The sequence below is a fragment of the Pseudomonas fildesensis genome (assembly GCF_001050345.1).
GTDB classification, from domain to species: Bacteria; Pseudomonadota; Gammaproteobacteria; order Pseudomonadales; family Pseudomonadaceae; genus Aquipseudomonas; species Aquipseudomonas fildesensis.
Genome location: NZ_LFMW01000009.1, coordinates 57,672 through 114,242 on the forward strand (window position 1 = coordinate 57,672; position 56,571 = coordinate 114,242).

52 protein-coding genes and 1 pseudogene (1 of these 53 cut by a window edge) are annotated in these 56,571 nt (G+C 61.1%); 28 read left to right on the forward strand and 25 right to left on the reverse strand.

All coding sequences use genetic code 11. The annotated features are described in order from the left end of the window. The 10 genes from ACR52_RS14690 to ACR52_RS14735 form a co-directional block, all read left to right on the forward strand. A protein-coding gene (locus ACR52_RS14690) for a Tex family protein (RefSeq protein ID WP_048725334.1) crosses the window boundary here: on the forward strand, positions 1–1,092 show its 3' portion. 1,242 nt of this gene lie to the left of the window's left edge; 1,092 of the gene's 2,334 nt are visible here — the last part of the coding sequence; its start codon lies off the left edge, out of view; the stop codon is at positions 1,090–1,092. Then, the gene (locus ACR52_RS14695; RefSeq protein ID WP_048725336.1) at positions 1,092–1,475 is read left to right on the forward strand and encodes a PaaI family thioesterase; all 384 of its coding nucleotides are present in this window, start codon (positions 1,092–1,094) and stop codon (positions 1,473–1,475) included. The genes ACR52_RS14690 and ACR52_RS14695 overlap by 1 nt, the downstream gene beginning before the upstream one ends. A 214-nt stretch (positions 1,476–1,689) precedes the next feature. Next, entirely contained in the window at positions 1,690–3,273 is a 1,584-nt protein-coding gene (gshA, locus tag ACR52_RS14700) for a glutamate--cysteine ligase (protein ID WP_048725339.1), read from the forward strand. A 241-nt stretch (positions 3,274–3,514) separates the two neighbouring features. Next, on the forward strand, positions 3,515–4,492 hold the full coding sequence (gene tauA, locus ACR52_RS14705; protein ID WP_048725341.1) for a taurine ABC transporter substrate-binding protein: 978 nt from the start codon (positions 3,515–3,517) through the stop codon (positions 4,490–4,492). Between the two features lie 16 nt (positions 4,493–4,508). After that, a complete protein-coding gene (tauB, locus tag ACR52_RS14710) occupies positions 4,509–5,288 on the forward strand; it encodes a taurine ABC transporter ATP-binding subunit (RefSeq protein ID WP_048725343.1) in 780 nt (259 codons plus the stop codon). Further along, the gene (gene tauC / locus ACR52_RS14715) at positions 5,285–6,121 is read left to right on the forward strand and encodes a taurine ABC transporter permease TauC (protein ID WP_048725345.1); all 837 of its coding nucleotides are present in this window, start codon (positions 5,285–5,287) and stop codon (positions 6,119–6,121) included. The genes tauB and tauC overlap by 4 nt, the downstream gene beginning before the upstream one ends. An 11-nt stretch (positions 6,122–6,132) precedes the next feature. After that, positions 6,133–6,969 carry a taurine dioxygenase gene (gene tauD, locus ACR52_RS14720; protein WP_048725347.1) on the forward strand — a complete coding sequence of 279 codons (837 nt, stop codon included), beginning with the start codon at positions 6,133–6,135 and terminating at the stop codon, positions 6,967–6,969. 253 nt (positions 6,970–7,222) lie between these two features. Further along, positions 7,223–7,903, forward strand: coding sequence for a hypothetical protein (locus tag ACR52_RS14725; RefSeq protein ID WP_048725349.1), 681 nt, complete (start codon positions 7,223–7,225; stop codon positions 7,901–7,903). Positions 7,904–7,933: 30 nt separating this feature from the next. Further along, positions 7,934–8,845, forward strand: coding sequence for a hypothetical protein (locus ACR52_RS14730; RefSeq protein ID WP_152687624.1), 912 nt, complete (start codon positions 7,934–7,936; stop codon positions 8,843–8,845). A 3-nt stretch (positions 8,846–8,848) separates the two neighbouring features. Then, a complete protein-coding gene (locus ACR52_RS14735; protein WP_053221245.1) occupies positions 8,849–9,631 on the forward strand; it encodes a hypothetical protein in 783 nt (260 codons plus the stop codon). Positions 9,632–9,734: 103 nt separating this feature from the next. On the opposite strand, the gene mgrA is transcribed toward ACR52_RS14735, so the two are convergent. The 4 genes from mgrA to epsC form a co-directional block, all read right to left on the reverse strand. Next, positions 9,735–10,772, reverse strand: coding sequence for an L-glyceraldehyde 3-phosphate reductase (gene mgrA / locus ACR52_RS14740; protein ID WP_048725355.1), 1,038 nt, complete (start codon positions 10,770–10,772; stop codon positions 9,735–9,737). A 108-nt stretch (positions 10,773–10,880) separates the two neighbouring features. Continuing rightward, positions 10,881–12,230 carry an OprD family outer membrane porin gene (locus ACR52_RS14745; protein WP_048725357.1) on the reverse strand — a complete coding sequence of 450 codons (1,350 nt, stop codon included), beginning with the start codon at positions 12,228–12,230 and terminating at the stop codon, positions 10,881–10,883. A gap of 158 nt (positions 12,231–12,388) precedes the next feature. Next, complete coding sequence (gene betT, locus ACR52_RS14750) at positions 12,389–14,350, reverse strand: choline transporter BetT (protein ID WP_173439258.1); 1,962 nt, start codon at positions 14,348–14,350, stop codon at positions 12,389–12,391. Positions 14,351–14,746: 396 nt separating this feature from the next. Then, positions 14,747–15,673, reverse strand: coding sequence for a serine O-acetyltransferase EpsC (gene epsC, locus ACR52_RS14755; RefSeq protein WP_048725361.1), 927 nt, complete (start codon positions 15,671–15,673; stop codon positions 14,747–14,749). 244 nt (positions 15,674–15,917) lie between these two features. Here epsC and ACR52_RS14760 point away from each other — a divergent pair, with 244 nt between their 5' ends. The 12 genes from ACR52_RS14760 to ACR52_RS14815 all read left to right on the forward strand — a co-directional run bounded on the left by ACR52_RS14760 (position 15,918) and on the right by ACR52_RS14815 (position 28,165). Then, positions 15,918–16,916: a D-cysteine desulfhydrase gene (locus ACR52_RS14760; protein WP_048725363.1), complete on the forward strand. Its 999-nt coding sequence runs from the start codon at positions 15,918–15,920 to the stop codon at positions 16,914–16,916. Between the two features lie 275 nt (positions 16,917–17,191). Beyond that, positions 17,192–17,992 (forward strand): cystine ABC transporter substrate-binding protein, encoded by an 801-nt coding sequence (gene tcyJ, locus ACR52_RS14765; protein ID WP_048725365.1) that lies wholly within the window; start codon positions 17,192–17,194, stop codon positions 17,990–17,992. Continuing rightward, positions 17,992–18,657, forward strand: coding sequence for a cystine ABC transporter permease (gene tcyL / locus ACR52_RS14770; protein ID WP_048725367.1), 666 nt, complete (start codon positions 17,992–17,994; stop codon positions 18,655–18,657). The genes tcyJ and tcyL overlap by 1 nt, the downstream gene beginning before the upstream one ends. Before the next feature lie 3 nt (positions 18,658–18,660). Further along, entirely contained in the window at positions 18,661–19,407 is a 747-nt protein-coding gene (tcyN, locus tag ACR52_RS14775; protein WP_048725369.1) for an L-cystine ABC transporter ATP-binding protein TcyN, read from the forward strand. 382 nt (positions 19,408–19,789) lie between these two features. Beyond that, positions 19,790–20,575, forward strand: a complete 786-nt coding sequence (locus tag ACR52_RS14780) for a hypothetical protein (RefSeq protein WP_048725371.1) — start codon at positions 19,790–19,792, stop codon at positions 20,573–20,575. A gap of 187 nt (positions 20,576–20,762) precedes the next feature. Beyond that, the gene (locus ACR52_RS14785; protein ID WP_048725373.1) at positions 20,763–22,004 is read left to right on the forward strand and encodes an SfnB family sulfur acquisition oxidoreductase; all 1,242 of its coding nucleotides are present in this window, start codon (positions 20,763–20,765) and stop codon (positions 22,002–22,004) included. A gap of 41 nt (positions 22,005–22,045) precedes the next feature. After that, on the forward strand, positions 22,046–23,239 hold the full coding sequence (locus ACR52_RS14790) for an SfnB family sulfur acquisition oxidoreductase (protein WP_048725375.1): 1,194 nt from the start codon (positions 22,046–22,048) through the stop codon (positions 23,237–23,239). After that, positions 23,240–24,607 carry an LLM class flavin-dependent oxidoreductase gene (locus ACR52_RS14795; RefSeq protein WP_048725377.1) on the forward strand — a complete coding sequence of 456 codons (1,368 nt, stop codon included), beginning with the start codon at positions 23,240–23,242 and terminating at the stop codon, positions 24,605–24,607. A 145-nt stretch (positions 24,608–24,752) separates the two neighbouring features. Then, positions 24,753–25,562, forward strand: coding sequence for a MetQ/NlpA family ABC transporter substrate-binding protein (locus tag ACR52_RS14800; RefSeq protein ID WP_048725379.1), 810 nt, complete (start codon positions 24,753–24,755; stop codon positions 25,560–25,562). Positions 25,563–25,564: 2 nt separating this feature from the next. Then, positions 25,565–26,680: a methionine ABC transporter ATP-binding protein gene (locus ACR52_RS14805; protein WP_048725382.1), complete on the forward strand. Its 1,116-nt coding sequence runs from the start codon at positions 25,565–25,567 to the stop codon at positions 26,678–26,680. After that, the gene (locus ACR52_RS14810; protein ID WP_016974994.1) at positions 26,670–27,314 is read left to right on the forward strand and encodes a methionine ABC transporter permease; all 645 of its coding nucleotides are present in this window, start codon (positions 26,670–26,672) and stop codon (positions 27,312–27,314) included. The genes ACR52_RS14805 and ACR52_RS14810 overlap by 11 nt, the downstream gene beginning before the upstream one ends. 224 nt (positions 27,315–27,538) lie before the next feature. Further along, entirely contained in the window at positions 27,539–28,165 is a 627-nt protein-coding gene (locus tag ACR52_RS14815) for a class I SAM-dependent methyltransferase (RefSeq protein WP_048725384.1), read from the forward strand. 119 nt (positions 28,166–28,284) lie between these two features. Here the strand turns inward: ACR52_RS14815 and ACR52_RS14820 are convergent, their stop codons facing one another. Genes ACR52_RS14820 through ACR52_RS14830 form a run of 3 tightly spaced genes read right to left on the reverse strand, consistent with a single transcriptional unit; the run spans position 28,285 to position 33,517 of the window. Beyond that, complete coding sequence (locus tag ACR52_RS14820; RefSeq protein ID WP_048725386.1) at positions 28,285–31,350, reverse strand: efflux RND transporter permease subunit; 3,066 nt, start codon at positions 31,348–31,350, stop codon at positions 28,285–28,287. After that, positions 31,347–32,417, reverse strand: a complete 1,071-nt coding sequence (locus tag ACR52_RS14825) for an efflux RND transporter periplasmic adaptor subunit (protein WP_048725388.1) — start codon at positions 32,415–32,417, stop codon at positions 31,347–31,349. Before ACR52_RS14825 ends, ACR52_RS14820 begins: the two co-directional genes overlap by 4 nt. Continuing rightward, entirely contained in the window at positions 32,414–33,517 is a 1,104-nt protein-coding gene (locus ACR52_RS14830) for an efflux RND transporter periplasmic adaptor subunit (protein WP_048725391.1), read from the reverse strand. The genes ACR52_RS14825 and ACR52_RS14830 overlap by 4 nt, the downstream gene beginning before the upstream one ends. A 120-nt stretch (positions 33,518–33,637) precedes the next feature. Here ACR52_RS14830 and ACR52_RS14835 point away from each other — a divergent pair, with 120 nt between their 5' ends. After that, on the forward strand, positions 33,638–34,798 hold the full coding sequence (locus ACR52_RS14835) for an AAA family ATPase (protein ID WP_048725393.1): 1,161 nt from the start codon (positions 33,638–33,640) through the stop codon (positions 34,796–34,798). Between the two features lie 124 nt (positions 34,799–34,922). Here the strand turns inward: ACR52_RS14835 and ACR52_RS14840 are convergent, their stop codons facing one another. The 9 genes and pseudogenes from ACR52_RS14840 to ACR52_RS14880 all read right to left on the reverse strand — a co-directional run bounded on the left by ACR52_RS14840 (position 34,923) and on the right by ACR52_RS14880 (position 42,338). Next, a complete protein-coding gene (locus ACR52_RS14840; protein WP_048725395.1) occupies positions 34,923–35,783 on the reverse strand; it encodes a transporter substrate-binding domain-containing protein in 861 nt (286 codons plus the stop codon). Then, positions 35,780–36,556 (reverse strand): amino acid ABC transporter ATP-binding protein, encoded by a 777-nt coding sequence (locus ACR52_RS14845; RefSeq protein WP_048725398.1) that lies wholly within the window; start codon positions 36,554–36,556, stop codon positions 35,780–35,782. The genes ACR52_RS14840 and ACR52_RS14845 overlap by 4 nt, the downstream gene beginning before the upstream one ends. Further along, positions 36,553–37,212, reverse strand: a complete 660-nt coding sequence (locus ACR52_RS14850; protein ID WP_048725399.1) for an amino acid ABC transporter permease — start codon at positions 37,210–37,212, stop codon at positions 36,553–36,555. The genes ACR52_RS14845 and ACR52_RS14850 overlap by 4 nt, the downstream gene beginning before the upstream one ends. After that, on the reverse strand, positions 37,193–37,858 hold the full coding sequence (locus ACR52_RS14855) for an amino acid ABC transporter permease (protein WP_003187615.1): 666 nt from the start codon (positions 37,856–37,858) through the stop codon (positions 37,193–37,195). Before ACR52_RS14855 ends, ACR52_RS14850 begins: the two co-directional genes overlap by 20 nt. Before the next feature lie 497 nt (positions 37,859–38,355). Continuing rightward, positions 38,356–39,138 (reverse strand): MetQ/NlpA family ABC transporter substrate-binding protein, encoded by a 783-nt coding sequence (locus tag ACR52_RS14860; protein ID WP_048725402.1) that lies wholly within the window; start codon positions 39,136–39,138, stop codon positions 38,356–38,358. 125 nt (positions 39,139–39,263) lie between these two features. Next, positions 39,264–40,190 (reverse strand): sigma 54-interacting transcriptional regulator, encoded by a 927-nt coding sequence (locus ACR52_RS14865; RefSeq protein ID WP_048725404.1) that lies wholly within the window; start codon positions 40,188–40,190, stop codon positions 39,264–39,266. 49 nt (positions 40,191–40,239) lie between these two features. Further along, positions 40,240–40,821 carry an alpha/beta hydrolase gene (locus ACR52_RS14870; protein WP_048725407.1) on the reverse strand — a complete coding sequence of 194 codons (582 nt, stop codon included), beginning with the start codon at positions 40,819–40,821 and terminating at the stop codon, positions 40,240–40,242. 301 nt (positions 40,822–41,122) lie between these two features. Beyond that, positions 41,123–41,290, reverse strand: a pseudogene (locus tag ACR52_RS14875) (ExbD/TolR family protein); the annotation flags it as partial. Between the two features lie 196 nt (positions 41,291–41,486). Next, positions 41,487–42,338, reverse strand: coding sequence for a LysR family transcriptional regulator (locus ACR52_RS14880; RefSeq protein WP_048725409.1), 852 nt, complete (start codon positions 42,336–42,338; stop codon positions 41,487–41,489). A gap of 109 nt (positions 42,339–42,447) precedes the next feature. On the opposite strand from ACR52_RS14880, the gene ACR52_RS14885 reads away from it, so the two are divergent. Together ACR52_RS14885 and ACR52_RS14890 are read left to right on the forward strand one after the other, a co-directional pair. Beyond that, positions 42,448–43,629, forward strand: coding sequence for a CynX/NimT family MFS transporter (locus ACR52_RS14885; RefSeq protein ID WP_048725411.1), 1,182 nt, complete (start codon positions 42,448–42,450; stop codon positions 43,627–43,629). Positions 43,630–43,725: 96 nt separating this feature from the next. Beyond that, positions 43,726–44,661 carry a LysR family transcriptional regulator gene (locus tag ACR52_RS14890; protein ID WP_048725413.1) on the forward strand — a complete coding sequence of 312 codons (936 nt, stop codon included), beginning with the start codon at positions 43,726–43,728 and terminating at the stop codon, positions 44,659–44,661. Here ACR52_RS14890 and ACR52_RS14895 read toward each other — a convergent pair. Continuing rightward, entirely contained in the window at positions 44,552–45,646 is a 1,095-nt protein-coding gene (locus ACR52_RS14895) for a fatty acid desaturase (protein WP_048725416.1), read from the reverse strand. The genes ACR52_RS14890 and ACR52_RS14895 overlap by 110 nt on opposite strands. A gap of 100 nt (positions 45,647–45,746) precedes the next feature. On the opposite strand from ACR52_RS14895, the gene ACR52_RS14900 reads away from it, so the two are divergent. Beyond that, the gene (locus ACR52_RS14900; RefSeq protein ID WP_048725418.1) at positions 45,747–46,751 is read left to right on the forward strand and encodes an AraC family transcriptional regulator; all 1,005 of its coding nucleotides are present in this window, start codon (positions 45,747–45,749) and stop codon (positions 46,749–46,751) included. A 127-nt stretch (positions 46,752–46,878) separates the two neighbouring features. Here ACR52_RS14900 and ACR52_RS14905 read toward each other — a convergent pair whose 3' ends face one another. Further along, positions 46,879–47,244: a response regulator transcription factor gene (locus tag ACR52_RS14905; RefSeq protein ID WP_048725420.1), complete on the reverse strand. Its 366-nt coding sequence runs from the start codon at positions 47,242–47,244 to the stop codon at positions 46,879–46,881. A gap of 38 nt (positions 47,245–47,282) precedes the next feature. After that, positions 47,283–47,969: a Crp/Fnr family transcriptional regulator gene (locus tag ACR52_RS14910; protein WP_048725422.1), complete on the reverse strand. Its 687-nt coding sequence runs from the start codon at positions 47,967–47,969 to the stop codon at positions 47,283–47,285. An 83-nt stretch (positions 47,970–48,052) separates the two neighbouring features. Here ACR52_RS14910 and ACR52_RS14915 point away from each other — a divergent pair, with 83 nt between their 5' ends. Further along, the gene (locus tag ACR52_RS14915; protein ID WP_048725423.1) at positions 48,053–48,580 is read left to right on the forward strand and encodes an Mpo1 family 2-hydroxy fatty acid dioxygenase; all 528 of its coding nucleotides are present in this window, start codon (positions 48,053–48,055) and stop codon (positions 48,578–48,580) included. Between the two features lie 124 nt (positions 48,581–48,704). Here the strand turns inward: ACR52_RS14915 and ACR52_RS14920 are convergent, their stop codons facing one another. The 6 genes from ACR52_RS14920 to dibA all read right to left on the reverse strand — a co-directional run bounded on the left by ACR52_RS14920 (position 48,705) and on the right by dibA (position 55,112). Further along, the gene (locus ACR52_RS14920) at positions 48,705–49,685 is read right to left on the reverse strand and encodes a sulfate/molybdate ABC transporter ATP-binding protein (protein WP_048725426.1); all 981 of its coding nucleotides are present in this window, start codon (positions 49,683–49,685) and stop codon (positions 48,705–48,707) included. A gap of 3 nt (positions 49,686–49,688) precedes the next feature. Then, on the reverse strand, positions 49,689–50,561 hold the full coding sequence (gene cysW, locus ACR52_RS14925; RefSeq protein ID WP_048725428.1) for a sulfate ABC transporter permease subunit CysW: 873 nt from the start codon (positions 50,559–50,561) through the stop codon (positions 49,689–49,691). 13 nt (positions 50,562–50,574) lie between these two features. Beyond that, complete coding sequence (gene cysT, locus ACR52_RS14930; RefSeq protein WP_048725431.1) at positions 50,575–51,393, reverse strand: sulfate ABC transporter permease subunit CysT; 819 nt, start codon at positions 51,391–51,393, stop codon at positions 50,575–50,577. Between the two features lie 244 nt (positions 51,394–51,637). Further along, positions 51,638–52,648, reverse strand: coding sequence for a sulfate ABC transporter substrate-binding protein (locus tag ACR52_RS14935; RefSeq protein ID WP_048725433.1), 1,011 nt, complete (start codon positions 52,646–52,648; stop codon positions 51,638–51,640). A gap of 66 nt (positions 52,649–52,714) precedes the next feature. After that, on the reverse strand, positions 52,715–52,897 hold the full coding sequence (gene oscA / locus ACR52_RS14940) for a sulfur starvation response protein OscA (protein WP_003170956.1): 183 nt from the start codon (positions 52,895–52,897) through the stop codon (positions 52,715–52,717). A gap of 301 nt (positions 52,898–53,198) precedes the next feature. Further along, complete coding sequence (dibA, locus tag ACR52_RS14945; protein ID WP_048725438.1) at positions 53,199–55,112, reverse strand: phosphodiesterase DibA; 1,914 nt, start codon at positions 55,110–55,112, stop codon at positions 53,199–53,201. A 165-nt stretch (positions 55,113–55,277) separates the two neighbouring features. Between dibA and desA the strand changes: the two genes are divergently transcribed. After that, positions 55,278–56,462, forward strand: a complete 1,185-nt coding sequence (desA, locus tag ACR52_RS14950; protein ID WP_048725439.1) for a delta-9 fatty acid desaturase DesA — start codon at positions 55,278–55,280, stop codon at positions 56,460–56,462. Positions 56,463–56,571: the final 109 nt, after the last annotated feature.

Below are 56,571 nucleotides of genomic sequence, written 5' to 3' on the forward strand. Positions count from 1 at the left end.
GAGGCCGGCGCTTCGGTGTACTCGGCGTCCGAACTGGCGTCCAAGGAATTCCCGGACCTCGACGTGTCGATCCGCGGTGCGGTGTCCATCGCCCGTCGTCTGCAGGACCCGTTGGCTGAGTTGGTGAAGATCGATCCGAAATCCATCGGCGTCGGCCAGTACCAGCACGATGTGTCGCAGCTGAAGCTGGCGCGCGGCCTGGATGCGGTGGTGGAAGACTGCGTGAACGCCGTGGGTGTGGACGTAAACACCGCCTCCGTGGCGCTGCTGGCTCGTATCTCTGGCCTCAACGCGACCCTGGCGCAGAACATCGTCACCCACCGCGATGAAAACGGCGCGTTCAAAACCCGCGCCGCGCTGAAAAAAGTCGCACGCCTGGGTGAAAAAACCTTCGAGCAAGCCGCCGGCTTCCTACGCGTAATGAACGGTGACAATCCGCTGGACGCTTCGGCGGTTCACCCGGAAGCCTACCCGCTGGTGCAACGTATTGCCGCCGAGACCGACCGCGACATCCGCTCGCTGATCGGCGACGCCGCGTTCCTCAAACGCCTTGACCCGAAAAAATACACCGACGAAACCTTCGGTGTGCCGACCATCACCGACATCCTGCAAGAGCTGGAAAAACCTGGCCGCGACCCACGCCCCGGGTTCAAGACCGCCGAGTTCCAGGACGGCGTCGAAGACCTCAAGGATCTGCAACTGGGCATGATCCTCGAAGGCGTGGTCACCAACGTGACCAACTTCGGTGCCTTTGTGGATATCGGCGTGCATCAGGACGGTTTGGTGCACATCTCTGCGCTTTCGGAGAAGTTCATCAAGGACCCGCGCGAAGCGGTGAAAGCCGGTGACGTGGTCAAGGTCAAGGTCATGGAAGTCGACATCCCGCGCAAACGCGTCGGCCTGTCGATGCGCATGAGCGACACCCCTGGCGAGAAAATCGACGGTGCCCGTGGCGCACGCCCAGGCTCGGCCCCGCGCCAGTCCCAAGGCCGCTCTGACAACGCGCCGCGCAAGGAAACTGCGACCGCAGCGCCGACCAATAACGCCATGGCCTCGCTGTTTGCCAACGCCAAACAGTTGAAGAAACGCTGATGGAAATCCCGGCCGGCTTGACCCAGAGCGCGTTCAGCGAACTGATCGGCTGCCGCCTGCAACGCCTGGACCAGGGCGTTGCCGACGTGGCCCTGACCCTGGAGCCGAAGCTGCGCAACCGCGCGGGCAAGCTCCACGGCGGGGCGATTTTCAGCCTGGTGGACATCACCATGGGGCTGGCCTGCTCCAGCGCCCATGGTTTTGACCAGCAGAGCGCGACCATCGAGTGCAAGATCAACTACATCCGCGCAGTGGACGACGGTGATGTGCTGTGCACCAGCCGGGTAGTCCACGCCGGTCGGCGCACCTTGGTGGTCGAGGCGGATGTGTATCAGGACGAAAAACTTGTCGCAAAAGCGCAGGGCACCTTCGCTGTCCTATAGCTCCCCACCCTCGATTTGAGTTAATTTCGGCGCTGCGATAACGGCGTCGGAATTTTCTTGCTGCGCTATAGCCCAATTCATGGAGTGAAGTCGGCTTTTTCAGAGCGGGTCAAATCGACTCAAAACCAGGCGATAACGCCAGTTTTAACTTCACCCTTGTAGACCGTCCTGCCCACCCCCATATTGGGGCGACTGACGCGTGAAGGAATCCAACTTGAGCGAACTTCTCAACCGCCGCCTGGCCCTGCTCGGCAAGCGCGAACACCTCTCCCTGCTAGAGCAGTGCTTGCACGGCATCGAGCGCGAATGCCTGCGTGTCACCGGTGAAGGTCGCCTGGCACAAACGCCGCACCCCGAAGCCCTGGGCGCCGCGCTGACCCACGAACAGATCACCACCGACTACTCGGAATCGTTGTTGGAGTTCATCACTCCGGCCCTGCCCAACCCGGCCGATACCCTGAGCAGCCTGGACAAGATCCATCGGTTTGCCTACACCAAGCTCGGCAGCGAATACCTGTGGAGCCCTTCGATGCCGTGCCCGTTGCCGGCCGAGGAAGACATTCCGATTGCCTACTACGGCACCTCCAATATCGGACAGCTCAAGTACGTGTATCGCAAGGGCCTGGCCCTGCGTTACGGCAAGACCATGCAGTGCATCGCCGGGATTCACTACAACTTTTCCCTGCCGGAAAAGCTCTGGCCGCTGCTCAAGGAAGTCGAAGGGTTTGTCGGCACTGACCGCGACTACCAGTCCACCGCCTATATCGCGCTGATCCGCAACTTCCGCCGCTACAGCTGGCTGCTGATGTACCTGTTTGGTGCCTCGCCGGCCCTGGACGCCGGTTTCCTGCGCGGTCGCTCGCACCAGCTTGAAGTACTCGACGCCGACACCCTGTACCTGCCGTACGCCACCAGCCTGCGCATGAGCGATCTCGGTTACCAAAGCAACGCCCAGGCCGGCCTGACGCCGTGCTACAACGACCTGAGTAGCTACACCGACAGCCTGCGTGAAGCGGTGGCAACGCCCTACGCGCCGTACGTCGAAGTCGGCACCCACAAGGACGGTGAATGGGTTCAGCTCAACACCAACATCCTGCAGATCGAAAACGAGTACTACTCCAACATCCGGCCCAAGCGCGTGACCTACACCGGCGAGCGGCCGATCCAGGCGCTGGTGGCCCGTGGCATCCAGTACATCGAAGTGCGCTGCCTGGACATCAACCCGTTCCTGCCGATGGGCATCGATTTGCCGGAGTCGCGCTTCCTCGACGCGTTCCTGCTGTATTGCGCGCTGAACGACAGCCCGCTGTTCGCCGACAACGAGTGCGGCAACGCTACGTCCAACTTCCTCAGCGTGGTTAAGGAAGGCCGCCGGCCGGGCCTGCAATTGCGGCGTCAGGGCCAGGCGGTGGACATGAAGGAGTGGGCCACCGAGTTGCTGGAGAAGATCGCACCGCTGGCAGCCTTGCTTGATGAGAGCCACGGCATCCAGGAACACAGCCAGGCGCTGGACGCGCAGTTGGCGAAGGTCAACGACCCGTCACTGACCCCGTCGGCCCAGGTGTTGGCGGCGATGGCCGAGCGCAAGGAGAGTTTTGCTCAGTTCTCCCTGCATCAGAGCCAAGTGCATGCCGAGTACTTCCGCCGGGAGCCGTTGCCGGCGCAAGAGCAGGCACGCTTTGAAGCGCTGGCGCGCACGTCGCTGGCACAGCAGGCGGAACTGGAGCAGAACGAAGTGGGCGACTTTGATGTGTTTGTCGGCTCGTACCAGGCCAGCATTCTCGCTATCAGCAACTGACCCAACTGATCGTTCCCACGCTCCGTGTGGGAACGCCTCTTGTGACGCTCCGCGTCACGCTTTGGGACGCGGAGCGTCCGAGGCTGCATTCCCACGCGGAGCGTGGGAACGATCATGCAGCAGTGCGACGACCACCTTTCCCCTCATAAGCTAATTCGAAAATGTTATTTATTTTCGGATTCTTAGATCATTTAGTCTCCTCACACGCCGACCCTCGGCCGCCTGATTGAGGAGCTTCCCCTTGAAACTGCTTACCCCTCTGCGCCTATTGGCGGCGTTGTCCCTGGCCGGTGCCAGCCTGTTTGCACAGGCGGCGGATGTGACCATCGCTTACCAGACCACCGTGGACCCGGCGAAAGTCGCCCAGGCCGACGGTGCTTATGAAAAAGCCACCAACGCCAAGATCGACTGGCGCAAATTCGACAACGGTGCCGACATCATCGCCGCCATCGCGTCCGGCGATGTACAGATCGGCTACCTCGGTTCCAGCCCGCTGACCGCTGCCATCACCCGCAAAGTGCCGGTGGAAACCTTCCTCGTCGCCACCCAGATCGGCGGTGCCGAAGCCCTGGTGGCGCGCAACGGTTCGGGGATCAACAGCCCGCAGGACCTGATCGGCAAAAAAATCGCCGTGCCCTTCGTTTCCACCGGCCACTACAGCCTGCTGGCTGCGCTGAAGCACTGGAACATCGACCCGTCAAAAGTGACCATCCTCAACCTCGCACCGCCGGCCATCATCGCCGCCTGGAAGCGCGGTGATATCGACGCCACTTACGTCTGGGACCCGGCACTGGGCGTGGCCAAGGAAAACGGCAAGGTGCTGATCACCTCCGGCGAACTGGCCAAGTTCGGCGCGCCGACGTTCGACGCGTGGATCGTGCGTAAGGACTTCGCCGAGAAGCATCCGGAAATCGTCAGCGCCTTCGCCAAAGTCACTCTCGATGCCTACGCCGCCTACCGCAAAGACCCACAAGCCTGGCTCGCCGACAAAAGCAACGTCGACAAACTGGTGAAGCTCTCCGGCGCCAAGGCCAGTGACATCCCGCTGCTGCTGCAAGGCAACGTCTACCCGCTGGCCGCTGACCAGGTAACCCTGTTGGGCGCACCGACTACCAAGGCCGTGACCGACACCGCTGCGTTCCTCAAGGAACAAGGCAAGGTCGAAGCCGTGCTGCCGGACTACGCCCCTTTTGTCAGCGCCAAGTTCATCACTAACTGATCAGGAGTTCATCGCGATGGCCTTGCTACAACTGGAGCGCATCAGCGCACAGTACCCAGGCGCCACAGGACCGGTACTGGCGGATATTTCACTCGACCTTGGGCCCCAGCAATTGCTGGTGGCCCTCGGCCCGTCCGGCAGTGGCAAGACTTCGCTGTTGAACCTGATCGCCGGTTTTGTCGAACCTTCTGCCGGGCGCATCACCCTCGATGGTGTGCTGGTCAAAGGCCCGAGCGCCGAACGCGGCGTGGTGTTCCAGGATGATGCCCTGCTGCCCTGGCAGGACGTGCTGGCCAACGTCGGCTTCGGCCTGGAATTGGCCGGCATCCCCAAGGCGCAACGCGAATTGCGCGCCCGGGAAATGCTCGCGCTGGTCGACCTGGCCGGTTTCGACAGCCGCCGTATCTGGCAGCTTTCCGGCGGCCAGAAACAGCGCGTCGGCCTGGCCCGCGCCCTGGCAGCGGACCCGCGCGTGCTGCTGATGGATGAACCCTTCGGCGCCCTCGATGCCTTCACCCGCGAACAGATGCAGGAGCTGCTGCTGCAAGTCTGGCGGCGCACGGCCAAGCCGGTGTTTCTGATTACCCATGACATCGAAGAAGCCGTCTTCCTCGCCACCGATTTGATCCTGCTGGCGCCAAACCCGGGGCAGATCGTCGAACGCCTGAGCCTGGATTTCGGCCAGCGCTACGCGGCCGGCGAATCGGCGCGGGCGATCAAGTCCGACCCGCGCTTTATCGAAACCCGCGAACACGTGCTGGGCAAAGTGTTCTCGCAACGGCAGGTGTCCGCATGAGCAGCTACGAACTTCCCGCCACGGCCGCCAAGCCGGTGGCGCACGCCGTTATCCCGCTGCAGCGCAGCCTGAGCACGCGCTGGATCAGCCTTTTGACCCTGTTTGCCTTGCTGGCGATTTGGTGGGCAGTGACCGCCACCGGTTTGATCGAACCGCTGTTCCTGCCACCGCCGTCTGCCGTACTGCAAAAGGGCTGGTTGCTGGCGACCTCGGGCTATATGGACGCAACCTTGTGGCAGCACCTGGCCGCGAGCCTCGGACGTATCGGCCTGGGCCTGGGTTTTGCGGTGTTGACCGCCGTGCCGGTGGGAATCGCCATCGGCTCCAACCGCATCGCGCGCGGCATTCTCGACCCGCTGATCGAGTTCTATCGGCCGATTCCGCCCCTGGCGTATCTGCCGTTAATCGTGATCTGGTGCGGCATCGGTGAGCTGTCCAAGGTGTTGCTGATTTACCTGGCGATCTTCGCGCCGATTGCCATCGCCACCGCCACCGGCGTGCGCACCGTCGACCCGGCGAAGCTGCGCGCGGCGCAGTCGCTGGGCGCAACCCGGGCTCAATTGATTCGCCATGTGATTCTGCCGAGCGCCCTGCCCGACATCCTCACCGGCGTGCGCATTGGCCTGGGTGTGGGTTGGTCGACGCTGGTGGCTGCCGAGCTGATTGCCGCCACCAGCGGCCTGGGCTTTATGGTGCAGTCGGCGGCGCAGTTCCTTGTCACGGATGTGGTGGTGCTGGGGATCCTGGTGATCGCACTGATCGCCTTCGCCATGGAAATGGGCCTGCGTGCCCTGCAGCGCAAATTAGTGCCTTGGCATGGCCAGGCACACTGAGTGAGAACCGCATGAGCAGCCTGACCGTTACGCCTTTAAGCACTGCCCTGGGCGCCCAGATCAGTGGCGTCGATATCACCCAGCCGCTGAACCTTGAACAACGCGACGCCATTGAGCAGGCGCTGCTCACGCACTCGGTGCTGTTCTTCAGGGGCCAAGCCATCACCCCGCAGCAACAGGCGCGGTTTGCGGCGAACTTCGGCGACCTGCATATTCATCCGATCTACCCCAACGTGCCGGAACAGCCCGAAGTGCTGATCCTCGACACCGCCGTTACCGACGTGCGTGACAACGCCGTGTGGCACACCGACGTGACCTTCCTGCCCACCCCGGCCCTCGGCGCAGTGCTGAGCGCCAAGCTGCTGCCGGCGTTTGGCGGCGACACGCTGTGGGCCAGTGGCATCGCGGCGTATGAGGCCTTGTCGGAGCCCTTTAAGAGGCTGCTCAGCGGCCTGACCGCCACCCATGACTTCACCAAATCCTTCCCGCTGGAGCGCTTTGGCAACACCGCCGAAGACCTCGCTCGCTGGGAAGAAACCCGCAAGAAAAACCCGCCGCTGTCGCACCCGGTGGTGCGTACGCATCCGGTGAGCGGGCGTAAATCGCTGTTTGTCAGCGACGGCTTCACCACCAAAATCAATGAGCTGGAACCGGCGGAAAGTGAGGCGGTTCTCAAGCTGTTGTTCGCCCACGCGACACGTCCGGAATTCACCATTCGGTGGCGCTGGCAGGAAAATGACGTGGCGTTCTGGGACAACCGCGTGACCCAGCATTACGCCGTGGATGACTACCGCCCGCAGCGGCGAGTGATGCACCGCGCGACGATACTCGGCGACGTGCCGTTTTAACTCGGGGCGCCCCACTGTATGACAGCCATGCTGTGGGGCACCTTTCCTCCTTTCCGGCACATTCCTGCCATCTTCTTTCTAGAAAAATTATCGATATCAGGATTTTTCCTATTGAATAATTTTGCCTAAGAAAACCCCTGTTACTCGATAGAACCTCGATCTCTGGAACGCGAAGGGATGCTGGACCACTGACATCCTGCATCAACAGTGCGCAGCGCACTGACCTCTTCTCACAAATCCATAGAGCGCATAAATGAACATTCAATTTTTGCCGCCCGATCAGGCGGCGTATTTTTACTCCGCCAAAATCCCCAACAACCATGAATACCTTTCAAAAAAACACAGTAAAGAAAAGCCTGACGACCCACTCGGTGGTTTATTTTTTTCTCCCTCTACGCGGCACTACTCAACCACCAATCCTCATAGTTCGCACATCGCCGGAATCAAACTGGCGATGCAGCACTTTGGTCAAAGCCCAGCGGATATTTTCAAGGAAGTCACGCCACTGAACGCGGGCTTCAACATCACCATGAGGGATGGATTCAAGCTTTTTATCAGCCATAAGGAACTGCAACTTTCAAAAGAAGGCTGCCAGATGCTTGGGGATGGAGAGGTGTTGAAAGATGCGACTTTTCTTTATGCCGCCCTGGTTAAACGCAAGCAGTTGGAGAGCCGCAACCCTGCCGAAAACGCGAACTTTTCACTGGCCATGCGCAATACGAACGAAGGCGAGCACGCAAGCACAATACTGAAGTTGCTGGGGTTGAAAGAGCATATCAAAGCGGTCAGGTCTGATGAATTAGCGGCCCATGGAGGGATGGGAATAAGCGTTGCCTCCTCAAGAGAGTCGGTTTTTGTGGTGGGGGGTGCCGAGGACTTTCATGGCACGCCATCAAGGATTCGAAAGAAAAAGCTGGCCTACGTTCTTATCTGACCAACCCTTCAACTTTCAGAGCATTCACTCATGACTTATTCAATACGCGACCGTTCGCCGATTTTTAATCCATCACTCGATTCTCAGGCGAATAATAGCGGTTATCCACATGCCGCCAACACTGCGCTCAAACAACCACACCGCCCGCCAATGGCGAGTCAGACAAACGTTGCCGTCCGTGATAACAACCCATGGGGTGAGATGCTTGCCCTGCTCAACAGCATCACCCAACAAATCAAGATGCTCTTCCAGGCAGAACGAACGCCGCTTCCTGAAGTACCGACTGTTCCGAAGCCTGTGCCTGTCACACCCAAGCCAGACACGTCCGCGAATAAAACCGCAGAATGCCTGAATAACATAAAGACGGGTTTTAATAGCAGGGAACGGCAATTTGGTGAACCGTACGAAACCAGAACATACGCAGACGCCATCAAACTCATGATGATGACGTTCGGACAACGCCCGACCGACTGCTTCGATAAGGTTTCACCCTCAGGTGACGGCTACGACATCACGATGAAAGATGGTTATGAGCTTCATGTCTCTGGCCATGAAATCAACCGTGCCGGCCAGGCCGTCAACTTCACAGGCACTGACCGCGAGATGATAAAAAACGCCAACTTCATATTTGCCGCCTTCACCAAACGCTATCAACAGTCCCATGAAGACCCGGTAATAAGGGCCGACTTTGAAACGGCCCTGGACACCGCCCTGACACACGGCCGCCAAATCAAACCGACCCTGGAAAACCTGGGCATGATTGCCCATATGCGCCATGTGCATGTCAGCGAGCTGGAGGAAGATGACACCATTGGTTATCTGTATGGCGCGGGTCTGGTTCTAGGCAGCCAATGGGGCGGCGGCGATGACCTCCCCTATCAAGGCCATGGTTATGTGCTCGACAACGCTTCGGCAAACTCAATCCGACTGGGAAGAAGGTGATTTATGAGTTTGACCATTGCCCCCTACCACGCGGGAACATTCAGCGCTGGCCCCAAGCACTATCCCCACTCAAAGAGTCCCGAGATAAATCCTGAACAACCTGCTGCGGCTAATGCCCATGCAACGTTAGTCCAGCAATTGGAAGCCCTGAACGAACTTATAAAAAAACTCGTTGAGCGAGCAACTCCCACTGTCGCACCCTCTGAGAACGCTCAACGTTACCTATCCAGTGTTGCTCCTGGGGTTAAGCCCAGGGATATCTGGCGTGGGTTCTGGCAAGGCAATCAAGGTAACTGCGTCACTGTCTCGGCCATCAAGGCGGCGATGGCGAAGTACGGCCACAACCCCCACGGCATCTACAAGCACATCAAACAAACCCAGGACGGGTTCGACATCACGATGCGCGACAGCCGTAAGTTGCACGTGTCTTTCGATGAACTAACGCAGGCCGCTAACGGCAGTGACTTTGAAGGGGATGATTCCGAGGTCAAGAAAGACGCCATCTTCATGTACGCCGTGAGCGCCAAGCGCGCCCAACTTGAAAATAATCAAGGCACCGCAAAGCACAGCTTCCAACATGCAATGGATTCATTGAATGACGGTGAGTTTCCAGGTGATGCACTCAAGCGATTGGGGTTGTATGCCCATCGTCGCTGGGCCAGCCCTGCGCAGTTGGAAAAAGGCGCGATAGGGACGGTAGCGGATGCCCAGCATTCGGTCGCGGTGATTGATGGCTATGCGGACGTTTATGGAAACAAGGTGAAATTATCGGAATCAGGCTACTAACGCGCACGACAGGTGCTGATCCTGGTTTGAGAATAAACCTGCCTGCAATGAAGGCGTGCCAGTCGACACCCCGGCACGCCTTCATTGCAGGCACGCACACTGTTTACTCAGCTGTGGAAGGCTTCTCCCACAAGTTAATCCCGCCTTCCTGCGCAAACCGATCAATCTCCGCCAGCTCCTCTGCGCTGAAGCTCAAGTTCTTCAACGCGCCGACGTTTTCGATGATCTGCTCCGGCCGGCTTGCACCGATCAGCGCACTGGTCACCCGTGGGTCGCGCAGAGTCCAGGCCAGGGCCAGTTGCGCCAGGCTTTGGCCGCGACGCTTGGCGATTTCGTTCAGCGCACGGACATGGGCGATGTTGGCCTCGGACAGGTGCTTGGCCTGCAACGAACTGCCACCCGGGCGGTTAACCCGTGCATCGGCCGGCACGCCATTGAGGTACTTGTCGGTCAGCAAACCCTGGGCCAGCGGCGTGAACGCGATTACCCCGGCACCGAGTTCCTCGGTGGTGTCCAGCAGGTCTTTTTCCACCCAGCGGTTCAGCAGGTTGTAGGCTGGTTGGTGGATCAGCAGCGGCACTTTCCACTCTTTGAGCAGCGCAGCGATTTCGCGGGTTTTCACGCCGGAATAGGACGAGATACCGATGTACAACGCCTTGCCCTGTTGCACGGCGGTGGCGAGGGCGCTGGCAGTTTCTTCCAGCGGCGTGTCAGCGTCGAAGCGGTGGGAGTAGAAGATATCCACGTAGTCGACACCCAGGCGTTGCAGGCTCTGATCGAGGCTCGCCAGCACGTATTTGCGCGAACCGCCGCCCTGGCCGTAGGGGCCGGGCCACATGTCCCAGCCGGCCTTGCTGGAGATGATCAGCTCGTCGCGGTAGTGCTTGAAGTCTTCGCGCAGCAACCGGCCGAAGTTGATCTCGGCGCTGCCATAGGGCGGGCCGTAGTTGTTGGCCAGGTCGAAGTGGTTGATACCCAGGTCGAACGCCGTGCGCAGCAGGGCGCGCTGGGTGTCGATCGGGGTGCTGTCGCCAAAGTTGTGCCACAACCCCAGGGACAGTGCCGGCAGCACCAATCCACTGCGGCCTACGCGGCGATAAGGAATAGATTCATAGCGGTTTTCGGCAGCAATGTACGTCATCGAATCCTCTCTGGGCTTTGGGGTTAAAAGGCCTGGGAATAAGCATATTCCCAGGCCTTTTAACCCGCTGAATCGCTTAAGTGAGCGCTTCCCTTTTACAGCAATTCGCTACCAGAGTGGAACAACGTAGCTGACATAGAAGCGGTTTTCATCTTGCACGGTGGCACCGGTAATGTCCGGGCTGGCGTGGGCGTTTTTCCAGGTGACGCCGAGGCCCTTGAGGGTGCCGGTGGGGACTTGATAGGCCACGGCAACGTTGCGCTCCCATTCGCTGGTGGTGCCCTGCGCAGTGCGGATGTCATCACCGTGGGCGTAGGCCGCCGAGAACGTCAGGCCGTTGAGGCCGAGTTTGCCCAAGTCATATTTGTACTGCGCCAGCCACGTGCGCTCGCCGGCGTGCTGGAATTTGTTCAACTGCATATTGGTCAGCGCCGGGGTGTCGGCACCCGAGCCAGGGCCCTGCCGGTTGTCGCCGCTGTTGAGGCCGGAATCCAGGTACGGGAAGTCGCTGTCGCCGCTGTTTTTCTGGATACCCAGGCCGACGGTATGGCCGTCCAGGCTGTAGCTTTCCAGCAGGCTGACGGTGGACTGGTTGATGCGCCCTTTGTTCACGCCATCGCCGTAGAGGCCCGCCGCCGCAAAGTCCTTGTCGCCATCGGCGTTGCCGCCCACACCCAGGCTGCGAAACACGCGCACGTCAGTGTCGATCGCACCCACCGACAAGGCATCGTGGCGCTTGGCACCAAGGAAGAACTGCTGGTAGTAATCCTCAAGGTTGGAGTACCACAGGCTGACGGTGGTGTTCTGTATGCCGCTGTAATCTGCACCGCCGAACAGGAAGCGGTCACTCTCTTTGGTGCCACCGGCGGTGATCATGCCCTGGTCGCCGGTTTCGTTGCGGATCTTGGTCTTGAAGATATCGCCGCCAGTGAAGGTGAAGTCACTGAGGTCCTTGGACACCAGTTGCACACCGGTGTTGGTCTGCTGGTACAGACGCCCGTCGGTGTTGGCCAGCACCGGGTTGTTGCCGTACAGCGTACCGACGCGCAGCTCATCCTTGGCAAAGCGCATCTTGAACGTGGGGCTGAGCACGCCGAACTGGTCGGCGGATTTGCCGTTGTCCAGCGGGAACATGCTGCCGGGGTAACGGCCCTGGTGATCCTTGTCATTCAGATCGCCACCGGAATCCAGTTTCAAACCGTAAAACGCTTGCAGGTCCAGGCCAAACCCCACCGGCCCCTCGGTGTAGCCCGACTTGAAGTTGAACTCGAACCCCTGGCCCCAATCACGAATGCTATGGGCCTTGGCATTGCTGCCGACCACGTCACGTCCCTGCTGGTTGAGATAGCGGTTGAGCAGGGTCACGTCGGCGTGGCTGTCATCGATAAAATCGGCATGGGCGGACAGCATAAAGCTCGCCATGGCGGCTCCCACCACAGGGCTTAAAAACGTCTTCATGGGTACCGGTCTCCGTCACTGTTCTGAAATGAAAGCGTCAAACGCTTCACACAATTACGCAGTGACCAGATGACAGTTACGCGTCAAAACAGCGCGTTGACGGATGAAATTAAATTTAAGAAAGCCCCGTAGAACGGGGCTTTGCGGGGAGTTTAGGGTTAACGAACCAAGTGTAGGAACTGCAGGTGGCGCTCGTACTGGTCGAGGATGTCGTTGATGATCTGCTCCTTGGTGTAGCCCACCAAGTCGTAGTCCTGGCTGCCCTCGCTCAAGTGCACTTCCGCCCGGTAGTAGCGACGGTTATTGAGCTGCTTGGAACCCATTCCACCGCGTGCAAATGACGGAGTGAAATAGCCGCGCATCTGCACCTGATAAACGAACGGATGCTCTTCGCCGTGGCCGATTTCCAGGCTGACGCTGTCGTTGGACGGGTCTGGCTGGGTGACAACGTTGAGGCCTTTTTCGACAAACACGGCCGTCACTTCTTCGATCGCCGGACGCACCGTGGTCTCAAGGAACCGGTACACCTCATCCCTTGACGGGAAATGCACCGCTTGGCTCAAACGCTGGCGCCAACCGCCAGTGCCCTTGCGTGAGCCCGATACCGGTGCCAATGAATGCAACTGGGCGATCTGCTTCTGCGATTCGAGGTGGAAGGCCTTGTGCAGCCCCCACATCATCAACAGCAGGATCATCGAGAACGGCAACGAGGTGAGCACCACCGCAGATTTCAGCGAGTCGATGCTGCCGGCAAACAGCAAGGCACTGGTGATCAGCGCGGTCATCGCGCCCCAGAATACTCGCAGCCATTTCGGCCCATCTTCGTCGGCGTTACCGCCCTTGGACGACAGGGTGGACAGCACCACGGTGCCGGAGTCGGCCGAGGTGACGAAGAACACGAAGCTGATAAACACCGTCACCGCGATGACAGTCTTGCTCCACGGGTAGGTTTCCAGCAGCAGGTAAAGGCTCATCGACGGATCATCAATGGCCGACTGACCCAGCGCGGTCAGGCCGTGGTTAAGCACCTGGTCGATAGCGCTGTTGCCGAAAATCGACATCCACGCCAGGGTGAAGCCCAGCGGGATCAGCAGCACGCCAAACACGAATTCGCGGATGGTACGGCCACGGGAAATGCGCGCGATAAACAGGCCCACGAACGGCGACCATGCGATCCACCAGGCCCAGTAGAACACTGTCCAACCACCCAGCCAGTCGCTCGGTTTGTCGTAGGCGTACACGTCGAAGCTCTTGGTCGGCAAGGCCCCCAGGTAGTCACCGATGTTCTGGATCAGGGTGTTGAGCAAGTGCTGCGTGGGCCCGGCGAACAACACAAACAGCAGCAGTGCGCAGGCCAGCAGCATGTTGATGTCGGACATCACCCGCACGCCCTTGTCGACACCGGCGACGGCGACGAGGATCGCCGCGCCCATCATCAGAGTGATCAGGCCGACCTGAATCCACTGGGTATGGGCAATGCCGAACAGGTAGTCGAGGCCTGCGTTGAGGTGCAGCACACCGAAGCCCATGTCGGCGCCGAGGCCGAACACCGTAGCAATGATGCCGAAGCCATCCACTGCATAACCGATGGGGCCGTTGATACGCTTGCCGATCAGCGGGTACAGCGCCGAACGCAACGCCAGCGGCAGGTTATGCCGGTAGGCGAAGTACGCCAGGGCCATGCCGACAAAGGCAAACACGCCCCAGCCGTGCAGACCCCAGTGCAGAAACAGAATCTGCATGGCCTGGCGCGCAGCGTCGGCGTTCATCGCCTCGCCCTGGGGCGGTTGCACCAGGTGCGTCAGCGGCTCGGAAACGCAGAAGAAAAACAGTGTGATGCTGATCCCGGCGGCGAACAGCATGCCGGCCCAGGACAGGTAACTGAATTCGGGCTCGTCGTGGTCGGCACCGAGTTTTATCTTGCCGTAGCCCGATAGCGCGGTGACCACCACGAAGACCAGATACAGGGTCATCGCCAGCATGTAGTACCAGCCGACCGTGTTGGCCGCCCAGTTTTGCGCCGCCAGCAGCCAGGCGCCGGCCTGTTGCGGGATAACGATGACAGTGATGCCGAACAGCAGGATGAAGCTTGCGGCGAAATAGAACACGGGCGCATTCATGCGCACCTGGCCGCTGGGTGGGGTGGACGATGCACTCATGAACGATGCACCCCTGGGACGTGAGATGTGGCTGTAAATAACGGACTCAGCAAAGGTAAGCCTCCTGTTGTGAGCGGGCAGCGAACCACCGGTTTAACTTGAACGAACATTCAAGTTAAACATGGATAGGCGGTCTGGGACTAATCGCAGGGCTGAGTGGTCGGGTATTCCTACACTAGCTCAAGGATTGGTTGTGGCGAGGGAGCTTGCTCCCGTTGGGGTGCGAAGCGCCCCCCCTGAAAAGCCCACCGCCCTATTCCAGAATGAATGAGGCGGCTGATCCAGGGCTGCTGCGCAGCCCAACGGGAGCAAGCTCCCTCGCCACAGGTTAGTCCTCAGCGGTCAGCGGAAGTGCCGTTACTTCTGGGCGCCATCATCATGCTGCAGATTTGCCTGCGTGATGTTCGCATCGGCCGGCACGCTGCGGGTCAGCCAGACATTGCCGCCAATCGTCGAGCCCTTGCCAATAGTGATGCGCCCCAGAATGGTCGCCCCGGCGTATATCACCACATCGTCCTCGACGATTGGGTGACGCGGATGACCCTTCTGCAACTGCCCATCCTCATCGGCCGGGAAGCGCTTGGCGCCCAACGTCACCGCCTGATAGATGCGCACACCCTCGCCGATGATCGCGGTCTCACCGATCACCACGCCCGTCCCGTGGTCGATAAAGAAGCTCGGGCCGATTTGCGCGCCGGGGTGAATATCGATACCCGTGGCCGAATGGGCGATCTCCGCGCTGATCCGCGCCAACAGCGGCAAACCGGCACGGTACAAATGGTGCGCCAGGCGATGATGAATCACCGCCAGGATGCCCGGATAGCACAGCAGCACTTCGTCCACGCTACGGGCAGCCGGGTCGCCGTGGTAGGCGGCCAGCACGTCGGTGTCGAGCAGGCTGCGCAGGGACGGCAAGGCCAGGGCAAAATCCTGGATCAGGCGGATGGCGTGAGCATCGACCTCGCGGTCATCCTGGGCGCTCTGGCGGGCAGCGTAACGCAGCTCGAGGCGCGCCTGGCCGAGCAACGCGTTGAGGGCGACGTCGAGGGTATGGCCGACATAAAAGTCTTCACTTTCTTCACGCAGGTCCACCGGCCCCAAGCGCATCGGGAACAGCGCGCCGCACAGCGCTTCAAGAATCTGCGCCACCGCTTCGCGCGACGGCAATTCGCGCCCGCCATGCTCGCCACTCAACCGGCCATTGCGCGCTCGCCACTGGTCCCGGGCGCCGCGCAGCTGGCTGACGATGGTCTGTAATTGCCAATGACTGGAACGCTCACTCAAGGGAAGACCTTCGGTAGTTGGAAGCAGCAAGCTTGAAGCGGCAAGTAAAAGCAACCTGGCTTTTACTTGCCGCTTGAGGCTTGCAGCTTGTCGCTGAATTTCCACCTACTTTACGACATGCATTGGGGGCGGCCTTAATAACCAATCATGCCGAGCATATAACCAACATCCATAAGCGATTGACGGTTGCCCGATGAAAAGTGCCTGCCTATAGTCACGCAATACTTATCAACCGTGCGTAGCCATGATCAAACAACAGCTCGACCGTTTTAACCGTCTGGAACTGCTGGGCGGTGCCACCGCCCTGGAAAAACTCGAGCGGCTGTCGAACTGGCTGGGACGCGATATTTACGTTAAACGCGATGACACCACACCACTGGCCATGGGCGGCAACAAGCTGCGCAAACTCGAATACCTGGCGGCCGATGCGCTTGCCCAAGGCGCCGACACCCTGGTGACCGCCGGCGCGATCCAGTCCAACCACGTACGCCAGACGGCTGCCCTCGCCGCCAAGCTCGGCCTGGGCTGCGTCGCCCTGCTGGAAAACCCTACCGGCACCGAAGACCCCAACTACCTGGGCAACGGCAACCGCCTGCTGCTGGAGTTGTTCGACGCCAAGGTCGAATTGGTCGAGAACCTCGATAACGTCGACGACCAACTCAACGCCCTCGCCGACCGCCTGCGCAGCAACGGCAAGAAGCCGTACCTCGTGCCCATCGGTGGTTCCAATGCGCTCGGCGCCCTGGGTTATGTGCGCGCCGGGCTGGAACTGGCCGGGCAGATCGAAGCCAGCGGGATCGATTTTGCCGCCGTGGTGCTCGCCTCCGGCAGTGCCGGCACTCACAGCGGCCTGGCATTGGCGCTGAGTGAAGTGCTGCCGAACCTGCCGGTGATTGGCGTCACCGTGTCGCGCACCGACGAGACCCAGCGCCCGAAAGTCCAAGGCCTGGCCGAACGCACTGCCGAGTTGCTGGGTGTGGACATTCCCGAGGCGTTCAAGGTGATCCTGTGGGACGAGTACTTCGGCCCGCGCTACGGCGAGCCGAACGCCGGCACCCTGTCGGCGATCAAGCTGCTGGCGAGCCAGGAAGGCCTGCTGCTGGACCCGGTCTACACTGGCAAGGCCATGGCCGGCTTGCTGGATGGCATCGGGCGTCAGCGGTTCGAGGACGGCCCGATCATTTTCCTGCATACCGGTGGGGCGCCGGCGTTGTTTGCCTACGACCGCGTTCTAACGGATTGAACACGGGCTAAATGTGGTGGGGGGCTTGCTCCCGATGGCGGTGTTTCAGTATCAGATGAGCTGACTGTCACGCCGCTATCGGGAGCAAGCCCCCTCCCACATTGGGGCTGCGCTATATTCCAAATAAGCATAAAATAATTTATTTATATTATTTTCAAGTCTTAAAAACCCGCTTTATAGTCGCGCCGTAGGCGAAGACGCGCTACGCGCTTTAAGGCAGGATACGACTACCGCGTCACCTGCTTCGCTCAACATAAAAAACACAGGGGCTGTTCATGACTATTTCCGTATTCCGTCGCACCTTGCTGGTGGGCACATTGGGGCTGGCTCTCGGGGCTGGTCTGTTGGGCCAGGCAGTTGCCGGCGAGCAGCTGGACAAGATCAAGAAGGCTGGCGAGATCAAGATCGGCCTGGAAGGCACCTACCCACCGTTCAGCTTTCAGGATGAAAAAGGCAAACTGGCAGGCTTCGAAGTCGAACTTTCCGAAGCGCTGGCCAAAGAACTGGGCGTGAAGATCAAGCTGCAGGCCACCAAATGGGACGGCATTTTGGCGGCATTGGAATCCAAGCGTCTGGATGCCGTGATCAACCAGGTGACCATCTCCGAAGAGCGCAAGAAAAAATACGATTTCTCCGAGCCCTACACCGTTTCCGGAATTCAAGCGCTGGTACTGAAAAAGAACGAAGACAAACTCAACATCAAATCCGCCGCCGACCTGGCCGATAAAAAGGTGGGTGTGGGCCTGGGCACCAACTACGAGCAGTGGGTGAAAGCCAATGTGCCAAACGCTGATATCCGTACCTACGAAGATGACCCAACCAAGTTCCAGGACCTGCGCATCGGCCGCATCGACGCCATCCTGATCGACCGCCTGGCTGCCCTGGAATACGCCAAAAAAGCCCCGGACACCGTCGCTGCCGGTGATGCCTTCTCCCGTCAGGAAGCCGGTGTTGCCCTGCGCAAAGGCGAGCCTGAACTGCTTGAGGCGGTGAACAAGGCCCTCGACAAATTGCGCGCAGACGGCACCTTGAAGAAGCTGTCGGATAAGTACTTCAACGCTGACGTTACCCAATAATGGAAGCAAAGCTCCAACTCGTCCTGGATTCCACGCCCTTCTTGATGCAGGGCGTGTACTTCACCGTCATCTTGAGCCTGGGCGGGATGTTTTTCGGCTTCCTGCTAGGCTTTGGTCTGGCGTTAATGCGCCTGTCGCGGTTCAAGCTGGTGAACTGGGTAGCCCGCGTCTACGTGTCGTTCTTTCGCGGCACGCCGTTGCTGGTACAGCTGTTCATGATGTATTACGGCTTGCCGCAAGTGGGCATCGAACTGGACCCGATTCCCGCCGCCCTGATCGGCCTCTCGCTGAACATGGCCGCTTATATCTGTGAAACCCTACGTGCCGCCATCAGCTCCATCGAGCGTGGCCAGTGGGAAGCTGCCGCCAGTATCGGTATGACCCGCGTGCAGACCCTGCGTCGGGCGATCCTGCCGCAGGCGATGCGTACGGCACTGCCGCCATTGGGTAACAGCTTTACCTCGCTGGTGAAGGACACCTCACTGGCGGCAACCATTCAAGTGCCGGAGCTGTTGCGCCAGGCACAACTGGTGTCTGCGCGGACCTTCGAAATGTTTGCCATGTACCTGTCGGCCGCCCTGATCTATTGGGTGCTCATCAGTATCCTTGCGCATGTGCAAAACGTTCTTGAAGACCGGGTCAACCGGCATGACCTGGAGTCTTGAAGCATGATCGTGGTTGAAAAACTGACCAAACAATTCAACGGTCAGGTGGTGCTCAACGGCATCGACCTTGAGGTCAAGGAAGGCGAAGTCGTCGCCATCATCGGCCCCAGCGGTTCCGGCAAGACCACCTTCCTGCGCTGCCTGAATTTCCTCGAAGAACCCACCAGCGGGCGCATCAAGGTCGGTGATATCGAGATCGACAGCAGCAAGCCGCTCAACCAGCAACAAGGCCTGGTGCGGCGCCTGCGCCAGCACGTGGGTTTTGTGTTCCAGAACTTCAACCTGTTCCCGCACCGCACCGCGCTGGAAAACGTCATCGAAGGCCCGATTGTGGTCAAGAAGATGCCACGTGACGCGGCCACGGCCCTGGGTCTCAAGCTGCTGGCCAGGGTCGGCCTGGCGGGCAAGGAAGCGTCTTACCCACGGCGCCTGTCCGGTGGCCAGCAACAGCGCGTGGCGATTGCCCGTGCGTTGGCCATGGAGCCGGAGGTGATTCTGTTCGACGAACCTACCTCGGCCCTCGACCCGGAACTGGTGGGTGAAGTGCTGGCGACCATTCGCAGCCTCGCCGAAGAAAACCGCACGATGGTGATCGTCACCCACGAAATGAGCTTTGCCCGCGACGTGGCCAACCGGGTGATCTTCTTCGACAAGGGCGTGATCGTGGAGCAAGGCGAAGCCAAGGCGTTGTTCGCCAACCCCAAGGAAGAACGCACCCAGCAGTTCCTGAGCAAATTTTTAGCCCACTGACACCGCTCCGAATGTGGCGAGGGAGCTTGCTCCCGCTGGGCTGCGTAGCGGCCCAAAAAATCCTGGGAGCGCTTCGCACTCCAGCGTGAGCAAGCGCCCTCGCCACAACAAGCGGCTCCTACAGTAAATCCTCATCCGTGGGCGTAAAACACCACGTGACGCACACCCAAAAATCCCCCTCCCAGTCAGACCCTTCTGAATCTGCTCCAACCTGCCGTTTAGCCCTTTGCCGCCATTGACGCCCCCTGGCCAACCCTCTTATCTAGCACCCAGAGGATTGGATCCTATCCCGGCTACTCACTGAATCGTTCATTTCGGACCACCGCGCACCCGCGCCAACGGTCCGGAACGATTGCTGCTGGCTGCATCAAGGAGATTACTTATGACGCGCACTGCAACCCCGGCCATGCTCACCGCCCCGACCTTGCCCCAGGCCCTTGGAAACGGCATCAATGCCCTCGCCGCCAGCCGGCTGCAGGTCGACATCGCGCCCTATCCCGGCATGGATGAAGGCGACCTGATCGAGCTGTTCTGGAACAACTGCTTTGCCGATTCGCGGCGGGTCACCGCCTGCAAGGTCGGCATTCCAACGCGCCTGCGGGTCCCCGAAAGTTTTGTGCAGGAGGGGGCCGCACGGGTTCACTACCAGGTCATGCAGATCGGCCATGGCCCCGCGCGTTCGGCCGTGACGCGAGTGCGCGTCAAGACCGACTGTCCCGGCGGTCGGCCCTCGGCCCTGTACACCGACGAAAACCAGAACCTCGCGCCGGTCAACCTGCCCGACACCATCCGCCGTTACGGGGTCAACAGCAGCCAGGTACGACGCGGTATTCCCCTGACCATCGAGCCCTACCTGAACATGGCCAGCGGTGACGCGATCACGCTGCGCTGGGGCGACGTGCGCTTGGACCTGCCAGCCCTCCAGCCCCGGGACGTCGGGCAGGCGGTGCAGGTGTGGATGCCTTCGGCGGTGATTGTCGAAGCCGGCGACGACAGCCGGCTGGAGGTGACGTACTGCATCCTCGATTGCGTGGGCAATAATTCACGCTGGGCGCCGGCCCGCACCTTGCGCATCGCCGCCTGCCCGCCACAGGCGCCGACCCGCCTGGCCAGGGCCGCGCTGATCTATCAACCGCGTCGCCTCGGCTCCCCCTTGGAACCTGGGTAACAGCCCTTCTATGCATATTCCTAAAAGTTAGTTTATTTAAAGATTTAACACGCCTAGGGTATATACACCGGACCACCGGACATTCCTGATTTTTCTGTTTTCATTTCATTGAATGCGAGGTCGGTATGGTCAGAATTACCCCGGTGCATAACGCCAGGGCATTACGTGCAGCCAAGGAGCGGCGCTGATGTCTAACTTGGCTCTAACCCCCCCCCAGAGTGATCTGGACGTAGCCCCCCTGCTGTTGCCGGCCGTTGTGCTGCGCAATGACGCACAAGCGTTGAACGCGGCCCATGAACTGGCCCAGGCCGCGCGCCTGCAAGCGGCCAAACGCGATCAGCAACGCACGTTGCCGTGGGCGCAGATCGAGCAATTCACCCGCAGCGGGCTCGGCAGTATTTCCATTCCTCGCGAATACGGCGGCCCACAGGTCTCTTTCGTGACCCTGGCCGATGTGTTCGCGATCATCAGCGCGGCAGACCCGGCGCTCGGGCAGATCCCGCAGAACCATTTCGGCATCCTGCACCTGTTGCAGGGTGCCGCCACCGAGCGCCAGAAAAAGCAGCTGTTCCAAAGCGTGCTCGACGGCTGGCGCATCGGCAACGGCGGCCCGGAACGCGGCACCAAAAACACCCTGGACCTCAAAGCGCGCATCACCGCCGAGGGTGACGGGTACGTCATCAGCGGCCAAAAGTTTTACTCCACCGGTGCCCTGTTCGCCCACTGGGTCGCGGTGAAAGCGCTGAACGATGACGGCAAGCAAGTCATGGCGTTTGTGCGGCGTGGCACTGAAGGGCTGCGCATCGTTGACGATTGGTCCGGCTTTGGCCAACGCACCACCGCCAGCGGCACCGTACTGCTCAACCAGGTGCCCGTCGACGCTGAACTGGTGGTCGAGAACTGGCGTATCGGCGAAAGCCCGAATATTCAAGGCGCCGTCTCGCAGTTGATCCAGGCCGCCATCGACGCCGGCATCGCCCGTGGCGCGCTGGATGACACCATCGCATTCGTGCGCGAACGTTCGCGGCCGTGGATCGACGCCAAGGTCGAGCGTGCCAGCGATGACCTGTACGTGATCGCCGATATCGGCAAGCTGAAGATCGAACTGCACGCCGCCGAGGCGCTGCTGCGCAAGGCCGGGCAGGTACTGGACCAGGTCAGCGCCGCACCGATCACCGCGCAATCCGCCGCACGCGCCTCGATTGCCGTGGCCGAGGCCAAGGTGTTGACCACCGAAGTGTCGTTGCTGGTCAGCGAAAAGCTCTTCGAACTGGCAGGCAGCCGCGCCACCCTCGCCGAGTTCAACCTCGACCGCCACTGGCGCAACGCCCGGGTGCACACCCTGCACGACCCGGTGCGCTGGAAGTATCACGCGGTGGGCGCTTATCGCCTGAACGGCACTCTGCCTGCTCGCCATTCCTGGATTTAACCGACCAGAACACTTTTTCCACGAGCTTCTGGAGAACACACATGACTTTCTCTGCAAACGTCGCGTTTATCACCAGCGACGAACAAGCCCTTATTGTCGCCAGCGACCTGGCCGAAGACTTCCGCCGCGACAGCGCCCAGCGCGACCGCGAACGCCGCTTGCCACTACCTGAACTGGATGTATTTTCCCGCTCCGGCCTGTGGGGCATCAGCGTGCCCAAGGAGTACGGCGGCGCCGGTGTGTCCAACGTCACCCTGGCCAAGGTCATTGCACTGATCGCCCAGGCCGATGCCTCGCTGGGCCAGATTCCGCAGAACCATTTCTACGCCCTTGAAGTGCTGCGCGTGAACGGCAGCCCGGCGCAGCAACAACGCCTGTACGCCGAAGTGCTCGCCGGCCAGCGTTTCGGCAATGCCCTCGCGGAGTTGGGCACCAAGACCGCCCATGACCGCGTGACGTCTATCACCCGCGACGGCGACGGCTTTCGCATCACCGGCCGCAAGTTCTACTCCACTGGCGCGATCTATGCCCAGCGCATCCCCACTTCGGTGGTGGATGAAAACGGCGTGCAACAACTGGCCTTCGTGCCACGCGACAGCGAAGGCTTGAGCGTGATCGACGACTGGAGCGGCTTCGGCCAGCGCACCACCGGCAGCGGTTCGGTGGTGTTCGATAACGTGTGGGTCGCGGCCCAAGACGTGATCCCGTTCCAGAGCGCTTTCGAACGACCGACCACCGTCGGCCCATTGGCGCAAATCCTTCACGCCGCCATCGACACCGGCATCGCCCGCGCCGCGTTCGAAGATGCGCTGCACTTTGTACGCACCAAGACTCGCCCATGGATCGATTCCGGCAACGACAAAGCCACTGAAGACCCGCTGACGTTGAAGAGCTTCGGCCACCTGAGCATTCGCCTGCACGCCGCCGAGGCGCTGCTGGAACGCTCCGGTGAATTCCTCGACCGCGCCCAGGCCGACAGCAATGCCGAGACCGTCGCCGCCGCCTCAATCGCGGTCGCCGAAGTCCGCGCCTTGAGCACCGAGATTTCCCTGGCCGCCGGCAGCACGCTGTTCGAACTGGCCGGCAGCCAGGCGACCCTGGCCGAGCATGGCCTCGACCGCCACTGGCGCAACGCCCGCGTGCACACCCTGCACGACCCGGTGCGCTGGAAGTATCACGCGGTGGGCAATTACTACCTCAACGATGAAAACCCGCCACTACGGGGGACTATCTAAATGGCCCTGCCTCTGAAAACGAAAAAAAAGATCCTGCTCAATGCCTTCAACATGAACTGCATCGGGCACATCAACCACGGCCTGTGGACGCATCCACGGGATACCTCGACCCAATACAAAACCATTGAGTACTGGACCGACCTGGCGCAAACCCTGGAGCGTGGCTTGTTCGACGGTTTGTTCATCGCCGACATCGTTGGCGTGTACGACGTGTACCAAAACTCGATCGATGTGCCGCTCAAGGAGTCGATCCAACTGCCGGTGAACGACCCGTTGCTGCTGGTTTCGGCCATGGCTGCCGTGACCAAAAACCTCGGCTTCGGCCTCACCGCCAATCTCACCTACGAGCCGCCGTACCTGTTCGCCCGGCGCATGTCCACACTCGACCACCTGAGCCGTGGCCGGGTCGGTTGGAACATCGTAACCGGCTACCTCGACAGCGCCGCCAAGGCCATGGGCCTGACCGAACAGGTCGAGCATGACCGACGCTACGACCAGGCCGATGAGTACCTGGAGGTGCTCTACAAACTCTGGGAAGGCAGTTGGGAAGATGACGCGGTGCTTAACGATCCACGCGCGCGGATCTATGCCCAGCCGGGCAAGGTGCACAAGGTCGAGCACCACGGCGAGTTCTACCAGGTGGAGGGTTATCACCTGTGCGAGCCGTCGCCGCAGCGTACGCCAGTGCTGTTCCAGGCCGGCAGTTCGGACCGTGGCTTACTGTTCGCCGGGCGGCATGCCGAGTGCGTATTTATCAGCGGGCAGAACAAGGCCGCGACCAAAGCCCAGGTGGACAAGGTGCGCGCCAGCGCCGTCGAGGCCGGGCGCAACCCGGACGACATCAAGGTGTTCATGGGCCTCAACGTGATCGTCGGCGCCACCGAAGCGCTGGCCTGGGCCAAGCACGCCGAGTACTTGAGTTATGCGAGTGCCGAAGCGGGCGTGGCGCATTTTTCGGCGTCCACGGCGATCGATTTTGCCCAATACGAACTGGACGAACCGATCCAGTACGTGAAGAGCAACGCGATCCAGTCGGCCACCAAGAACCTGCAAAACAACGACTGGACCCGACGCAAATTGCTCGAGCAGCACGCCTTGGGCGGGCGCTACATCACCTTGGTCGGCTCACCTGAACAGGTCGCCGACGAACTGGAATCCTGGATCAGCGAAACCGGCCTGGATGGCTTCAACCTCACGCGCATCGTCACGCCGGAAAGCTACGTCGACTTTATCGACCTGGTGGTGCCGGAGTTGCAAAAACGCGGTTCGTACAAGACCGAATATGAGAGCGGCACGCTACGGGAGAAGGTCTTCCACGGCACTGCTCGCCTCCCAGAACAACACACCGGTTCCACCTACCGCCACTGAACAAAAAATGTGGGAGGGGGCTTGCTCCCGATGGCAGTGAATCAGTCACCGGATTCGTTTGCTGACACACCGCCATCGGGAGCAAGCCCCCTCCCACATTGGAACTCTATTGTTTGCACCAACACCTTACGACTGGAAATCCATTATGAAAAAGACACTACTCTCCCATCCAGTCAAAGCACTGGCCCTGGCACTCGGACTGTTCAGCTCGGCGGTATTCGCCGCCGATGCACCGTTGAAAGTCGGCACCACTGCCGCGTTCGCGATCCCCCTGGAAGCCGCCGTCGCAGAGGCCGGCAAGCAAGGCCTGAAGGTCGAGCTGGTGGAGTTCACCGACTGGATCGCGCCCAACGTCAGCCTGGCCGCTGGCGATATCGACGTGAATTACTTCCAGCACATCCCGTTCCTGGAAAACGCCAAGGCCGCCGCCGGTTTTGAGCTGACACCGTACGCGCCGGGCATCATCAACAACGTCGGCCTGTACTCGAAGCAATACAAAAGCTTCAACGACCTGCCCCAAGGCGCCAGCGTGGCAATTGCCAATGACCCGATCAACAGCGGTCGCGGCCTGCAGTTGCTGGCCAAGGCGGGCTTGATCACCCTCAAGCCGGGCGTGGGCTACAAGGCCACCGAAGAAGACATCGTCGCCAACCCGAAAAAGATCAAGATCCTGCAAGTGGAAGCCGTGCAACTGGTGCGCGCCTACGACGACGCCGACCTGGTGCAGGGCTACCCGGCGTACATACGCCTGTCCAAGACCTTCGATGCCGAGTCGGCGCTGCTGTTCGACGGCCTCGACCACCCGGAATATGTGATCCAGTTCGTCATCCAGCCCAAGAGCAAAACCGACCCGCGCGTGATCAAGTTCGTCGACATCTACCAGCATTCGCCGGTGGTACGCGCCGCCCTGGATAAATCCCTCGGCAAGCTCTACCAAGTCGGCTGGGAAGGCTGAGCATGACCGCCGCCCACTCTCAACTGCGCGACCTGGGCCTGCCGCCCAGGGACGCCGAGCAGACAGAACTGCATCCGGACCTGAACCGCGCCCACGTGCGCTTTATCAACCTGGGCAAGACCTACGACGGCACCGTGCATGCCTTGCAAGGCATCGACCTGGCGATCCAGCGCGGTGAAGTGTTCGGCATTATCGGCCGCAGCGGCGCCGGCAAGTCGTCGCTGATCCGCACCATCAACCGCCTGGAACAACCCAGCAGTGGGCGCGTGCTGATCGATCAGGTCGACATCGGCGAATTCGACGAAGACCGTCTGGTGGCGCTGCGTCGGCGCATCGGCATGATCTTCCAGCACTTCAACCTGATGTCGGCCAAGACCGTGTGGCAGAACGTTGAGTTGCCGCTGAAAGTCGCCGGCGTGCCCACGCTGCAGCGCGAGCAAAAGGTACGCGAACTGCTGGAACTGGTGGGCTTGCAGGACAAGCACAAGGCCTACCCGGCGCAGCTTTCCGGCGGGCAGAAACAGCGCGTGGGCATCGCCCGCTCGCTGGTGCACGACCCGCAGATTCTGCTGTGCGACGAGGCCACCTCGGCCCTCGACCCGGAGACCACTCAGTCGATCCTCGGCCTGCTGCGCGAGATCAACCAGCGCCTGGGCCTGACCATCGTGTTGATCACCCATGAAATGGCGGTGATCCGCGAAATCTGCGACCGCGTGGTGGTGCTGGAACACGGGCGCATCGTCGAGCAAGGCCCGGTGTGGGAAGTGTTTGGCAACCCGCAGCACGAGGTCAGCAAGACCCTGCTGGCGCCGCTGCAACACGGGCTGCCGCCAGAGCTGCAAAGCCGCTTGCAGGCCACGCCCGAGTCGGCAGACGCGGCGGTGGTGGTGCGTGTGCAGTTCACCGGCAGCGCCAGCGATGAACCGGACCTGGCCGCGCTGTTCAGTGATCTCGGCGGGCGTGTGCGCTTGCTGCAGGGCGGGGTGGAACGGATTCAGGGTCATGCCCTGGGGCAATTACTGCTGGCGGTGAGTGGCTCGCCCCATAACGCCGAAGCACTGCGCAGCCGCGCCGGGCGGTGGGCGCAACAGGTGGAGGTACTCGGTTATGTGGTTTGATCGTTTAGTACAGGGCGCCATCGACACGTTGTTGATGGTCGGCGTGTCGTCGTTGATTGCGTTGCTGGTGGGCATTCCGCTGGCGGTGTTTCTGGTGACCAGCGACAAGGGCGGCATCTATCAGGCACCGGCGCTGAACCGGGTGCTGGGGGCGTTCGTCAATCTGTTCCGCTCGATTCCGTTTTTGATTCTGATGGTGGCGCTGATCCCGTTCACCCGGCTGATCGTCGGCACCACGTACGGCGTGTGGGCGGCGGTCGTACCGCTGACCATCGCCGCCACACCGTTCTTTGCGCGGATCGCCGAGGTGAGTTTGCGCGAGGTTGATCATGGTCTGATCGAAGCCGCGCAGGCCATGGGCTGCCGACGCTGGCACATCATCTGGCATGTGCTGTTGCCGGAGGCTCTGCCGGGGATCGTTGGCGGGTTCACCATTACCCTGGTAACGATGATCAACTCGTCGGCCATGGCCGGGGCAATTGGCGCGGGCGGCCTGGGCGACATTGCGTACCGTTATGGGTATCAGCGTTTTGATACGCAGATCATGCTCACGGTGATCGTGCTGCTGGTGATTCTGGTGGCGGTGATCCAGCTGGGTGGCGATCGCCTGGCACGCGTGCTGAACAAGCGCTGAAAAACTGGGGGCTGCTACGCAGCCCAACGCGGGGCAAGCCCGCTCGCCACAGGGCTGATCGTTCCCACGCTCCGCTCGGAAATGCAGCCCTGGACGCGCAGCAATCGCTCTTAAAGTCGTGACGCGGAGCATCACAGGAGGCATTCCCACACAGAGCGCGGGAACGATCAGGTACGAACGGTTGGGGTATAGTCGGGCCATCTCAACGCCCGGTACTCCCCGTCATGACCCTCAAGCCCGACGACCTCGACCAGATCACGTCCACCACCCTCGGCCACTACAACAAGGTGGCCGAGGATTTTCGCGAGGGCACGCGTGATCACGATGTGAGCCAGAATATCGACGCGTTGTTGCGGCATATCCAGGGGACGGCGCCGTTTACCGTGCTGGATTTCGGCTGCGGGCCGGGGCGCGATTTGCAGACGTTTACCCGCATGGGCCATATCGCCGTGGGGCTGGACGGCTCCGAGCGGTTTGCGCAGATGGCGCGGGAAGACAGTGGCTGTGAGGTGTTGCAACAGGACTTTCTCAAGCTGGATTTGCCTGATGAACGCTTCGACGGGGTGTTTGCCAATGCGGTGCTGTTTCATATTCCCAAGCAGGAACTGCCGCGTATTCTCAAGCAGTTGCACGGGGCGCTGAAGCCTGGGGGCGTGCTGTTCAGCTCCAATCCGCGCGGTGAGAATCAGGAAGGCTGGAATGGACCGCGGTATGGGTCTTATCACGACCTGGCAGCCTGGCAAGCACTGCTGACGGCAGCGGGGTTTGAAGAGTTGGAACATTACTTCCGGCCCGCCGGGCTACCTAGGGAACAGCAACCCTGGCTGGCCAGCGTCTGGCGCAAACCCTAGAACCGACTTGGCAACACATTCCAAATGTGGGAGCGGGCTTGCTCGCGAAAGCGGTGGTTCAGCCAACACATCTGGCGGCTGATACAGCGCATTCGCGAGCACGCCCGCTCCCACATTTTTTAACCGAGTTTTTCCTGTTGCTCAGGCTTTGGCTCGCGGATTTTGTACCACGCCACGTACAGCGCCGGCAGGAACAACAATGTCAGCAACGTGGCGATGATGATCCCGCCAATCATCGCGTAGGCCATCGGCCCCCAGAACACTTCGCGGGCGATGGGGATCATGCCCAGGCTCGCCGCAGCGGCCGTCAGCAGAATCGGCCGGCGCCGGTGCTCGGTAGCTTCCACCACCGCGTCCCACGGCGTGTAGCCATCGCGCTCGTAGGCGTCGATCTGCGTCACCAGGATCACTGAGTTGCGGATGATGATGCCGATCAGCGCGAGAATACCGAGGATCGCCACAAAGCCCATCGGCGTGCCCGTGGGGATCAGCGCCAGCACCACACCGATCAACCCCAACGGCGCGACACTCGCCACCAGGAACATCTTCTGCACGCTGTGCAACTGGATCATCAGGAACGTCGCCATCAAAAACAACATCAGCGGCACCACGCTGGCGATCGGGCCCTGGGCCTTGCCGCTTTCTTCCACGGTGCCGCCGGTAGCGACCTTGTAACCCACAGGCAGGCCGGCGCTGAATTTGTCGATCTCGGGTTTGAGCTGCTTCACCAGATCCGTCGGCTGCATCTCATCGCGAACCGCGGCCTTGATGGTGATCGTCGGTTTACGGTCGCGGCGCCACACCAGCGGCTGCTCCAGCTCGTAGCGAACGGTGGCGAAGGCCAGCAGCGGTATCGAGGTGCCGTTGGGCGTGACGATCTGCAGGTTCTGCAAGGTTTCCGGCGTGCCACGCTCGGCGTCTTCGGCGCGTCCGACCACGTTGATCAGGTAGATATCGTCGTGCACCTGGGTCACCGAAGCGCCGCTGACCACGCTGTTCATCAACTGCGCCACGTCTTCCGACGACAAGCCCAACTGCCGCGCCTTGTCCTGGGCGATGTCGATGCGCAGCACTTTGCCTGGCTCGTTCCAGTCGTAAATGATCTCGCCCAGGCGGGTGTTTTTATCCAGCAAGGTCGCCAGTTCGATAGCGTGCTTGCGCACCTGGTCGGTGTCTTTGCCGGAGACCCGGTACTGGATCGGACGGCCCACCGGCGGGCCCATTTCCAGCGGCTGCACAAAGCTGCCGACGCCGACGAAATCATCACGCAGGCGTTTTTGCAGGCGCTCGATCAATGCCCCACGCTCTTCCAGGCCCTTGCTGACGATCACCAGCTGCGCGTAGTAGGGGTTTTCCAGTTGCTGGTCGAGGGGCAGGTAGAAACGAATCGCGCCCTGGCCGATATAGGTGCTCCAGCGCGCGATGTCCGGGTCGTCCTTGATGATCGCTTCCAGGCGGTCGACGGCCTTGCGGGTTTCGTTGATCGAGGCGTTTTGCGGCAGGTTGAGGTCGACCAGAACTTCCGGGCGGTCCGACGACGGGAAGAACTGGTTCTGCACAAACTGCATCGAGAACACCGACGCCACAAACAACCCCACGGTGATGCCGATCGCCCACCAGCGGTTGCGCATCGCCCACAACATGCCGCCATTAAAGGCGCGGCCGACACGCCCCGGCTCGTTGCTGTGCGGCTTCACATTGGCGCTGAGGATGTGCACGCCAATCACCGGCGCAAACAGCACCGCCACGACCCACGACACCAGCATCGCCACGGCAATCACCGCAAACAGGGTGAAGGTGTACTCGCCCGCCGAACTGGCGTTGAGGCCAATCGGCACAAAGCCGGCCACCGTGACCAGCGTACCGGTGAGCATCGGGAACGCGGTCGAGGTGTAGGCGTAAGTCGCCGCCTGTTCCTTGGTTTCGCCTTTTTCCAGGCGCGTGATCATCATCTCCACGGTGATCATCGCGTCGTCCACCAGCAGGCCGAGGGCGATGATCAACGCGCCCAGCGACACGCGCTGCATAGTGATGCCGCTGTATTCCATGAACACAAATACCAGCGCCAGCACCAACGGGATCGAGCATGCCACCACCAGCCCGGCACGCATGCCGAGGCTGATAAAACTCACCACCAACACGATGATCACCGCTTCGAACAGCGCGCTGGTGAAACCGCCGACGGCCTCTTCCACCACTTCCGCCTGGTCGGAGACCTTGTGCACGCCGACGCCCACCGGCAGGTCGGCGGTCAGCTCGTCCATGCGCGTGTGCAGGGCCTTGCCGAACGACTGGATATTGCCGCCCTTCTGCATGGCGATGGCCAGGCCAATCGCCGGCTTGCCGTTGAAGCGGAACATCGGCCGCGCCGGGTCGACGTAGCCACGGGTGATCTCGGCGATATCCGCCAGGCGATAGAAGCGGTCATTGAGCCGCAGGTTGACGTTGGCCAGGTCCTTCTCCGAGGCGAACTGCCCGGAGGTGCGCACGGAAATCCGCTCCGGCCCCGCCTCGATCACCCCGGCCGGGGTCACCGCGTTCTGTGACTGCAGGCTTTGCACCACCTGACGCTGATCCACACCGAGCGCCGCGAGTTTGCGCGTGGAGAAATTCAGGTAAATCACTTCATCCTGTTGGCCGATCATCTCGACCTTGCCGAGCCCCGGCACTGCACGGATCTGCGCGCGCACCTGCTCGACGTAGTCGCGCAACTGACGCATCGACAGGCCATCGCCGGTAAACGCATACACCGAACCGAACACGTCACCGAACTCATCGTTGAACGACGGCCCCTGCAAACCCTGGGGGAAGGTGCCGCGAATGTCGTCGATCTTCTTGCGCACCTGGTACCAGATCTCGGGGATCGCCTTGGCGCTGGTGGTGTCCTTGAGGAATACGAACACCGTGGACTCGCCGGGCCGGGTGTAGCTTTTCACATAGTCGAGGGCGTCGAGCTCTTCGAGTTTTTTCTCGATGCGGTCAGTGACCTGCTTGAGGGTTTCTTCCTGGGTCGCGCCCGGCCAGCGGGTCTGGATCACCATGGTCTTGATGGTGAACGAAGGGTCTTCCTCGCGGCCCAGGTTCATGTAGGAAAACACGCCCATCAGCAGCGCGACGAACATCAGGTACCAGACGAAGGACTGATGCTTGAGGGCCCAGTCGGATAAGTTGAAGCTCCCTTTCATCGCGGGCTGTCCTCGTCGATTTTGACTTTTTGCCCGGGTTTCAGGCTGTTCACGCCGGCGGTAACGATGCGCTCGCCGGGTTTGACGCCGCCGCTGAGCAAGGCGCTGTCGGCGTCACGGCTGATGACGCTGACGTCGCGCGGCTGCACCGTCTGGCTCTGGGTGTCGAGCATCCAGATGCGGGTCTTGCCGTCGACTTGCTGCAAGGCGCTGAGGGGCAATTCGATGCGTGGGGCGATGGCTGAACTCAAGGTCACGCTGATCGCGGTACCGAGGCGAAACGCGGCGGGCGTCTCGGCCAGGGTCAGGCGCGCACGACGCGTGCGCGTGGCGCTTTGGGCCTGGGGTTCGATCTCACGCACGGTGGCGGTGGTGTTGACGCTCGGGTCGAGTTGCCCGGCGACGAGGAACACCACATCGCTGGGCAGGCGCTCGGCGAGGCCGGCGGGCAGGTCGATCACCGCCTCCTTGATATCCGGCCGGGCCAGGGTCACCACCTGCTGGCCGGCGCTGACTACCTGGCCGGCCTCGGCGTTCCAGGCGGTGACGATGCCGGCGTGGTCGGTGCGCAGTTCGGCGTAGTTGAGCTGGTCCTTGGCCTGGTTGACCGAGGCCTTGGCCTGGTCGAGGCTGGCCTGGGTGGTTTTCAGGTCGGTCAGGGCTACGTCGAGTTGGGCCTGGGCGCCGACACCACGGTTGAACAATTCCTGCTGGCGCCGGGCGTTGGCCTGGGCGTTGATGAACTGCGCCTGCACACGAGCAAGGTCGCCCTGGGCGGCGCGCAGTTGGTTCTGTTGGTCGGTGGGGTCGAGGACAGCGAGCAAGGCGCCCTTCTCGACTTCGGCGCCGACATCCACGGCGCGGCGGGCGATGCGGCCGGGCACGCGGAAACCGAGGTTACTTTCGTAACGGGCCTGTAGGGTGCCGGCGAAGCGGCCGAGGGTCTCCTGGTCTTCGGACCTCACTTCCATCGACAGCACCGGGCGCACGGGCTCGGGCGGCGGTTCTTCCTTGGAGCAGGCCACCAGCAGCAGGCTGGCGGCGAGTACAACCGTCAGCTGCTTCATGGTTGCACTCCCTGGGCCTGGGCTTGATCCGGTGGCTGGGCGATCTCGACGAGCATGCCGGGGTGCAGCAATTGCCCGCCGGCCACCACGACTTTTTCACCGCCCTTGAGGCCGTCGCTGATGATGACTTTACCGGTGAGATAACGCGCCACGCTGACCTTGTGCAATTGCGCTTTGCCGTCGCCGTCCACCAGCCACACGGCGGGTTCGCTGAGGTCTTTGGTCAGTGCGGCCCACGGCAACTCGATGCTGGGCTTGGCCGGGCCATTGGCAGTGGCGCTGACCACCGAGCCCAATTCCATGCCTTTGGGCAGCGCCTGCAGGGCGATCTTCACTTGCACGGTGCCGGTGTTGGCGGCCACGGCCGGGGTGACTTCGCGCACTTTGCCCACGGCCTTGATACTTGGGTTATCCAGCAGGCTGACGGTAATCGGCACATCCGCCGGTGGCTCTACCAGCAACGATTCATAGACGTTGAACACCGCGTCACGCTCGCCATCGCGGGCCAGGCTGAAAATCGGCACGGTGGCCTGCACCACCTGCCCGACTTCGGCCTGGCGCGCAGTGATAATGCCGGGGGCATCGGCAATCAGCGACGTGTAGCCCAGTTGCTCGCGGGCATTGGCCAGCTGGGCTTGGGCGGCGGCCAGGGCGCTTTGGCTGCTGCGCAAGGCGGCTTGGGCGGAATCGTATTCGCTGCGACTGGTGTAGCCCTTGGGCAGGAGTTTTTCCTGGCGCACGAAGGCGGCGGCGGTCTGCTTGACCCGAGCCTGTTCGGCAACAACCTGGGCCTGGGCGGAATCGACGTTGGTCTGCAAGTCCTTGGGGTCGAGCTTGGCCAGCACTTGCCTGGCGGTCACGCGGTCGCCCACGTCGACCATGCGCTGGATGATCTTGCCGCCGACGCGAAACGACAGGTCGGTTTGCACACGGGCCTGGATATCCCCGGTCAGCGTGACCGCCGCGGCGAAATCGGCGGACTGCACGGTCTGCACAAACACCCGGGAATGCTGCTTGGGCTCGGCTTTTTCCTGGCCACAGCCGCTCAGCAGCGTCAGTAGGCCAAGGCTTAAAATAAATGTCGAAGTGCGACCGCCCATGCAGGCTCCTTTTGCGTGACGCGATGTGCCAGTGTGTATGCGACTGTGAGCTTAGATCAGGGTTCCTTATCTGCATGGAGGCTCCCATACTTCAATGGTTCCCACGCCGATAGCTGACTTATGCTGAAAACCCTCGCGGTGGCCAATTACCGCTCGATCAATAAATTGGTGGTGCCGCTGGCCCGGTTGAACCTGATCACCGGGCCCAATGGCAGCGGCAAGTCCAACCTGTACCGCGCCCTGCGCCTGCTGGCCGAAACCGCCCAGGGCGGAGTGATCAATGCGCTGGCCCGTGAAGGCGGGCTGGATTCGACCTTCTGGGCCGGGCCGGAGACCATCAGCCGGCGCATGCGCAGCGGTGAAGTGCCGGTGGAGCCGATCGTGCGCCAGGGCGTCAGACGCCTGCGCCTGGGCTTTGCCGGCGAGGATTTCAGCTACGCCATTTCCTTGGGGCTGCCTGAAAAAACCCTGTCGTATTTCTCACTGGACCCGGAAGTGAAGAAGGAATGCATCTGGGCCGGCCATATCTATCGCCCGGCCAGCCTGCTGGTGCAACGCTCGGGCCCCATGGTGCGCGCCCGCGACGGCCGCGCTTGGGATGTACTCGCGCAGCACACCCCCAACTACCACAGCCTGTTCGACCAGGTCGGCAGCCTGCGCGGCTCGCCAGAGGTATTGCTGCTGCGCGAAAGCATTCGCGGCTGGCGCTTTTATGATCACTTTCGCAGCGACGTCGATGCACCTGTGCGCCAGCCGCAACTGGGCACGCGCACGCCGGTGCTGCATCACGATGGCCGTGACCTGGCAGCAGCGTTGCAGACGATCCGCGAGATCGGAGACCCCGAAGCGTTGCAGCGGGCGGTGAGCGATGCGTTTCCCGGTGCCCGCTTGAACATCGAACCGTTGCAGGGTGGGCGCTTTGCTATCGAGTTTTATCAGGAAGGGTTGTTGCGGCCGTTATCGGCGGCGGAGTTGTCGGACGGTACCTTGCGTTACCTGCTGCTGATCGCGGCGCTGCTGACGCCACGGCCGCCGACCATGATGGTGCTGAACGAACCGGAAACCAGCCTGCATCCGGATTTGCTGCCGGCGTTGGCGCGCTTGATTATCCAGGCGTCCCAGCACTGCCAGGTGTGGGTGGTGTCGCATGCCAGCCGGTTGATTGCGGCGTTGCAGCAGGATGAGGGGTGCAATTCGATTGTGCTGGAGAAGGTGCTGGGGGAAACGCAGATCGTCGGGCAGGGGATTTTGGATGCGCCGGCGTGGCATTGGCCGGAATAGCCGCCAATGATCGTTCCCACGCGCAGCAAAGGAATGCATCCCGGGACGCTCCGCGTCCCAAAAGCGGACGCAGAGCGTCCAAAGCGGCATTCCTTTGCTGCGCGTGGGAACGATCAGGTTGGGATCAGCCCTGCCACTTCCCGCCTTCAACAATCACGCTCTCAGGCTTGGTGTCATCGCTCAGTTCTTTACGCACATATTGGTCGTACAGCTTGAGCAAAAACTTCTCTTCACCCAACTTCGCCAGCTCGGCATTCACCCAGTCGCGCAGTTCGATGTTGCCCTTCTTCACCGCCGGCGCAATCGGCGCTTCGTCGCCGAGTTTCTCTTCCAGCACGCGGTAGCCAGGGTTCTGCTTGGCCCAGCTGAACAGCACCAAATTGTCCTGCGCGTAAGCGTCACCTCGACCGGCCGACAGCGCTTGCAGCGACTCGGAGTTTTTCTCGAACTTGAGCAGTTTCCAGTCCGGGTGGTTCTTGGTCAGCCAGATATCCGCCGTGGTGCCGGTGGTGACGATGGTGGTGCGGGAGGCCAGGTCATCCAGGCTTTTCACCGCGCTGTCGTTAGGCACCAGGGCCTGCACCGCAACTTTCAGGTTGGGGTTGGTGAAGTCCACCGCTTCCTTGCGCTCAGGCGTCACGGTCATGTTGGCGAGGATCAGGTCGACCTTGTCGCTTTGCAGGAAAGGAATACGGCTGGCCGGCTCGACGGCAACGAATTCGACTTTGTTTTCATCGCCCAGCAGGTCCTTGGCGAATTGGCGGCCGATGTCGGTATCGAAGCCGACGTAGCGACCGGCTTCGTTGACGAAACCGAACGGCGGCTTGTCGGTAAATACGCCGACGATCAGCTTGTCGCGCGCTTTGATTTTATCGATGTAGCTCACAGCAGCAGCGGCTGGTTTTGCGGGCTCTTCGGCCTTTTTATCGCAGCCGGCCAGCAAAGCGACGGCGAGCAGTGGCAGTAACAACTTGGCAGTTTTCATATCAGCTCCAGTTCCTTGGTTTTCTTGGGCAGTGTTGAAACAAAGGAGAACTTCTCCAGGAACTGCTGCGCGCGTGCGGTTTGCGGGTTCGTAAAGAATTCTTCGGGGGTGTTGTGTTCGAGGATGCAGCCGGCCTCCATAAACACCACGCGGTCGGCGACGGCGCGGGCGAAGGCCATTTCATGGGTGACGATCAGCAGGGTCATGCCATCGCGGGCCAGGCCCTGGATCACCTCCAGCACTTCCTTGACCATCTCCGGGTCGAGGGCTGCGGTGACTTCGTCAAACAGCATGACCTGCGGGTTCATGCACAGCGAACGAACGATGGCGATGCGTTGCTGCTGGCCGCCGGACAGCTGGCGCGGGTAGGCGTCGCGTTTGTCGGCCAGGCCGACGCGCTCCAGCAGTTTCTCCGCCTGGGCGCGGGCTTCGCGGGGCTCGCGTTTCTGCACTTTCAGCGGGCCGAGCAGGATGTTATCGAGCACGCTCATGTGCGGGAACAGGTGATAGCTCTGGAACACCATGCCCACGTCCTGACGCACCTGGCGCCAGTCGGTTTTTTTGTCCAGCAGCTCCTTGCCGGCAAACCGCAGGCTGCCGCTGTGCGCGACTTCCAGGCCATTGAGGCAACGCAGCAAGGTGCTTTTGCCGCAGCCGCTGGGGCCGAGGATCACCACCACTTCGCCGCTTTGCACGCTCAGGTCGATGCCCTTGAGCACCTGCTGCTCGCCGAAGAATTTGTTGAAACCCTGAAACTCGATCAATGCGCTCATGCTTGGGCCCAGCGCCGTTCCAGCACCTTGGAGGCGGCCGACAACGGGTAGCAGATAAAGAAGAAAAACAGGAACAGCGCGCCGTAGATCAACACCGACTCATAGGTGCGCTCAATGATTTGCTGGCCGACCTTGATCACGTCCACCACGCCGATCAGCACCGCCAGGGAGCTGGTCTTGATGATGCGCGTGTAGACGTTGATGGTCGGCGGCGTCATACGCTTGAGGGCCTGGGGCAGCAGCACGTAGCCGTACAACTGCGGGTCGGACAGGCCGATCGACAACCCCGCCTCACGTTGGCCACGGGGCAGCGAATGCAACGCGCCGCGCACCACTTCGCCCACTTCACTCGCCCCCCACAGCGACAGCACCAGCACCGCGCACCAGAAACTCGGGATGCTCAGGCCGAAGAAAATCGGCAGGCCAAAGAACAACAGGTACAACCACACCAGCACCGGGATCGCGCGGAACAGTTCCAGGTAAATCCGCAGCACCCAGTTGACCGCCCGGTTATTCAGGGCACGCAGTACGCCGTACAACACGCCGCCGACGGTGCTGAAGGCGATGCTCAAAAAGGAAATCGACAGGGTTTGCGCAGCGCCCTTGCCCAGTTGCGGCAATGACACCCACAACAACTCAAGACCCGAACTGGCCATGCTGGAGCCTCCTTTCCAGGCGGCTGAGCAGCAGCGACAGCGGCAAAAACAGCAGCACGCAAATCAGCGTCAGCACGGCAAGCATTTCGTAAGTCTTGTAATAGAGCGCGATGTAGCTCTTGGTGGTGTAGAGAATCTCCGGCACCGCCACAGCAGAGACCACAGTGGTCTCCTTGAGCAGGAAAATGAAATTGGCGAACAGCGCCGGCAGGCTGAGGATGCCGGCCTGGGGCAGGATCACATGACGCAGCAACTGCCAGTCGGACAGGCCGATGGACTTGCCCGACTCGATCTGTGCCAGCGGCACGGCTTCCACACCGGCGCGCAGCACTTCGGTGAGGTAGGCGCCGCCGAGGAAGGTCATGGTGATGATCGCCGCCCAGAACCCGGAGATATTGAACCCCAGGGCCGGCAAGGCGAAGTACACGAAGAACAGCTGGATCAGCAGCGGCGTGTTACGCGCCAGTTCCACATACAGCGCCACCAGGCGCGACAGGTACGGCGTGCGAAACACCAGCAGCGCTGCGTTGATCAGCGCCACCAGCAGTGAGGTGGCAATGGCGATCAGGCCCACTTGCAACGTCACCCCCACGGCCTTGAGAAACGCCGGCAGGGTGCTGAGGATAAAAGCAAAATCGAAGGTCATCTTGAGTCCATGACGCCGCAGGGGTAATGCAGCAGCGAAGTCCAGTCCGGCGTGGGTAACGCCGGGTAGCGCGAACTTTAAAGGTATAAAAAGCAAAATTTAAATACCCAAATAGCATATTGATATCACCCAAAAAGATAACCTACGGATTCGCGGGTTTGGCGGGTGACAGCTAGGGTGAGGGGGTCAAAGGAAAGCTGTATTTCGAGGGAATGAACGATGAGCGAAGCGAAACCGATTGATCCGCAAGAGTTGGTGAAATGGTTGGTGGCGTTGCGCCGGGCGATTAATAGCCGCCCTATCTGAAACGCTGAAGGTCAACTGTGGGAGGGGGCTTGCTCCCGATAGCGGTGCATCAGCCAGTACATCTGTCTGACAGACCGCTATCGGGAGCAAGCCCCCTCCCACAGTTTTTTATCGCATTTCAAGGCCCATAAAAAAACGCCGACGCTATACGAGCCGTCGGCGTTCAAACCTTGAAGGGGGTTTGGCTTACATCAGAACGCTGGCACAACCGCGCCGTTGTACTTCTTCTCGATGAAGGCTTTGACTTCCGGGCTGGTCAGGGCCTTGGCCAGTTTCTGGATCGCGGCGCTGTCCTTGTTGTCCGGACGAGCCACCAGGAAGTTCACGTACGGAGAGTCGGAACTTTCAATGATCAGCGCGTCTTTAGCCGGGTTGAGGCCAGCTTCCAGAGCGTAGTTGGTATTGATCAAGTCGAGGTCAACCTGGTCCAGAACACGCGGCAGCAGAGCCGATTCCAGCTCTTTGAATTTGAGGTTTTTCGGGTTGGTGGCGATGTCTTTTGGCGTAGCCAAGGCATTGGTCGGGTCTTTCAGCGTAATCAGACCGTTCTTTTGCAGCAGCAACAGGGCGCGGCCGCTGTTGGAGCCTTCGTTCGGGATGGCGACAGTGGCGCCATCTTTCAGATCTTCAATTTTCTTGATCTTTTTCGAGTAACCGCCGAAGGGTTCAACGTGCACGCCGATCACGGTGACCAGGTTGGTGCCCTTGCCATTGTTGAAGTTTTCCAGGTACGGCAGGGTCTGGAAGTAGTTGGCGTCCAGACGCTTCTCGGACACTTGCACGTTTGGCTGTACGTAGTCGGTGAAGACTTTGATTTCCAGGTCCACGCCTTCTTTGGCCAGGATCGGCTTGACCAGTTCAAGGATCTCGGCGTGCGGGACCGGGGTGGCAGCCACGATCAGTTTCTCGTTGGCCTGGGCGAAGCTTGCAGTCAGGGCAGCCGCCAGTGCGGTAAACAACAGAACCTTTTTCATGCAGTGTCCTTATCGAAATTCCGGGGCGTCTCTGACGACCGTTTTAAGAAGAGTGCCAGCGAAGTGCTATCGCGGCATGCAGGCGACAATACCTATATTTTTTATTCCCGAACAATATCTTTTATTCACGTTGATATTCCATTTTGTTCATGTAGGAATTTGCGCAATATTTCCTGCTCGGCGGGGCTGGCACGCTCGAAAATCCGCTGCACCTGCTCCAAGGCCGAGCCCGCCACCGGCAAATTCAAATGCTCGGGCAAGATTTCATCGCCGCTGCTGACCAGCAATGCAAAGTGAATGACGTTTTCCAGCTCGCGGGTATTGCCCGGCCAGCTGTGGTGTTCCAGCACGCGCTGGGCTGCGTCGCTGATCAGCGGCACGGGCAGGTCCAGGCGCTGGCTGTAGATGCCGAGGAAGTATTCGGCCAGGGACAGAATATCGCCGACCCGCTCGCGCAACGCCGGCAGGTCGAGCTGGCCTTCGCTCAGGTAATGGAACAGGCGCTCATGGAACTTGCCCGCCGCCACCGCCTGGGCCAGATCGATACTGGTGGCCGTCACCAGGCGCACGTCCACCGGGCTAGGCTGATGCGCGCCGACACGGGTGACTTCATGGTTCTCCAGGGCGGCGAGCAATTTGACCTGGATCGGCAGCGGCAAGTCGCCGATCTCATCCAGGTACAAGGTGCCGCCATTGGCCGAGCCAAACCATCCGGCGCGGCTGCTGGCCGCGCCGCTGTGGGCACCGGCGGCATAGCCGAACAACTCTGCGTCAGCGTAGGTAGGGCTGATCGCGCCGCAATTGACCGAGACAAACAAACCGCTGCGGTCGCTGCCTCGGTGGATATGCCGCGCCAGCAATTCTTTACCACTGCCGGTCTCGCCGCGAATCAACACAGGCAAGGCACGCGGCGCGAGGCTTTCCAGGTCTTCGCGCAGTTGCCGCGAACGTGGGTCGACGAACACCAGGGCCTTGGCGCGGATGCTCAGTGGGCTTTTTTCGGCGTCGGGGAAGGTCAGCAGTGGCTGGCCGTAGGTTTCATGCAGACTCATGGCAGGCTCCCGCCCCAAATCCACTCAGGGACGGGGCGTTGAAAAATGTTCAGGCAGTGCGCCGGGCGTGATGCTCAAGACGGCTTTGCAGGCAATAGAGGTAGGCGAACCCCTGCTCCCAGCGTTGGTGACCGGACTTCACATTGATATGGCCGGCCCCCGACAGGATGCCGGCTTCGGCGCCCCAGTTACGCGCCAGCTCCAGGGCCCGGGGGGCACTGACGGCGCTGTCGTTATCGGAACTGACCACCTGGCTGGGAAACGGCAGCAAGTCGGTCGGAATCGGTGCAAAGTTGCGCAAAGCGGGGGCACAGGCTGGGCGTTCGACATCCGCCGGGGCCACCAGCAAGGCACCGCGCACCTGCCGCAGACATTGCACCGGTGCGGTGGCGGCCCAGTGCGCCACGGTGATGCAGCCCAGGCTATGGGCGATCAGGATTACCGGCGTGCTGTCGGCCGCGATGCCTTCGGCCAGCGCGGCCACCCAGTCCTCGCGGCGCGGCGTCAGCCAATCGGCCTGCTCCACGCGCGCGCTGTTGGGAAGGCTGTTCTGCCAGTGACTTTGCCAATGATCTTCTGGCGATCCTTGCCAGCCCGGCACGATCAGATAACGAATCGACTCGCTGTGCATGGGTGTGCCCTCCTGCAGCGTTTAACGTTGCTGAACAGTATAGGGACGGGGGTTATATTCGTTAAGGAATAAAAAGCTATTTATTCATAACCAAAAACTCAAAAATACACAGGGAGTCGAAATGTGGGAGGGGGCTTGCTCCCGATAACGGTGGATCAGTTGATGAATGTGCTGACTTCACACCGCTATCGGGAGCAAGCCCCCTCCCACATTGGGTCCAGCGGCGATTCATAAATCGCAGGCAAAAAAAAGGCCGCACCCTGCCAAGGAGACGGCCAAAAAATTGTCGAGGCATTTGAAACTAACGTGCGGTAATCACCGACAGCTTGGTAATCCCCGCGCGCTCGATAGACGCCATGGCTCGCGCCACTTCGCCGCAGTTCATACCATCATCAGCCTGCAGTTGCACCCGCACATCGGGGTCCTTGGCCTTGGCCGCCTGCAGGTTGAATTCCAGCAGGTGCGGCTGGTTGCTGTGGCGAGCTGCCGTTTTGTGGTGAGCGGGCTTGCCCCGCGTTGGGCTGCGAAGCGGCCCCAGTTGGAATCATCGGGTGTGCCAGGCATATCGCGTTGGCAGGTTTTGGGGCTGCTTCGCAGCCCAACGCGGGGCAAGCCCGCTCGCCACAAGAAGCTTGCTCGCCACAACAGGCGGTCGCAGCGAGCGTTTACTGTGGGCTGTTCGCGCACAAATCTAGCAATTGACGCTGCAAGCTCTGCCCCGCCGCGCCCAAACCACTGCGGCCATACAGCGCCAGCCGTACGCCCTGCACCGTTGGCAAACCGCTGTCCGCCCCGAGTACCACATGCCCGGCCTGTACCACCCTCAGCGGCAGCAGGCTGATGCCCAACCCCGCCGCCACCGCCGAACACACACTCGCCAGGCTCGCGCTGGAATAACCGATGCGCCAGCGCCAGCCGCCCACTTCCAGGTGATGGAGCATTTCATTGCGGTACAGGCCGCCCACCGGGAACGCCACCAACGGCAGTGGCTCGCGCCCCAGGGACGCCGTGCTGCGGCTGTCGACCCAGCACAACGGCTCCGGCCACGAGGCCAGGCAGTCATCGCTGTCGCCCATTTGCTTGACCAGCAACACATCGAACTCGCCGGCGCGGTACTGGCGCTGCAACTCCGGGCCAAGGCCGCTGGTGACCTCAAGCCGCACGCGGGGATACGCCAGCACGAACGCCGACAACAACGGCATCAGGCGTTCAGCCGCGAAATCTTCCGGCACGCCGAGGCGTAACACCCCGTCGCTTTGCTGGTTGATCAACACGTCGGCGGCCTCTTCATGCAGCGCGAGGATGCGCCGCGCATACGCCAGCAGCCGCTCACCCTCGGCAGTCGCGACCACGCGACGTTCGTCGCGATCGAGCAGTTGGCAGGCCACGGCGTCTTCCAGGCGGCGGATCTGCTGGCTCACAGTGGACTGGGTCAAGTGCAGGCGCTCGGCGGCGCGGGTGAAATTGGCGCAATCCACCACGGCGACAAAACTGCGCAACAACACGGGGTCGAACATGAGCGTCACCATTCCATTTGCCACTGGTTGGCATGGTTATATTTAATTTCAGAATACCCCGCTGCCTGTCCATACTTCACGCCTCTTTTGCACACGCGACAGGTCTTGCATGACGCTTAACCAATCATTCGCCGGCAAACTCGCCGGATGGGGCCTGCTGGTGGTGCTGGGCCTGAACCTGCGGCCGATCCTCAGTTCGATCAGCCCGCTGCTGGGCGAGATTCGCCAGGCCACCGGCCTCAGCTTCCAGAGCAGCGCGCTGCTCACCAGCCTGCCGGTGGTGTGCATGGGCCTGGTGGCGCTGGTGGGTATTCGCGTGGAAGCGCGCCTGGGTGAGCGGCGTGGCATCGCCCTGGGCCTGATGATGATTCTGCTGGCGTGCCTGGCGCGCTGGCTGATGGGCCAGGCGTCGGCGCTGCTGGTCACCGCGTTGCTCGGCGGCGCCGGGGTGGCGCTGATTCAGGCGCTGGTGCCGGCGATGATCAAGCGCGAATTCCATCACCGCGTGCCGGTGGCGATGGGCGTGTATTCGGCCTCGCTGATGGCCGGCGGCGGGCTGGCGGCGCTGCTCAGCCCGGTGGTGGCCACGCATTTCGAGCGCTGGCAGGCGGGCCTGGGCATCTGGCTGTTACCGGCGCTGGCCGCGCTGTTGCTGTGGGCTTTTTTACCGCTGGGCGCGGCGAGAAGTGCCACTGTGATGCCCGCGTTCAAGGGCCTGCGCAACCGCCGCGCGTGGCTGCTGGCGCTGTATTTCGGCCTGGTGAATTGGGGCTACATGAGCATCGTCGCGTGGCTGCCGGCCTACTATCAGCAGCTGGGCTGGGACGTGTTGCCGAGCGGTTCGCTGCTGGCGTTCATGACTATCTTCCAAGTGATCGCCGCGCTGCTGATGCCGGTGCTCGCACAGCGCGGCATCGACCGTCGACCGCTGCTCGGCATCGCCCTGCTGGCCCAAACCGTGGGCTACCTCGGCCTGCTGTTCGCGCCGCTGCAATTTCCCCATCTGTGGGTGGCGCTGGCCGGCTTCGGCCTGGGTGCGTGTTTCGCCCTGAGCCTGTTGCTGACCCTCGACCACCGCCGCGACCCGCGCGAGGCAGGGCAGCTCGCAGCCTTCGTGCAAGGTGTGGGCTTTTTGATCAACGCAATTTCGCCGTGGATGACCGGCTGGCTGCGCGAACTCACCGGCAATTTTGCCAGCGCCTGGATGGTGCTAACGGTAACGGCAGTGGCAATGCTGATGGTGACGCGCGTGTTCCGCCCGGCGACATACCGCACGGCACCCGCTCTATAGATATGCATTTAAGATCTATATAAAACGAAGAAGCTGCTTTTAAGGAATAAGCGATCACCCTAAAATCCCGGCTCTCCCCAGGACGTCGGGCACACCATGGATCTCCGCCAACTGCGCTACTTCATTGCGCTTAACGAATACCGCAGTTTCGTGCGCGCCGCCGACGCCATGGGTATCACTCAACCGGCCTTCAGCCGCAGCATCCAGGGCCTGGAGCAGGAATTCGGTTGCGTGCTGGTCGACCGCGCCCACAAGGACCTGCGCCCTACGCCTGAGGGCCAGGTGGTGCTGCAACACGCGTTGAGCCTGGTGCAAGGCGCGGCGCTGCTCAGCCACGAAGTCACGCGCATGGCCAAGCTCGACGCCGGCGAAGTACGCTTTGGCGCCGATGCGGTGGCGGCGGTCAACCTCGCCCCCCAGGCGATGGCACGGTTTATCACCGCCTACCCCAAGGTACGCACGCGCTTGCAGGTGGAGAATTGGGAAAAACTCGGCCGCAGCCTGAACCGCGAGGAGATTGAATTTTTTATCGCTGATGTGCGCCACTTCGAGGCCGACCCAAACTTCCAGACCCAAGCCCTGACGCCCCGGCGCACGGTGTTCTTCTGCCGCGCCGGCCACCCGTTGCTGGCCAAGGACAGCCTGTCCACCAACGACCTGTTCGACTACCCGCTGGCCACACCGCTGATCGCACCGGGCATTCGCAAGCTGCTGGCCAACCTCAGCGGGCGCATCGACTTTGCACCCGCGATAGAACTGGAGCAGTTCGCCGCGCTGGCGAGCATCGTGCGCCAGTCCGACGCGGTGGGCCTGGGGGCCGAAGAGGCGTTTATCGACGGGTTCGCCAGCGGCGAATTGCGTGTGTTGCACTGGCGCAATCTGCCCCACGCACTCGACAGCTTGAACAACCGCTGCGGGGTGATCAGCCGCGCTGGGGTTCGGCTGTCGCCTGCGGCGAAGGCGCTGATCGAAACCCTTCAGGCGGTGGAAAACCCAGCCGATTGGCCCGCGCAAACGTCCCGAAATCATTGAAGCGCACGCCCATCTGCGCCATCACCTTGTGCGCCACGCTGGCCGTCATCTGGCGGATATAAAACGGCTCCTTCACCACAAAATGATGAATGCCGTGGGTGCTGCCGAAGTTGAAGCAGAATGCCTGCAACGGCCACATCCACCATGGGTTCAGCACTTGGGTCTGCTGGATCACATTGCCCAGCTCCACATCGCCGTAGTAGTGCATGTTGGAGCTGACAAAGTGCAGGCAAAAGGTGCGCAGCACGTTGGGGCCGATGATCACTACGGCGGCGATGTCGATCACGTGTATCGTCTGCAAGGTGCCGGCGGACCAGTCGATAGGCGCACCCAGCAGGTTGGCGATGCCATTGGCGGCATGGAAACCGAGGAACACGTACCACGCGCCCCAATGCAGCAGCGCCAGGGGTGCGTACACCAGCAGCGAGCGCTTGAGGATCTTGAGTTTGTGGCCCCAGGTCTTGGCGCGCAGCATGCGGATAAACGCCGACATCACGTTATCGCCCACCATCAGCAAGCGCGCAAAACCCCAGGGCTCGCCATTGGTGATCGCCCGCTCCTCCATGTCGGTCTCGGTGCCCGAGACCTTGTGGTGGTTGAGGTGCAAATGCCGGCGTATCCACGGGTTGATTGTGCTCGGCCGCGCCAGCCACACCAGGCCCATCATCAGGTTATGGGGCAGGCGCTGCTTGCGAAAGTACATGCTGTGGATCAGGTCGTGTTCCAGCTCGTGGGTCAGTGATGCCAGGAATGCGTTGAGCAGCAGGCAGACCCACCAGGCCATGTAACCGTTGATGTAGAGCGCCGCCGAACCCACCATACCCAGCAGGGCGAAGGCCAGAATACCCGCGCCCAGTGCATCCTGATGCAGCAGCCAGGGGTGCTGCTGGCGCAATCGCACGCCTTCGGCGAGCACCACCTCACGGATATGCGCCGAACGCTGTTGCGCGTTCATCTGTTGGGGACTTGCAGAAGTACCGTCCATGCTCCCATCCTCTGTTTATTGATGTGTCCATCCTGCCCCAAGCGATCTGGCAGGACGCTAGCCCCGGACGCCAACTTGTTGACCGCAAGCGCCAATCGTCATGACCGAACCCACGTCCCTCGCCAGCTGGACCCGCGCCCTGCGCAAGCAACTCGACGCCCTGGGCCTCGACAGCGCCGTGCTGTGCGCGCAAGCCGGGCTCGACCCGCTGCAGATGGACGACCCCAACGCGCGCTACCCGCTCTCGGCCACCACACGCTTGTGGGAACTGGCGGTGCAGGCCAGCGGCGATGCGGCAATCGGGTTGCGCGTGTCGCGGTTTGTCAGCCCCACCACCTTTCATGCGCTGGGCTATGCGTTGGTGGCCAGCGGCAGCTTGCGTGAAGTGTTCGAGCGTATCGTGCGGTATCACCAGGTGGTCAGCGATGCGCTGACCCTGGAGCTTAGCCGGGACGGCGAGCGCTATTGCTTTCGCCTGCTGCAACCCGAGGGCGGCCAGCCACCAGCGCTCGAAGCCATCGATGCCTTTGCCGCGATCTACGTGCGCACTTGCCGCAATCGCCTGGGCCGCGACTATGCACCCTTGGCGGTGCACCTGCGGCGCCCGGAGCCCGTGGACCCCACGCCGTGGCACACGGTGTTTCGCGCGCCAGTGTTCTTCAGCGCCTGCGAGGACCGCCTGGAATTCGCCGCCCGCGACTTCGACAGCCACCTGGACGACGCCAACCCGGAGCTGGCCGAACACAACGAAACCGTGCTCAAGCGCACCCTCGCCCAGCTGCAACCGCTGACCTGGGAGCGCAAGGTACGCGCAGCCATCGAGGCGCAATTGCCGGAGGGCGAGCCGAGTGCCGAACGCATCGCCCAGGCCTTGCACCTGAGCCTGCGCAGCTTGCAGCGGCATCTGGCGGATGAGGGCTGCAGGTTTGATGCGTTGCTTAATGAGTGCCGGGAGAACCTGGCGTTGGTGCACCTGCGTGATCCGCAGTGCTCATTGACGGAGATCAGTCATTTGCTCGGGTTTGCCGATACCAGCAGTTTTAACCGCGCGTTCAAGCGCTGGACGGGGATGACGCCGGGGCAGTTTCGGGATGGGTTGCGGTAGGCGGATTTGTGGGGAGGGTGGTGGCCTCATCGGGAGCAAGCCCCCTCCCACAGGGGAACGCATTTCAAATGTGGGAGGGGGCTTGCTCCCGATGGCGATCGTTCAGGCACTACAATTACGGGATCATTCAGCGGCCCCGATCCCGCCGCAACAGCTTCTTGACCCGCGCGATTAAAGCCCTGTCCTCAAATGGCTTGAGCAGATAATCATCCTCATGCAATTCCAACCCGCGCAAGCGATCTTCAATCCCGCCCGGCGTGGTCAAAAACAACACCGGCGTATCGCCCTTCAGCCGAATCGCCTGCTGCAACTTCCAGGCATTCAGCCCCGGCAGCATCACATCCAGAATCACCAGTTCGTACACGTCGCTTTCGACAAACCGTAACGCCGCCATGCCGTTGGCCGCGACTTCCACGGTATAACCGGCGCCCTCCAGGCCCTCGGCCATCTGCCGTGCTTCTTCGGATTCATGTTCCACTAACAGAACGCGCATAACACACCTCGATTAATCAGACCTGCAGGCTAACACCCTCAGGTGTGCGCCGCCTCCCGCAGCCGCTGTGCGTCGAGGATTTCGATCTCGCCATAGCCCAGCCGCACGATGCCCTGGGCTTGCAGGTCCTTGAGCAGGGCGTTGGTGGTCTGGCGCGACAGGCACAGCATCGCCGCCAGGTCTTCCTGGGGCATTTGCACCACGCGGCGCGACTGCGCGACCTCACCGTAGCCGTCGACAATCATCAACAGGCGGTGCGCTACCCGCACCGACGCCGGCATCAGGCTCAACTGTTCGATATTGATAAAGGTCAGGCGCAATTTCTGGCTCATCAACAGCGCCAGGTCGCGCCAGTAACGCGGTGTTTCTTCAAGAATGCCGAGCATCGCAGGCTGCGGCACCTGCAACAGCGTGCACGGGCCAACGGCGCAGGCGTCGTGGGTGCGCGGCAAGCCGTCGAACAGCGAGATCTCACCGAACCAGTAAGGCAGCTCCACCAGGCTCAACACCGCTTCCTTGCCCTGCTCGCTCACCGCGCTGATACGCACGGCGCCTTCGAGCACCGCATACAGGCCACAAGGTGGATCGCCGCGCTTGAACAGGTATTGCCCCGCCGTCAGGTGCCGCAGCCGGGCGTGGGTGATCAGGCTGCTTTGCAAGCCAGCGGGCAGGTGGCTGAACCAGTGACCGGTTGCCAACTGGGGGCGCCATTTCTCTAGGTCCATCAGAACTCCGAAGATTGTCGCCCAGCTGACAGTTCGTCGCGGGCCGACAGGGCATGCTCAAGCATCCTACAGGAGGAATAACAATGAAAAGCCTCGTCGACCACCTCAGTCAATACGCCGCGTACCACCGCGACCCGCGCAATATCGCCAGCCACTTTATCGGCATCCCGCTGATTGTCGTCGCCGTGGCCGTGCTGCTGTCACGCCCGGAATGGGCGGTGGGCGGGCTCTGGCTCTCGCCGGCGGTGATAGTCGCGCTGTTTTCGGCGTGGTTTTACCTGCGCCTGGAGCTGGCGCTGGGCGTGCTGATGACGGTGTTGATGGGGTTATCGGTGTGGGCCGGGCACGTGCTGGCGGCGCAGAGCACCACGGTGTGGCTCAGCAGCGGCGTCGGGATGTTTGTGGTGGGCTGGGTGATTCAGTTTGTCGGCCATTATTACGAAGGCAAGAAGCCGGCGTTTGTGGATGACGTGTCGGGGCTGATCGTCGGGCCGTTGTTTGTGGTGGCGGAGTTGGCGTTTCTGGTGGGGTTGCGGCAGGACCTCAAGCAGCAGATTGAAGAGCGGTCGGGGCCAGTCATGCGCCGCGATCTCGAGCCGAGAAAGGTCTAAATGTTTTGATTTGATCGTTCCCACGCTCTGCGTGGGAATGCAGCCCAGGACGCTCCGCGTCCCAAGGCGTGACGCAGAGCGTCACAAGAGGCATTCCTTTGCTGCGCGTGGGAACGATCAGGGGTCAGGCTTTTTGCCAGACCTTGGGTTTGAAGAAAAGCGTCTCGCCACGCGCCAGGCCGGTCAGGCTGTCGTGGTCTTTCACCACTTCAGCTTCGATCAACTCGCTCTGCCCTTCCACCTTCAACGTCACCCGCGTAGTAGCGCCCAGCGGACGAATATCACGCACTTGCGCCGCGTGGTGATCTTCCAGCTCATGGCGCGACAGCGAGACTTCATGCGGGCGAAACAGCACGTGCTGGTCCTCACCCAGGTGCAGGCGGTTGGAGTCACCGAGGAAGTGATAGACGAAATCGCTGGCCGGGTTTTCGTAGACTTCACCCGGTGAGCCGATCTGCTCGATCACGCCCTTGTTCATCACCACGATACGGTCGGCGACTTCCATGGCCTCTTCCTGGTCGTGGGTCACGAACACCGAGGTCAGGTTGATGTCTTCGTGCAGGCGCGCCAGCCAGCGGCGCAGCTCTTTACGCACCTTGGCGTCGAGGGCGCCGAACGGTTCGTCAAGCAACAGCACTTTCGGCTCCACCGCCAAAGCGCGGGCCAGGGCAATGCGCTGGCGCTGGCCACCGGAGAGTTGCTCCGGGTAGCGATCCGACAGCCAATCCAGTTGCACCATGTTCAGCAGTTCGTGAACTTTGCTGGCGATCTGGGTTTCGTTCGGGCGCTGGTTCTTCGGCTTCATGCGCAGGCCGAAAGCGACGTTGTCGAACACGGTCATATGCCGAAACAGCGCATAGTGCTGGAACACAAACCCGACGTTGCGATCACGCACGTCGTGGCCCGAGACGTCTTCACCGTGGAACACGATGCTGCCGTCATCCGGGGTTTCGAGGCCTGCGATGATGCGCAGCAAGGTGGTCTTGCCACAGCCGGACGGGCCGAGCAACGCCACCAGCTCGCCACTCTGTATGTCCAGATTGATGCCGTTCAGGGCCTTGAACGCATTGAAATTCTTGCTGACATTACGGACTTCGATCGACATGACTTATTCCTCACCGCTTGCTGCGCGCAGACGATTAATACGGTTCTCGCTCCACTGCTTGAGCAGCAGGATGAAGAGCGCCAGGATCAGCAGCAGACTCGCCACCGCAAACGCGGCAACGTGGTTGTATTCGTTGTAAAGAATCTCGACGTGCAGCGGCAAGGTGTTGGTCACGCCGCGAATGTGGCCGGACACCACCGACACCGCGCCGAACTCACCCATGGCCCGTGCGGTACACAGCACCACGCCGTAGATCAGGCCCCATTTGATATTCGGCACGGTCACATGCCAGAACATCTGCCAGCCGTTGGCGCCAAGCAAACGCGCGGCCTCTTCTTCCTGGGTGCCCTGCTCCTGCATCAGCGGGATCAGCTCACGGGCCACGAACGGCACGGTGACGAAGATAGTCGCCAGCACGATGCCGGGCAAAGCGAACACGATCTGGATGTCGTGTTCCTGCAGCCACGGGCCAAAGAAGCCCTGGGCGCCGAACATCAGCACATACACGAGACCCGCGATCACCGGCGAGACCGAGAACGGCAGGTCGATCAGCGTCACCAGGATGCTCTTGCCACGGAACGAGTACTTGCTCACGCACCACGCGGCGCTGACGCCGAACACCACGTTGAGCGGCACCGAAATCAGCACGGCGATCACCGTGAGTTTCAGCGCCGACAGCGCGTCGGGCTCGAGGATCGCGGTAAAGAACGCGCCGAGGCCATTCTTCAGGCCCTGGGACACCACGATAAACAGCGGCAGCAGCAGGAACAGGAAGAACACCAGCCAGCCAAGGCTGATCAGGATGCGTCGCGACACCGCGCTGCCACGACGGGCAGCGTTGGCCGAGGACGCGGCGGAAATAGACGATTGGGACATGTTCCGCGCCTCCTTATGGACGTTCGATGCGCCGCTGCAACAAGTTGATCAGCAGCAGCAAAACAAAGGAAACCACCAGCATCAGCACACCAATGGAGGTGGCGCCGCGATAGTCGTATTGGTCGAGCTTGACCATGATCAGCAGCGGCAGGATCTCGGTTTTCATCGGCATGTTGCCGGCGATAAAAATCACCGAACCGTACTCACCGACGCCACGGGCAAACGCCAGGGCGAAGCCGGTCAGCCAGGCAGGCAGCAATGCGGGCACGAGGATGTAGCGGAACACCTGCAACGGCTTGGCGCCGAGGCAGGCGGCGGCCTCTTCGATTTCCCGGGGGATATCGGCCAGTACCGGCTGCACCGTGCGCACCACGAAGGGCAGCGTGACGAAGGTCAGTGCCAGGGTGATGCCCAGGGGGGAATAGGCGATTTTGAAGCCCATGTCGGCGGCGAATTGCCCGACAAGGCCTGTCGGCGTGTACAGCGCAGTCAGCGCGATACCGGCTACGGCCGTGGGCAACGCGAACGGCAGGTCGATCATCGCATCGATGATCTTGCGGCCGGGGAACGTATAGCGCACCAGTACCCAGGCCAGCAGCGTGCCGATCACGCCGTTGATCAACGCGGCGTACAGCGCGGTGCTGAAGCTCAGTTTCAACGCCGCCAGCACGCGCGGTGCGGAGATGATGGCCCAGAACTGATCCCAGGTGAGTTGAGCGGCGTGTACAAACATCGCCGCGAGGGGGATGAGCACGATCAGGCTGAGATACACGACGGTGTAGCCCAGCGTCAGCCCGAAGCCGGGTATGACGGGGGAAATACGACGCGACATAAGAGTCCTTGGTTAGCGGAACTGACATGCAAAACCCGCAAACGAATGCGGGCTCCTGACCACTGTGGACGGGTGCCCCTGCGTGGCGAGGGAGCTTGCTCCCGCTGGGCTGCGAAGCAGCCCCAAAACAGACAACCCAGTTGCATCAGATGCACCTTTGAGGCTGCTTTGGGAGCGCTTCGCGCTCCAGCGGGAGCAAGCTCCCTCGCCACAATAAGCCCGCCTCCAACAGTAGAGGTGTTGCTTACTGCGCCGTGTAGATCTGGTCGAACACGCCACCGTCGTTAAAGAATTTCGGTTGGGCAGTTTTCCAGCCGCCGAAGTCTTTGTCGATAGTCACCAGGTCCAGTTTCGGGAACTGTTGAGCGTATTTGGCGGCCACTTTTGCATCGCGTGGGCGGTAGAAGTTCTTCGCCGCAATCTCCTGGCCTGCCGGGCTGTACAGGTGTTTCAGGTATTCAGTAGCGATTTCGGTATTGCCCTTTTTCTCGGCGTTCTTGTCGACTACAGCCACTGGAGGCTCCGCGAGGATCGACAGGGAAGGCACGATGATGTCGAACTTGTCAGCGCCACCGTCTTCTTTCAAGGCCAGGAACGCCTCGTTTTCCCAGGCCAGCAACACGTCACCCTGACCATTGTTGACGAAGGTAATGGTCGAACCGCGAGCACCGGTATCCAGGATCGGCACGTGCTTGAACAACGCCTTCACGTATTCCTGGGCCTTGGCTTCGCTGCCACCGGATTTCAGGCCGTAGGCCCAGGCGGCGAGGAAGTTCCAGCGGGCGCCGCCAGAGGTTTTCGGGTTCGGCGTGATCACCGACACGTCATTCTTGATCAGGTCGCCCCAATCCTTGATGCCTTTAGGGTTGCCCTTGCGCACCAGGAACACGATGGTCGAGGTGTACGGGGTGCTGGCGTCCGGCAGGCGGGTCTGCCAGTTTTCCGGCAGGGTTTTGCCCAACTTGGCGATTTCGTCGATGTCACCGGCCAGGGCCAGGGTCACCACGTCGGCGCGCAGGCCGTCGATCACGGCCCGGCCTTGCTTGCCCGAACCACCGTGGGATTGCTGGATCTTGACGTTGTCGCCAGGGTGGGACTGCTTCCAGAAGCTGGTGAACTCAGCGTTGTAGTCCTGGTACAGCTCACGGGTAGGATCGTACGAGACGTTGAGTAATTCGTAGTCCTTGGCAACGGCGGAACCTGCAAACACGGCACTGGCCAGGGCGGCCAGGGCATAACGGCGAATCGACGACATAGAAAGCTCCTGAAATTCTGGGGTGTTGGCTTTTTCTTATAGTTGCGGGTCTATCGCCGTTCTTGCTTAGCTCGGTTTGTTACCCGGGTTCTGCAGACGGAATTTTTCTTTACGTTCGATCTGTACCACTTGCGCGTTGTGCACTGTGATTTCCACCGCGCCAAACCGCAGATCGCGCAGGGCGCTCTGGATCTCACGCAAAATGGCTGCTTCGTCCTGGCCGTCGACGCTACGTAGAGATGCGCTCATGGTCTCGCTCCTGAAATGAATAGTGCCTCGCAGTGGCGGCACTGCTTGTGGCGTGAGGGCGATAGTAGATAAGCGCGGATATTCTTAAAAATACTATTTAAGAATGTTTATATAACCAAAAAGAATTTTCTGACAGGACGTGGGGTTGCGAATGGATTTTAGGGATCATCGCCAAAATTAAGCCTTGAGAAGATCCCAATGTGGGAGGGGGCTTGCTCCCGATAGCCGTGGATCAGCTGATAAACAGGTCAACTGACACTCCGCTATCGGGAGCAAGCCCCCTCCCACATTGGGCCGCATTTCAATGCCGAATGGCGGGCGCCCGATCCCAGTCAATCTCATCCGCAGGCATCGGCTTGCCAAACCAGTACCCCTGACCCAAATCACACGCATGGTCCAACAGGAACTGCGCCTGCTCCACCTGTTCGATGCCTTCGGCGTGCACTTGCATGCCCATGCTCTTCGCCAGCGCGATGACCACCCGCACGATGGCAGCGTCGTCTTCGTCCCACGGCAACCCGGCGACAAAACCCTGGTCGATCTTGAGCTTTTGCACCGGCAGGCGCTTGAGGCGCAGCAGGGAGGAATAGCCGGTGCCGAAGTCATCAATGGCCAGTCGCAGGCCCAGCTCGCGCAGGCGATGCAGTTGTTCCAGGGCCATTTCCGGGTCGCCCATCACCGCGCTTTCGGTGACTTCCAACTCCAGGAAAGCCGGGTCCAGGCCGGTGTCGTGCAGCACCTGGGCCACTTGGTCGTACAGCTCGCGCCGGGCGAACAAACGGCTGGACACGTTGACGGCGATAAAGCTCAGCGGCGCGCCTTCGGCCAGCCATCGGCACATCTGCCGGCAGGCCTGGTCCATCACCCATGCATCGATATCGGCAATCAACCCAGTGCGTTCGGCAATGGGGATGAACTCGCTCGGCGGCACCAGGCCGCGCTCCGGATGTTGCCAACGCACCAGCGCTTCGACGCCAACCAGGCGGCGATCCTGTAAATCGTGCACCGGCTGGTAGTAGACGCGCAGTTCCTGCTGCTCGATGGCGCGGCGCATTTCACTGGCGATTTCCACACGGTTCTGCGCATGGGCGGTCAGCTCTTCGGTGTACAAGGCGTAGCCTTCGCGGCCGGCGCTCTTGGCCTTGAACAGCGCGGAATCGGCGTTGCGCAACAATTGTTCGGCGCTCAAAGCGTCACTGGGAAACAGGCTGATGCCAATGCTGGCGCTGATAAACAGCTGGTTACCGTCAAAAATGAAGGGCTGTTTCATCGCATCGAGCATGTGTTGCGCCAGGGCGGCGGCTTGAATCACCTGTGGACAACTTTCCACCAGCACCGCGAACTCATCCCCGCCCAGGCGCGCCAGGGTCACGCCGGAGCCAAACAGGCCTTTGAGCCGCTCGCCCACCAGCTTGAGCAACTGGTCACCAACGTTATGGCCGAGACTGTCGTTGATGATCTTGAAATGGTCCAGGTCCAGCAACAGCAGGGCGCAGCCGCGTTTGTGGACTTGCGCCGAGGCCAGCGCCTGCTCGGCGCGGTCGGTGAACAGTAGGCGGTTGGGCAGGTCGGTGAGGGGGTCGTGATGCGCCAGGTGCGCCAGTTCGTGCTCGGAGTCCTTGATGGCGCTGATATCGGAAAACACCGCGACGTAATGGCTGACCTGGCCCTGATCATCATGAATCACGCGGATGGTTTGCCACTGTGGATAAATCTCGCCGCTTTTACGTCGGTTCCAGATTTCGCCGCTCCATTCGCCGGTGCACTCCAGGGTTTGGAACATCTGCTGGTAAAAACTCGACGAATGGCGCCCGGACTTGAACAAGCTCGGCTGCTGGCCCATGACGTCATCGCGCTGGTAGCCGGTGATTTCCATAAACGCCCGGTTTACATGCACGATCAGGCCTTTGGCATCGGAAACCAACACGCCTTCACGGGTGCAATCAAACACGGCGGCCGCCTGGCGCAAGCGATCGCGGCTCTCTTTCAACGGTTGTTGCAGCTGATGAGCCCGGGCAAAACGGGCACACATCAGGTAAATCACCAGGGCGCTGAGCACCACCCACGCATAGCCGCGCACCTGCAGCCAGAGGTTCAGATCGCTCGGGTTATCGAGAAACTCGATCAATACGCGATGAGTAAGACCTATCCAGGCCATCGAAACCAACAGATATACCAGCCCAGCACGCAGGGCACCTCGGTATGAAAACAGCATATGGTCAGTAATCCTTACCAAAAAACAGAATCGCCCTACGAAGGCTGCGGATTATAGAATAAGAAACATCCAGTCACTCCTATCTGAAAGGGCGGCTGGTTTTATCTGTGGGCTTAGTGATAATGCGTGAGCTGTTCTTTTCTATATCTGAGGGCCATACAGCCTATGTGGTACAACGGTTTTCTTGACTTGTCAGCCTGGCAACTGGTGGCAGTCACTCTGTTGATGACCCACGTGACCATCATCGCGGTCACCGTCTATCTGCACCGTTATTCAGCCCATCGCTCCCTGGAGCTCAATGCCGGCCTGAAACACTTCTTCCGCTTCTGGCTGTGGTTGACCACGGCACAGAACACCCGCGAGTGGACCGCTATCCACCGCAAGCACCACGCCAAGTGCGAAACCGTAGACGACCCGCACAGCCCGGTGATCAAGGGACTCTCCACCGTGCTGCGCAAAGGTGCCGAGCTGTACCGCGCCGAAGCGGAAAACCCGGAGACGCTGCGCATCTACGGCAAGAACTGCCCGGACGACTGGATCGAACGTAACGTCTATACCCGCTACCCGCTGCTGGGCGTGGCGATCATGGGCGTAATCGACCTGATGCTGTTCGGCACCATCGGCATCACCATCTGGGCCATTCAGATGATGTGGATTCCGTTCTGGGCCGCTGGCGTGATCAACGGCCTGGGCCATGCCATCGGCTATCGCAACTTCGAATGCCGCGACGCGGCGACCAACCTGGTGCCCTGGGGCATCATCGTCGGTGGCGAAGAACTGCATAACAATCACCACACCTACCCCAACTCCGCGAAGTTGTCGGTGAAGAAGTGGGAGTTCGACCTCGGTTGGGCATGGATCAAAGTGTTCAGTTTCTTGCGCCTGGCCAAAGTGCAGCGCGTGGCACCGATCGCCCACCGCGTGGAAGGCAAGGGTAACTTGGACATGGACACCGCCATGGCGATCCTCAACAACCGCTTCCAGATCATGGCCCAGTACCGCAAGCTGGTGATTGGCCCGCTGGTCAAGCAGGAGCTGGAAAAGGTCGACCACTCGGTGCGTCACCAATTCCACCGCGCCAAGCGCCTGTTGTCGCGGGAAACCAGCTTGCTGGATGACCGCCACCACCTGCGTATCCAAAGCATGCTGGAACACAGCCAGGCTTTGAAAGTGATCTACGAGAAGCGTCTGGCGCTGCAGCAGATCTGGCTCAAGACCAGCTCAAATGGCCACGATATGCTCGCCGCCATGAAGGAATGGGTGCATGAGGCCGAGGCCAGCGGCATCCAGTCCCTGCGGGATTTTGCCCACCAACTGAAGACCTATTCGCTGCGCCCTGCGGCGGTCTGAACGTACGGGGGGAGGCCCTGCCCTCCCCCTTATTCGCTTTTTTGACGCCATTCTCCAGACGCCCCTTAATCCGTCACAATCGCCCCTGATGACGGAACTTAGCCGCAAT

What these genes read in the sequence shown, in the direction of transcription:
- ACR52_RS14695 (WP_048725336.1), top strand. Translation starts at nt 1,092, where the DNA reads ATGGAAATCCCGGCCGGCTTGACCCAGAGCGCGTTCAGCGAACTGATC.
- tauB (WP_048725343.1), top strand. Translation starts at nt 4,509, where the DNA reads ATGGCCTTGCTACAACTGGAGCGCATCAGCGCACAGTACCCAGGCGCC.
- tauC (WP_048725345.1), top strand. Translation starts at nt 5,285, where the DNA reads ATGAGCAGCTACGAACTTCCCGCCACGGCCGCCAAGCCGGTGGCGCAC.
- tauD (WP_048725347.1), top strand. Translation starts at nt 6,133, where the DNA reads ATGAGCAGCCTGACCGTTACGCCTTTAAGCACTGCCCTGGGCGCCCAG.
- ACR52_RS14725 (WP_048725349.1), top strand. Translation starts at nt 7,223, where the DNA reads ATGAACATTCAATTTTTGCCGCCCGATCAGGCGGCGTATTTTTACTCC.
- ACR52_RS14730 (WP_152687624.1), top strand. Translation starts at nt 7,934, where the DNA reads ATGACTTATTCAATACGCGACCGTTCGCCGATTTTTAATCCATCACTC.
- ACR52_RS14735 (WP_053221245.1), top strand. Translation starts at nt 8,849, where the DNA reads ATGAGTTTGACCATTGCCCCCTACCACGCGGGAACATTCAGCGCTGGC.
- mgrA (WP_048725355.1), bottom strand. Translation starts at nt 10,772, where the DNA reads ATGACGTACATTGCTGCCGAAAACCGCTATGAATCTATTCCTTATCGC.
- ACR52_RS14745 (WP_048725357.1), bottom strand. Translation starts at nt 12,230, where the DNA reads ATGAAGACGTTTTTAAGCCCTGTGGTGGGAGCCGCCATGGCGAGCTTT.
- betT (WP_173439258.1), bottom strand. Translation starts at nt 14,350, where the DNA reads ATGAATGCGCCCGTGTTCTATTTCGCCGCAAGCTTCATCCTGCTGTTC.
- ACR52_RS14760 (WP_048725363.1), top strand. Translation starts at nt 15,918, where the DNA reads ATGATCAAACAACAGCTCGACCGTTTTAACCGTCTGGAACTGCTGGGC.
- tcyJ (WP_048725365.1), top strand. Translation starts at nt 17,192, where the DNA reads ATGACTATTTCCGTATTCCGTCGCACCTTGCTGGTGGGCACATTGGGG.
- tcyL (WP_048725367.1), top strand. Translation starts at nt 17,992, where the DNA reads ATGGAAGCAAAGCTCCAACTCGTCCTGGATTCCACGCCCTTCTTGATG.
- tcyN (WP_048725369.1), top strand. Translation starts at nt 18,661, where the DNA reads ATGATCGTGGTTGAAAAACTGACCAAACAATTCAACGGTCAGGTGGTG.
- ACR52_RS14780 (WP_048725371.1), top strand. Translation starts at nt 19,790, where the DNA reads ATGACGCGCACTGCAACCCCGGCCATGCTCACCGCCCCGACCTTGCCC.
- ACR52_RS14785 (WP_048725373.1), top strand. Translation starts at nt 20,763, where the DNA reads ATGTCTAACTTGGCTCTAACCCCCCCCCAGAGTGATCTGGACGTAGCC.
- ACR52_RS14790 (WP_048725375.1), top strand. Translation starts at nt 22,046, where the DNA reads ATGACTTTCTCTGCAAACGTCGCGTTTATCACCAGCGACGAACAAGCC.
- ACR52_RS14795 (WP_048725377.1), top strand. Translation starts at nt 23,240, where the DNA reads ATGGCCCTGCCTCTGAAAACGAAAAAAAAGATCCTGCTCAATGCCTTC.
- ACR52_RS14800 (WP_048725379.1), top strand. Translation starts at nt 24,753, where the DNA reads ATGAAAAAGACACTACTCTCCCATCCAGTCAAAGCACTGGCCCTGGCA.
- ACR52_RS14805 (WP_048725382.1), top strand. Translation starts at nt 25,565, where the DNA reads ATGACCGCCGCCCACTCTCAACTGCGCGACCTGGGCCTGCCGCCCAGG.
- ACR52_RS14810 (WP_016974994.1), top strand. Translation starts at nt 26,670, where the DNA reads ATGTGGTTTGATCGTTTAGTACAGGGCGCCATCGACACGTTGTTGATG.
- ACR52_RS14815 (WP_048725384.1), top strand. Translation starts at nt 27,539, where the DNA reads ATGACCCTCAAGCCCGACGACCTCGACCAGATCACGTCCACCACCCTC.
- ACR52_RS14820 (WP_048725386.1), bottom strand. Translation starts at nt 31,350, where the DNA reads ATGAAAGGGAGCTTCAACTTATCCGACTGGGCCCTCAAGCATCAGTCC.
- ACR52_RS14825 (WP_048725388.1), bottom strand. Translation starts at nt 32,417, where the DNA reads ATGAAGCAGCTGACGGTTGTACTCGCCGCCAGCCTGCTGCTGGTGGCC.
- ACR52_RS14830 (WP_048725391.1), bottom strand. Translation starts at nt 33,517, where the DNA reads ATGGGCGGTCGCACTTCGACATTTATTTTAAGCCTTGGCCTACTGACG.
- ACR52_RS14835 (WP_048725393.1), top strand. Translation starts at nt 33,638, where the DNA reads ATGCTGAAAACCCTCGCGGTGGCCAATTACCGCTCGATCAATAAATTG.
- ACR52_RS14840 (WP_048725395.1), bottom strand. Translation starts at nt 35,783, where the DNA reads ATGAAAACTGCCAAGTTGTTACTGCCACTGCTCGCCGTCGCTTTGCTG.
- ACR52_RS14845 (WP_048725398.1), bottom strand. Translation starts at nt 36,556, where the DNA reads ATGAGCGCATTGATCGAGTTTCAGGGTTTCAACAAATTCTTCGGCGAG.
- ACR52_RS14850 (WP_048725399.1), bottom strand. Translation starts at nt 37,212, where the DNA reads ATGGCCAGTTCGGGTCTTGAGTTGTTGTGGGTGTCATTGCCGCAACTG.
- ACR52_RS14855 (WP_003187615.1), bottom strand. Translation starts at nt 37,858, where the DNA reads ATGACCTTCGATTTTGCTTTTATCCTCAGCACCCTGCCGGCGTTTCTC.
- ACR52_RS14860 (WP_048725402.1), bottom strand. Translation starts at nt 39,138, where the DNA reads ATGAAAAAGGTTCTGTTGTTTACCGCACTGGCGGCTGCCCTGACTGCA.
- ACR52_RS14865 (WP_048725404.1), bottom strand. Translation starts at nt 40,190, where the DNA reads ATGAGTCTGCATGAAACCTACGGCCAGCCACTGCTGACCTTCCCCGAC.
- ACR52_RS14870 (WP_048725407.1), bottom strand. Translation starts at nt 40,821, where the DNA reads ATGCACAGCGAGTCGATTCGTTATCTGATCGTGCCGGGCTGGCAAGGA.
- ACR52_RS14880 (WP_048725409.1), bottom strand. Translation starts at nt 42,338, where the DNA reads ATGTTCGACCCCGTGTTGTTGCGCAGTTTTGTCGCCGTGGTGGATTGC.
- ACR52_RS14885 (WP_048725411.1), top strand. Translation starts at nt 42,448, where the DNA reads ATGACGCTTAACCAATCATTCGCCGGCAAACTCGCCGGATGGGGCCTG.
- ACR52_RS14890 (WP_048725413.1), top strand. Translation starts at nt 43,726, where the DNA reads ATGGATCTCCGCCAACTGCGCTACTTCATTGCGCTTAACGAATACCGC.
- ACR52_RS14895 (WP_048725416.1), bottom strand. Translation starts at nt 45,646, where the DNA reads ATGGACGGTACTTCTGCAAGTCCCCAACAGATGAACGCGCAACAGCGT.
- ACR52_RS14900 (WP_048725418.1), top strand. Translation starts at nt 45,747, where the DNA reads ATGACCGAACCCACGTCCCTCGCCAGCTGGACCCGCGCCCTGCGCAAG.
- ACR52_RS14905 (WP_048725420.1), bottom strand. Translation starts at nt 47,244, where the DNA reads ATGCGCGTTCTGTTAGTGGAACATGAATCCGAAGAAGCACGGCAGATG.
- ACR52_RS14910 (WP_048725422.1), bottom strand. Translation starts at nt 47,969, where the DNA reads ATGGACCTAGAGAAATGGCGCCCCCAGTTGGCAACCGGTCACTGGTTC.
- ACR52_RS14915 (WP_048725423.1), top strand. Translation starts at nt 48,053, where the DNA reads ATGAAAAGCCTCGTCGACCACCTCAGTCAATACGCCGCGTACCACCGC.
- ACR52_RS14920 (WP_048725426.1), bottom strand. Translation starts at nt 49,685, where the DNA reads ATGTCGATCGAAGTCCGTAATGTCAGCAAGAATTTCAATGCGTTCAAG.
- cysW (WP_048725428.1), bottom strand. Translation starts at nt 50,561, where the DNA reads ATGTCCCAATCGTCTATTTCCGCCGCGTCCTCGGCCAACGCTGCCCGT.
- cysT (WP_048725431.1), bottom strand. Translation starts at nt 51,393, where the DNA reads ATGTCGCGTCGTATTTCCCCCGTCATACCCGGCTTCGGGCTGACGCTG.
- ACR52_RS14935 (WP_048725433.1), bottom strand. Translation starts at nt 52,648, where the DNA reads ATGTCGTCGATTCGCCGTTATGCCCTGGCCGCCCTGGCCAGTGCCGTG.
- oscA (WP_003170956.1), bottom strand. Translation starts at nt 52,897, where the DNA reads ATGAGCGCATCTCTACGTAGCGTCGACGGCCAGGACGAAGCAGCCATT.
- dibA (WP_048725438.1), bottom strand. Translation starts at nt 55,112, where the DNA reads ATGCTGTTTTCATACCGAGGTGCCCTGCGTGCTGGGCTGGTATATCTG.
- desA (WP_048725439.1), top strand. Translation starts at nt 55,278, where the DNA reads ATGTGGTACAACGGTTTTCTTGACTTGTCAGCCTGGCAACTGGTGGCA.